This window comes from Calothrix anomala FACHB-343 (assembly GCF_014696435.1).
Taxonomy (GTDB): domain Bacteria; phylum Cyanobacteriota; class Cyanobacteriia; order Cyanobacteriales; family Nostocaceae; genus Aulosira; species Aulosira anomala_A.
Genome location: NZ_JACJQG010000014.1, coordinates 1 through 57,671, shown reverse-complemented (window position 1 = coordinate 57,671; position 57,671 = coordinate 1). Strand labels below are relative to the sequence as shown.

45 protein-coding genes and 3 pseudogenes (1 of these 48 running past the window's edge) are annotated in these 57,671 nt (G+C 40.2%); 15 read left to right on the top strand and 33 right to left on the bottom strand.

Going from position 1 to position 57,671, the window contains the following annotated elements; translation table 11 throughout:
• On the top strand, window positions 1-445 hold the 3' portion of the coding sequence (locus tag H6G08_RS10150; RefSeq protein WP_190541240.1) for a creatininase family protein. It extends 302 nt beyond the left edge of the window; only the last 445 of its 747 coding nucleotides appear in the window; its start codon lies off the left edge, out of view; its stop codon occupies window positions 443-445.
• Window positions 446-485: 40 nt separating this feature from the next.
• On the opposite strand, the gene H6G08_RS10145 is transcribed toward H6G08_RS10150, so the two are convergent.
• Window positions 486-1,877: a malic enzyme-like NAD(P)-binding protein gene (locus H6G08_RS10145; protein WP_190541237.1), complete on the bottom strand. Its 1,392-nt coding sequence runs from the start codon at window positions 1,875-1,877 to the stop codon at window positions 486-488.
• A 109-nt stretch (window positions 1,878-1,986) separates the two neighbouring features.
• On the opposite strand from H6G08_RS10145, the gene H6G08_RS10140 reads away from it, so the two are divergent.
• A complete protein-coding gene (locus tag H6G08_RS10140; RefSeq protein ID WP_190541234.1) occupies window positions 1,987-2,136 on the top strand; it encodes a hypothetical protein in 150 nt (49 codons plus the stop codon).
• Window positions 2,137-2,153: 17 nt separating this feature from the next.
• On the opposite strand, the gene psbA is transcribed toward H6G08_RS10140, so the two are convergent.
• The gene (psbA, locus tag H6G08_RS10135) at window positions 2,154-3,236 is read right to left on the bottom strand and encodes a photosystem II reaction center subunit D1 (RefSeq protein WP_190541231.1); all 1,083 of its coding nucleotides are present in this window, start codon (window positions 3,234-3,236) and stop codon (window positions 2,154-2,156) included.
• A 665-nt stretch (window positions 3,237-3,901) separates the two neighbouring features.
• Between psbA and H6G08_RS10130 the strand changes: the two genes are divergently transcribed.
• The 3 genes from H6G08_RS10130 to H6G08_RS10120 all read left to right on the top strand — a co-directional run bounded on the left by H6G08_RS10130 (window position 3,902) and on the right by H6G08_RS10120 (window position 12,595).
• Window positions 3,902-8,266, top strand: coding sequence for an amino acid adenylation domain-containing protein (locus H6G08_RS10130; protein WP_190541228.1), 4,365 nt, complete (start codon window positions 3,902-3,904; stop codon window positions 8,264-8,266).
• A 138-nt stretch (window positions 8,267-8,404) separates the two neighbouring features.
• Window positions 8,405-11,074, top strand: coding sequence for a hybrid sensor histidine kinase/response regulator (locus H6G08_RS10125; RefSeq protein ID WP_190541225.1), 2,670 nt, complete (start codon window positions 8,405-8,407; stop codon window positions 11,072-11,074).
• Between the two features lie 54 nt (window positions 11,075-11,128).
• Complete coding sequence (locus tag H6G08_RS10120; protein ID WP_190541222.1) at window positions 11,129-12,595, top strand: hybrid sensor histidine kinase/response regulator; 1,467 nt, start codon at window positions 11,129-11,131, stop codon at window positions 12,593-12,595.
• 145 nt (window positions 12,596-12,740) lie between these two features.
• Here the strand turns inward: H6G08_RS10120 and ftsE are convergent, their stop codons facing one another.
• Together ftsE and H6G08_RS10110 are read right to left on the bottom strand one after the other, a co-directional pair.
• Window positions 12,741-13,487 carry a cell division ATP-binding protein FtsE gene (gene ftsE / locus H6G08_RS10115; RefSeq protein WP_190541220.1) on the bottom strand — a complete coding sequence of 249 codons (747 nt, stop codon included), beginning with the start codon at window positions 13,485-13,487 and terminating at the stop codon, window positions 12,741-12,743.
• A 102-nt stretch (window positions 13,488-13,589) separates the two neighbouring features.
• Window positions 13,590-13,745, bottom strand: coding sequence for a hypothetical protein (locus H6G08_RS10110; protein WP_190541217.1), 156 nt, complete (start codon window positions 13,743-13,745; stop codon window positions 13,590-13,592).
• Between the two features lie 996 nt (window positions 13,746-14,741).
• Here H6G08_RS10110 and H6G08_RS10105 point away from each other — a divergent pair.
• Window positions 14,742-16,380 (top strand): annotated as a pseudogene (locus H6G08_RS10105) (IS1634 family transposase).
• A 1,142-nt stretch (window positions 16,381-17,522) separates the two neighbouring features.
• Here H6G08_RS10105 and H6G08_RS38105 read toward each other — a convergent pair.
• Window positions 17,523-17,657 carry a hypothetical protein gene (locus H6G08_RS38105; protein WP_277877810.1) on the bottom strand — a complete coding sequence of 45 codons (135 nt, stop codon included), beginning with the start codon at window positions 17,655-17,657 and terminating at the stop codon, window positions 17,523-17,525.
• A gap of 591 nt (window positions 17,658-18,248) precedes the next feature.
• On the opposite strand from H6G08_RS38105, the gene H6G08_RS10100 reads away from it, so the two are divergent.
• Window positions 18,249-21,458 carry a glycoside hydrolase family 15 protein gene (locus H6G08_RS10100; RefSeq protein ID WP_199322468.1) on the top strand — a complete coding sequence of 1,070 codons (3,210 nt, stop codon included), beginning with the start codon at window positions 18,249-18,251 and terminating at the stop codon, window positions 21,456-21,458.
• A 63-nt stretch (window positions 21,459-21,521) separates the two neighbouring features.
• Here the strand turns inward: H6G08_RS10100 and H6G08_RS10095 are convergent, their stop codons facing one another.
• The gene (locus tag H6G08_RS10095; protein ID WP_190541214.1) at window positions 21,522-21,836 is read right to left on the bottom strand and encodes a YkvA family protein; all 315 of its coding nucleotides are present in this window, start codon (window positions 21,834-21,836) and stop codon (window positions 21,522-21,524) included.
• Window positions 21,837-22,132: 296 nt separating this feature from the next.
• Between H6G08_RS10095 and H6G08_RS10090 the strand changes: the two genes are divergently transcribed.
• From H6G08_RS10090 to H6G08_RS10080, 3 genes are all read left to right on the top strand, one after another.
• Window positions 22,133-22,891 carry a MotA/TolQ/ExbB proton channel family protein gene (locus H6G08_RS10090; protein ID WP_190541211.1) on the top strand — a complete coding sequence of 253 codons (759 nt, stop codon included), beginning with the start codon at window positions 22,133-22,135 and terminating at the stop codon, window positions 22,889-22,891.
• Window positions 22,892-22,929: 38 nt separating this feature from the next.
• Complete coding sequence (locus H6G08_RS10085) at window positions 22,930-23,616, top strand: ExbD/TolR family protein (RefSeq protein WP_190541207.1); 687 nt, start codon at window positions 22,930-22,932, stop codon at window positions 23,614-23,616.
• A 241-nt stretch (window positions 23,617-23,857) separates the two neighbouring features.
• Window positions 23,858-24,223: a phage holin family protein gene (locus H6G08_RS10080; RefSeq protein WP_190541205.1), complete on the top strand. Its 366-nt coding sequence runs from the start codon at window positions 23,858-23,860 to the stop codon at window positions 24,221-24,223.
• 34 nt (window positions 24,224-24,257) lie between these two features.
• Here H6G08_RS10080 and H6G08_RS38800 read toward each other — a convergent pair.
• The 4 genes and pseudogenes from H6G08_RS38800 to psaC form a co-directional block, all read right to left on the bottom strand.
• Window positions 24,258-24,447: pseudogene (locus H6G08_RS38800) on the bottom strand (IS1 family transposase); the annotation flags it as partial.
• Window positions 24,448-24,624: 177 nt separating this feature from the next.
• A pseudogene (locus H6G08_RS38795) lies at window positions 24,625-25,091 on the bottom strand (IS1 family transposase); the annotation flags it as partial.
• 446 nt (window positions 25,092-25,537) lie between these two features.
• Window positions 25,538-27,415 carry a glutamine--fructose-6-phosphate transaminase (isomerizing) gene (glmS, locus tag H6G08_RS10060; protein WP_190541198.1) on the bottom strand — a complete coding sequence of 626 codons (1,878 nt, stop codon included), beginning with the start codon at window positions 27,413-27,415 and terminating at the stop codon, window positions 25,538-25,540.
• Window positions 27,416-27,620: 205 nt separating this feature from the next.
• Window positions 27,621-27,866 (bottom strand): photosystem I iron-sulfur center protein PsaC, encoded by a 246-nt coding sequence (gene psaC / locus H6G08_RS10055; protein WP_012411495.1) that lies wholly within the window; start codon window positions 27,864-27,866, stop codon window positions 27,621-27,623.
• A 757-nt stretch (window positions 27,867-28,623) separates the two neighbouring features.
• On the opposite strand from psaC, the gene H6G08_RS10050 reads away from it, so the two are divergent.
• Window positions 28,624-28,989, top strand: coding sequence for a DUF6464 family protein (locus H6G08_RS10050; RefSeq protein ID WP_096643843.1), 366 nt, complete (start codon window positions 28,624-28,626; stop codon window positions 28,987-28,989).
• 10 nt (window positions 28,990-28,999) lie between these two features.
• On the opposite strand, the gene fmt is transcribed toward H6G08_RS10050, so the two are convergent.
• Window positions 29,000-30,001, bottom strand: coding sequence for a methionyl-tRNA formyltransferase (gene fmt, locus H6G08_RS10045; RefSeq protein ID WP_190541195.1), 1,002 nt, complete (start codon window positions 29,999-30,001; stop codon window positions 29,000-29,002).
• Window positions 30,002-30,936: 935 nt separating this feature from the next.
• On the opposite strand from fmt, the gene H6G08_RS10040 reads away from it, so the two are divergent.
• Window positions 30,937-32,268 carry a hypothetical protein gene (locus H6G08_RS10040; protein WP_190541192.1) on the top strand — a complete coding sequence of 444 codons (1,332 nt, stop codon included), beginning with the start codon at window positions 30,937-30,939 and terminating at the stop codon, window positions 32,266-32,268.
• Window positions 32,269-32,324: 56 nt separating this feature from the next.
• On the opposite strand, the gene H6G08_RS10035 is transcribed toward H6G08_RS10040, so the two are convergent.
• The 13 genes from H6G08_RS10035 to H6G08_RS09975 form a co-directional block, all read right to left on the bottom strand.
• On the bottom strand, window positions 32,325-32,717 hold the full coding sequence (locus H6G08_RS10035) for a DUF5615 family PIN-like protein (protein WP_190541188.1): 393 nt from the start codon (window positions 32,715-32,717) through the stop codon (window positions 32,325-32,327).
• Window positions 32,714-33,091, bottom strand: coding sequence for a DUF433 domain-containing protein (locus tag H6G08_RS10030; RefSeq protein ID WP_190541186.1), 378 nt, complete (start codon window positions 33,089-33,091; stop codon window positions 32,714-32,716). Before H6G08_RS10030 ends, H6G08_RS10035 begins: the two co-directional genes overlap by 4 nt.
• A 270-nt stretch (window positions 33,092-33,361) precedes the next feature.
• On the bottom strand, window positions 33,362-33,670 hold the full coding sequence (minE, locus tag H6G08_RS10025; RefSeq protein ID WP_096643847.1) for a cell division topological specificity factor MinE: 309 nt from the start codon (window positions 33,668-33,670) through the stop codon (window positions 33,362-33,364).
• Between the two features lie 33 nt (window positions 33,671-33,703).
• The gene (minD, locus tag H6G08_RS10020) at window positions 33,704-34,510 is read right to left on the bottom strand and encodes a septum site-determining protein MinD (RefSeq protein ID WP_190541183.1); all 807 of its coding nucleotides are present in this window, start codon (window positions 34,508-34,510) and stop codon (window positions 33,704-33,706) included.
• Between the two features lie 44 nt (window positions 34,511-34,554).
• The gene (minC, locus tag H6G08_RS10015) at window positions 34,555-35,664 is read right to left on the bottom strand and encodes a septum site-determining protein MinC (protein ID WP_190541180.1); all 1,110 of its coding nucleotides are present in this window, start codon (window positions 35,662-35,664) and stop codon (window positions 34,555-34,557) included.
• A gap of 127 nt (window positions 35,665-35,791) precedes the next feature.
• A complete protein-coding gene (locus tag H6G08_RS10010; protein ID WP_190541177.1) occupies window positions 35,792-37,129 on the bottom strand; it encodes a four-carbon acid sugar kinase family protein in 1,338 nt (445 codons plus the stop codon).
• A gap of 5 nt (window positions 37,130-37,134) precedes the next feature.
• Window positions 37,135-37,803 (bottom strand): hypothetical protein, encoded by a 669-nt coding sequence (locus H6G08_RS10005; RefSeq protein WP_190541174.1) that lies wholly within the window; start codon window positions 37,801-37,803, stop codon window positions 37,135-37,137.
• A gap of 247 nt (window positions 37,804-38,050) precedes the next feature.
• Window positions 38,051-38,566, bottom strand: coding sequence for a helix-turn-helix domain-containing protein (locus H6G08_RS10000; protein ID WP_190541172.1), 516 nt, complete (start codon window positions 38,564-38,566; stop codon window positions 38,051-38,053).
• Entirely contained in the window at window positions 38,563-39,006 is a 444-nt protein-coding gene (locus tag H6G08_RS09995) for a DUF6932 family protein (RefSeq protein WP_190541169.1), read from the bottom strand. Before H6G08_RS09995 ends, H6G08_RS10000 begins: the two co-directional genes overlap by 4 nt.
• Window positions 39,007-39,270: 264 nt before the next feature.
• Entirely contained in the window at window positions 39,271-41,718 is a 2,448-nt protein-coding gene (locus H6G08_RS37440) for an ATP-binding protein (RefSeq protein ID WP_242046117.1), read from the bottom strand.
• A 209-nt stretch (window positions 41,719-41,927) separates the two neighbouring features.
• On the bottom strand, window positions 41,928-42,119 hold the full coding sequence (locus H6G08_RS09985; RefSeq protein ID WP_190541166.1) for a hypothetical protein: 192 nt from the start codon (window positions 42,117-42,119) through the stop codon (window positions 41,928-41,930).
• A gap of 314 nt (window positions 42,120-42,433) precedes the next feature.
• Window positions 42,434-43,054 (bottom strand): hypothetical protein, encoded by a 621-nt coding sequence (locus tag H6G08_RS09980; RefSeq protein ID WP_190541163.1) that lies wholly within the window; start codon window positions 43,052-43,054, stop codon window positions 42,434-42,436.
• 2 nt (window positions 43,055-43,056) lie between these two features.
• The gene (locus tag H6G08_RS09975; RefSeq protein WP_190541160.1) at window positions 43,057-44,160 is read right to left on the bottom strand and encodes an ATP-binding protein; all 1,104 of its coding nucleotides are present in this window, start codon (window positions 44,158-44,160) and stop codon (window positions 43,057-43,059) included.
• Window positions 44,161-44,349: 189 nt separating this feature from the next.
• Between H6G08_RS09975 and H6G08_RS09970 the strand changes: the two genes are divergently transcribed.
• A complete protein-coding gene (locus H6G08_RS09970; protein WP_242046116.1) occupies window positions 44,350-44,661 on the top strand; it encodes a TRADD-N-associated membrane domain-containing protein in 312 nt (103 codons plus the stop codon).
• A gap of 77 nt (window positions 44,662-44,738) precedes the next feature.
• Here H6G08_RS09970 and H6G08_RS09965 read toward each other — a convergent pair whose 3' ends face one another.
• The 3 genes from H6G08_RS09965 to H6G08_RS09955 all read right to left on the bottom strand — a co-directional run bounded on the left by H6G08_RS09965 (window position 44,739) and on the right by H6G08_RS09955 (window position 49,100).
• A complete protein-coding gene (locus H6G08_RS09965; protein ID WP_190541158.1) occupies window positions 44,739-44,960 on the bottom strand; it encodes a hypothetical protein in 222 nt (73 codons plus the stop codon).
• 266 nt (window positions 44,961-45,226) lie between these two features.
• Window positions 45,227-47,269: a bifunctional serine/threonine-protein kinase/formylglycine-generating enzyme family protein gene (locus H6G08_RS09960; protein ID WP_190541155.1), complete on the bottom strand. Its 2,043-nt coding sequence runs from the start codon at window positions 47,267-47,269 to the stop codon at window positions 45,227-45,229.
• 541 nt (window positions 47,270-47,810) lie between these two features.
• Entirely contained in the window at window positions 47,811-49,100 is a 1,290-nt protein-coding gene (locus tag H6G08_RS09955) for a Glu/Leu/Phe/Val family dehydrogenase (RefSeq protein ID WP_190541151.1), read from the bottom strand.
• A gap of 705 nt (window positions 49,101-49,805) precedes the next feature.
• Between H6G08_RS09955 and H6G08_RS09950 the strand changes: the two genes are divergently transcribed.
• Window positions 49,806-50,627, top strand: coding sequence for a class I SAM-dependent methyltransferase (locus tag H6G08_RS09950; RefSeq protein WP_190541148.1), 822 nt, complete (start codon window positions 49,806-49,808; stop codon window positions 50,625-50,627).
• Between the two features lie 135 nt (window positions 50,628-50,762).
• Here the strand turns inward: H6G08_RS09950 and H6G08_RS09945 are convergent, their stop codons facing one another.
• Window positions 50,763-52,160, bottom strand: coding sequence for a folate/biopterin family MFS transporter (locus H6G08_RS09945; protein WP_190541145.1), 1,398 nt, complete (start codon window positions 52,158-52,160; stop codon window positions 50,763-50,765).
• A gap of 133 nt (window positions 52,161-52,293) precedes the next feature.
• Complete coding sequence (locus tag H6G08_RS09940) at window positions 52,294-52,848, bottom strand: PadR family transcriptional regulator (protein ID WP_190541142.1); 555 nt, start codon at window positions 52,846-52,848, stop codon at window positions 52,294-52,296.
• A gap of 111 nt (window positions 52,849-52,959) precedes the next feature.
• Between H6G08_RS09940 and H6G08_RS09935 the strand changes: the two genes are divergently transcribed.
• Window positions 52,960-53,352 carry a monooxygenase family protein gene (locus H6G08_RS09935; RefSeq protein WP_190541139.1) on the top strand — a complete coding sequence of 131 codons (393 nt, stop codon included), beginning with the start codon at window positions 52,960-52,962 and terminating at the stop codon, window positions 53,350-53,352.
• A 55-nt stretch (window positions 53,353-53,407) separates the two neighbouring features.
• Here H6G08_RS09935 and H6G08_RS09930 read toward each other — a convergent pair whose 3' ends face one another.
• From H6G08_RS09930 to H6G08_RS09915, 4 genes are all read right to left on the bottom strand, one after another.
• Window positions 53,408-53,863, bottom strand: a complete 456-nt coding sequence (locus H6G08_RS09930; RefSeq protein ID WP_190541136.1) for an ATP-binding protein — start codon at window positions 53,861-53,863, stop codon at window positions 53,408-53,410.
• A gap of 51 nt (window positions 53,864-53,914) precedes the next feature.
• Window positions 53,915-55,414 carry a PP2C family protein-serine/threonine phosphatase gene (locus tag H6G08_RS09925; RefSeq protein WP_190541133.1) on the bottom strand — a complete coding sequence of 500 codons (1,500 nt, stop codon included), beginning with the start codon at window positions 55,412-55,414 and terminating at the stop codon, window positions 53,915-53,917.
• Window positions 55,415-55,604: 190 nt separating this feature from the next.
• Window positions 55,605-55,946, bottom strand: a complete 342-nt coding sequence (locus H6G08_RS09920) for an STAS domain-containing protein (protein WP_190541130.1) — start codon at window positions 55,944-55,946, stop codon at window positions 55,605-55,607.
• Window positions 55,947-56,023: 77 nt separating this feature from the next.
• Window positions 56,024-57,553 (bottom strand): glycogen debranching protein, encoded by a 1,530-nt coding sequence (locus tag H6G08_RS09915; RefSeq protein ID WP_277877809.1) that lies wholly within the window; start codon window positions 57,551-57,553, stop codon window positions 56,024-56,026.
• Between the last annotated feature and the right edge of the window lie 118 nt (window positions 57,554-57,671).

Sequence of the window (57,671 nt, the reverse complement as noted above, 5' to 3'; positions counted from 1 at the left end):
TAGCAAATTCTACTTTATCAACGGACATGGCGGTAACATCGCCACCCTCAAAGCCGCTTTCTCTGAAACCTACGCTTATTTAGAAGACTTGCAAATTCACAATGCACATCAGGTACAATGTCAAGTTGCTAACTGGTTTATGTGCAGTTCAGTATATAAACTCGCTAAAGAATTATATGGCGATCAAGAAGGCTCCCATGCCACCCCTAGCGAAGTAGCTGTTACCCAATTCGTATATCCCGAAGCCATCAAGCAAGCACCCCTCTCACCAGAAGTCGCCAAAGGACACAGAATTTACAGTGCGGCTGATTTTCGCTTGCATTACCCAGATGGACGTATGGGTTCCAATCCCGCCCTAGCTACTCCAGAACATGGTAAGCAGTTTTACGACGCAGCAGTCAAAGAACTCAGTAACAGCTACTTAGAATTTGTCAACGCAGAATAAACATTTGGGGATGGGCTAATCATCCCATCCCCTGATTAATCTAACTCTGCGCAATCCCTTCTAGACGCGCTGCTTGTTGTACCGCCGCAGATACAGCAGTAACAACGCGATCGTCAAATACCGAGGGAATAATATGTTCCCGATCCAAATCTGCAGGCTTAACTAAAGACGCGATCGCACTCGCCGCTTCTAAATACATTGTGGCGGTAATTGTCGGTGCTTGACAATCTAAAGCACCACGAAATACTCCGGGAAAAGCCAGCACGTTATTAATTTGATTTGGGTAATCGCTGCGTCCAGTCGCCATCACAGCTACATTTTTAGTCACTAACTCCGGCTGAATTTCCGGAATTGGATTTGCCATTGCAAACACGATCGCATCTTTTGCCATTGCTTGCAGCATCTCTGGAGTCAAAACTCCGGGTACACTCACACCAATAAACACATCTGCGCCTTGCAACGCACCAGCTAGGGTACCTTGAGCCTTAACCGCAAATTCCCGCTTTTCCTCTGTTAAATCAGTCCGACTCAGAGAGAGAATACCTTTAGAATCGCACATCCAGATTTTTTCCGCCCCAGCTTTACGCAGTAATCGCGCGATCGCTACTCCCGCCGCCCCAGCACCGTTAATTACAATCCGCACTTCTGCAAGTGACTTGTTAACCAGTTTCAACGCATTAAATAACGCTGCGAGGGTGACAATTGCTGTACCATGCTGGTCATCATGAAATACGGGGATATTTAACTCGCGCCGCAGTCTCGCTTCAATTTCAAAACAGCGCGGGGCGGCGATATCTTCCAAATTTACGCCACCAAACACCGGTGCAATATTTTTCACTGTACGGACAATCTCATCTGTATCCTGGGTTGCCAAGCAGATAGGGAAAGCATCGATACCAGCGAATTCTTTAAACAGCATCGCTTTACCTTCCATTACTGGTAAAGCCGCATCTGGCCCCAAATTTCCCAAACCCAAGACAGCGCTACCATCGGTAACAATTGCCACCGTATTCTTTTTGATGGTTAAGTTATAGACTTCTTCGGGATTTTGCGCGATCGCTGTACAAATCCGCCCCACCCCTGGAGTGTAAGCCATAGCTAAATCGGAAACACTTCTGAGGGGAATGCGGCTAGCAATGCTGATTTTACCGCCACGATGTAAATTAAAAGTGCGATCGTACACATTCACAATTTGAATGTGAGGTAATGCTTTTACCGCTTGCACAATAGTTTCCGCGTGTTCAGTGCTAGCTGCATCCACAGTAATATCGCGGGTAGACTCTTTGCGGCTTTGCTCGATTAAATCAATTTGTCCTAATAGTCCCCCATTAGCAGCGATCGCCTGGGTAACAGAAGCCAGCATCCCCACACGATTGGGAATCTGTAAGCGGAGCGTCAAACTAAAACTAGAATTAGGAGTTAGGTTGGTCATTGTGATTTGAGAATTTAAATTTCACATCTTATATTGAATTGCTGATTAAAAATCCTTTGAAATAGCAAATGTCATATTTTATCAATCTAAGCCAGTTACAATTTCCGAAATGTACTCAGCAACACCAGATGCGATCGCTGTCCCAGATTATTCATCACTCAGCATCATCCGAGTAATTCCTGTGCCTACAGCTTTCCTTGCTCTGACTGCATCTGTGATTCCACGAAAAAAGCGCCCTCTAATCAGAGAGCGCCGTTAAATTATATTAACCGAAGATTAACCTTGAATCTCAGCATCTACAAAAGCCACAGGTATTACCTCACCGCTAGCCAAATCTAGGGGGAAGTTATGCGCATTGCGTTCGTGCATCACTTCAATCCCTAAATTGGCACGGTTCACCACATCAGCCCAAGTAGCAACTGTACGACCTTGAGAATCAAGCACTGATTGGTTAAAGTTAAAACCATTCAAATTAAATGCCATCGTACTGATACCCAAAGCCGTCAACCAGATACAAACTACAGGCCAAGCCGCCAAGAAAAAGTGCAAAGAACGAGAATTATTAAAGCTGGCATATTGCCAAATTAAACGTCCAAAGTAACCATGAGCCGCGACAATGCTGTAGGTTTCTTGTTCTTGCCCAAATCTATAGCCATAGTTAATCGATTCAACTTCAGTTGTTTCCCTAACGAGAGAGGAAGATACCAAGGAACCATGCATCGCGCAGAATAAGGAACCGCCGAATACACCTGCTACCCCTAACATGTGGAACGGGTGGAACAGAATGTTATGTTCTGCTTGGAAGACAAGCATGAAGTTAAAAGTACCACTGATACCTAAAGGCATCCCATCAGAAAAACTACCTTGACCAATTGGGTAAATTAAGAATACAGAAGTCGCAGCCGCTACAGGTGCTGAGTAAGCCACGCAAATCCACGGACGCATCCCCAGACGATAGCTTAACTCCCATTGCCGACCCAACCAACAAAAGATGCCAATCAAAAAATGCAAAACAATCAGTTGATAAGGGCCGCCATTGTATAGCCACTCATCCATCGAAGCCGCTTCCCAAAGTGGGTAGAAATGCAACCCAATCGCATTGGACGTAGGTACAACAGCACCAGAAATAATATTATTACCGTAGAGTAAAGAACCAGAGACAGGTTCGCGAATACCGTCAATATCCACAGGCGGTGCCGCAATAAAGGCAATAATGAAACAAATCGTCGCAGTTAACAAAGTAGGAATCATTATTACACCAAACCAGCCGATATAAAGCCGATTTTCAGTGCTAGTAATCCATTGACAGAAACGATCCCACTGATTACCGCTTTCGCCTCTTCTGAGAATAGTAGTCATGGCTTTATCGTTGATAAATTGCTGAAAAAAACCTTCTCAATCACTAAAAATTGAGAATTATGCAGTTTTCAAACATTTTTGCCAAATACCTTCTCCCTAATCCCCAGGAATGTTTGATAATACCTCACACCATAAACTGTTACTCACTCACTTCCCCAGGGAGACGGTGTGAAAAAAAAGGGAAAATTATTCCTGGTTATAAGATCAGGTTTTACATAATTTTTTTGTATTTATCAACAATATTTTCATGAAGTTTAATTGCAACCATTTTTTGGATTCTTCAATATCAAAATTTTAAATATTCTAGTAAAAACTTTAATTTATTTTTGAAAAACACTTTCTGCTTAATCGTAAAATCACTGAAAAATTATCACAAAATCTCAGATAGATAGTATCTAAGCTAGTTTGCGCCGCATCTAGTGAGATTACTCAAGCTATTAATTCCAGTTAGTAATACTATGATTCATACATTGATTTTTTCTAGATTTTGATTGATGTATTTAAATTATTACTGATAAGCAAAGTCAAATATACTACAAAGTAGCCTAATTAAAAAATTCTCTGTACTGAAAACAATTAAGGGATGCACTGCCACAGACTTGAAAAGGTTACTGCTGATTACTCTGAGTATTTCCAGTTCAACATTTGGTTATATGGAAAAATCCATGCTTCGTAATGTAAAAAATGTTTCCATTCATCAACTAGTGGAACTTCAAGTATCACAAACCCCTGATGCTGTAGCAGTCGTTTTTCAAAATGAGCAACTGACATATCAACAGCTGAATCAAAAAGCTAATCAATTAGCACAATACCTGAGAACACTGGGGGTAAAACCAGAGACTTTAGTAGGGGTTTGTATAGAGCGATCGCTCGAAATGTTCATAGGGTTGCTAGGCATACTCAAAGCTGGCGGAGCTTATATCCCTCTCGATCCTAGCTATCCTCAAGAACGCCTAGAATTCATGGCAGAAGATTCTCAGATGCCAATACTCATCACTCAAAAGCATCTGATAGAGCAATTACCACAGATGAAAAATGTCAAGGTCATATGTATAGATACAGATTGGCCAGCGATTTCTCAACACAGTACAGAAAATGTCGAGAGTGGTGTCAATCCTGACAATTTAGCCTATACCATCTATACATCCGGTTCTACTGGTAAACCTAAAGGCGTTCAGATTATCCATCGTGCGGTCATAAACTTCCTGAATTCTATGCGTGAGGAACCAGGATTAAGCCAAAACGATGTATTATTGGCAATTACCACAATATCCTTTGATATAGCAGTTTTAGAGTTATTTTTACCTCTAATTGTCGGTGCGCGGATTATTTTGGTTAGTCGTGAAGCCGTAGCTGATGGCAAACAGCTATCGCAAATTTTGCATCAATCTGGCGCTACAGTCATCCAAGCTACTCCAGCAACGTGGCGTCTCCTCCTCGACTCTGGATGGCAAGGTAACAAGCAACTGAAAATGCTATGTGGTGGAGAAGCCTTGACTTTAGGACTGGCTAATCAACTACTAGAAAAGGGTGGCTCTTTGTGGAATATGTATGGGCCTACTGAAACCACTATTTGGTCAATGGTACATAAAGTAGAACCTGGTAGCACTTTTGTACCCTTAGGTCACCCTATTGCTAACACACAGATTTATCTACTCCAAGAACCAGCACGCCGCAAAAACGATCCGCTTAAACTTGCTCCTATTGGTATACCAGGTGAAGTCTATATTGGTGGCGATGGAGTTGCACGCGGTTACCTCAACCGTCCAGAACTAACCCATGAGAGGTTCATCCCTCATCCCTTTAGTGATGAGCCAGAAGCTCGCCTCTACAAAACTGGAGATTTAGCTCGCTATTTACCAGATGGAAATATTGAATTTATTGGTCGGATTGATTATCAAGTTAAAATCCGTGGCTTTCGAGTTGAATTAGGCGATATTGAGGCAGTTCTGGGCCAGCATCCATACGTAAAACAAGCAGTAGTAATTGCTAGAGAAGATCAACCAGGGAACAAACGCTTAGTTGCCTATGTTGTCCCTCAAACTCACCAAGATGAGTTGAATTCATCAATATCAATCGAGCATTTCTCTACTGATCAACTTCAAGAATGGAAGAAAGTGTGGAATGCTAACTACAGCAATTCACCGGAAGATTGGGCTGGTTGGAACGATAGTTTTACTGGTCTACCTATACCCACAGAAGAGGTGCGCCAATGGGTAGACAGCACCGTTGACCGGATTCTTTCTTTACATCCTCAACGAGTTTTAGAAATTGGATGTGGAAAAGGACTACTTTTATTTCCTATTGCTCCGCATTGTACTCATTATGTAGGTACAGATATTTCACCCGCAGCTATCACCTATATTGAGCAACAAATCCAGAAAGATCCACATAAATGGTCGCATGTAAAAGTATCAGAAGCGTCTGCTCATGAACTTGAACAATTAGAACCAGCCAGCTTTGATACAGTAATCCTCAATTCGGTTATTCAATATTTTCCTAGTGTGGATTATCTTTTGCAGGTAATTGAGCAAGTTGTCAAGTTAGTTAAACCAGGCGGAAAAATCTTTATTGGTGACGTTCGTAGTTTACCATTACTAGAAACTTTCCATACTGCACTTCAAATTAGCCAGACTATTGCCTCTATTTCTACTTATCAACTTCAACAGTTAATCAAAGATAAAATTTACCAAGATAGAGAACTAGTAATTCATCCAGACTTTTTTTCTGCTTTAAACCATCATATACCTCGCATCACTTATGTTGAAACTTTACTCAAACGAGGCTACTTTGAAAATGAACTCATTAAGTTTCGGTTTGATGTTATCCTTCATGTAGATACAGAGATATATCCACAGACAGATACTTTATATTGGGATTGGCAACAACAGAATCTCTCGATCCCAGCAATTTGTCAATTCCTTCAAAAGGAACAACCAAAAACTATTAAGATTAGCAACGTACCTGATGCTCGTATTTTCCTAGATAGGAAAGCAGTAGAATTATTAACCAGTACCCATAAACCGAAGACAGTAGGAGAATTACAGCAATCTTTGCAGCAAATTTCTCCAGATCAAGCTGTGCATCCAGAAGAATTTTGGAGCCTCAAGCAATATATACCTTATAGTGTTCGAGTTACTTATTCTGAGTGCAGAAATTTAGGTACTTATGATGTCATACTGCACAATCAATTGAAACAAAAATATCAAAGCGATAATTTTGTTCTAATCGAAAAAATAGCAGAATTAAAGCCTTGGAAAGAATATGCTAATTATCCTCTAAAAGCTAACGAGAAAATTAATTTAGTTCCTCAGCTACAAACATTTATCAAGAAAAACTTACCTGACTACATGGTTCCTTCGGTATTTGTAGTCATGGACACTCTACCATTAACACCAAATGGGAAAATTGATCGCCGATCGCTTCCCAAACCCAAAAAAGACCGACCAATTTTAACGGAAGTTTACATTGCACCCACTAATTTACTTGAAAAGCAACTGGCTGAAATTTGGTCTGAGGTATTAGATATTGAACCAATCGGAATCTATGATAATTTCTTTGATCTAGGAGGACATTCGCTATTAATAGTTCAGTTGCTGTCTCGGATAGAAAAGACAATGCAAGTAGAGTTACCTCTTTCCTATGTTATTAAGGAGCCGACTATAAACGGATTCATCAAAGCTATCAATATATTGGAATCCTCAGATTATTCCCGTTTCCTTGAAGAAGAAACTAAGGTGAATTTGCAGAGTGAAGTTATCTTAGATCCAACAATTTATCCTCAAACCAATTTTGAAGAATCAGCATCTGAACCAGAAAATATATTTTTAACTGGAGCAACAGGTTTCTTAGGCGCTTTTATTCTGTATGAGCTTCTACAACAAACACAAGCTAATATTTACTGTCTGGTTCGTGCTTCCCATATTGAAGAGGGTAGACAAAAAATACAGATTAATCTCGAACGTTACATGCTATGGAGCGATAAGTTAAATTCTAGAATAATTCCTATAGTAGGAGATTTATCAAAGCCTCTATTCGGTTTAACTAATGAAAATTTTCAAGATTTAGCCGGCAAACTCGATCTAATTTATCACTCTGGAGCATTCGTAAACTTAGTTTATCCTTACAAAGCATTGCAATCTACCAATGTCTTGGGAACTCAAGAAATTTTAAGATTAGCTGCTCATGGTAAAGTTACTCCTGTTAACTTTATATCCACTATTGATGTACTTAAGCCTCTCATATTTCATGATAAGAAGGTAATTTCTGAAGATGATTATTTAGCAAATGGCGCAGGACTAACCAGAGGATATACCCAAACAAAGTGGGTTGCTGAACAGCTAATAATTGCCGCTCAAGAGAGAGGAATTCCTATTTGTATTTATAGACCAGGAATGATTTCAGGTCATAGTGAAACAGGTGTTTATCACACGAATGATCTGATGAGTCGAATTATCAAAGGTATGATTCAAATGGGTAGCGCTCCCAATCTTATGTATAAATGGGTAAATATAACTCCTATAGACTACGCTAGTAAAGCAATAGTACATTTATCAAGACAAAAAGAATCTTTAGGAAAAGCTTTCCATATTGTGAATCCTAATCCGTTGTCATGGGAAAAACTTATAGGTGAAATTCGCAATTTAGGCTATTTAATTCAAGTACTACCACAGGAAAAATGGCAAGCAGATTTACTCAGCCTTGAAAAATATAAAGAAAATGTTTTAAATCCCATAAAATCGCTATTTACTGAAAAAAATCCTCAAACTAACTTGACGTATTTTGAGACATTTTTATTGACATCTCAAGCTTTTAGCTACGAAAATACCCTCACTGGCTTGCGAGAAACTTCTATAATCTGTCCAAACGTTGATTCTAAAGTGATTAATGCTTACTTTTCCTACTTTATCCAAAGTGGTTTTCTACAATCCCCTGTAGAAAATCCTGAAGCTACTACAGACATAGCCAAAGAACCTATGAAGATGCAGAAGATATATGACACTAATAGATATATACCGCTAGTTACTTGATTCCTGACATCATCTAAAAAATTCTTCGTTGTTAAATGGTATTCTACTCATCTATTAGGGAACTATGAATTATGAGTACTTGTATAGACATTTTTATATAAGTAAGCAACATCATGTAGTTGCAGTGAGGTAGTGCTAATGAAATCAAAGACAGGCTTTATACATAATTCTATTGGCTCAAGACTCTTTTTCTATGTATTAAGTGGTGCTTTAGTAGGATTAGGTAGCATGTCATACTTTTTCTATCAAGCACTAGAAAATCGTGCTAAAGATGAAATTAAAGGTAATTTAAGTACACAAGTTAAGTCGGTAGAAGGTTCATTGGCTAGAGTAGAACAGTCTATGAGGAACTTGTCTGCTGCTGTTAAAACTATGCAGCATCAAGGAATTACCGATCCACAAGCATATAAACAATTAGTTTTTGATATTTTCCAAGAACGTTCAATTTTAACAACTGGTCTTGGTATTGGTCAAACGCCCTTCCAACTTGTACCAGATAGAGAATGGTATTGGCCTTACTTTTATATTGACCAAAAAACCTCTGGACAGATAGGTGAAGTTTTACCAAAACCATACGATCGTATCCGCTATGCAGAACTTTTTAAGGAAGATAATTATCAAAAGCAAAGTTATTATCAGAGAGTTGTCCAAGCTAGAAAGGATATTTGGTATGAACCATATAAATGGTATGGACTAACTTTAACTACTTACACAGGCCCTATTATTTCTGATAATAATACTTTAATTGGTGTCACTGGTTTAGATATTAATGTCACAGCTATAGGAGAAAAGGTTAAAGTACCTGTGACAAAAGGAGGTGGTTATTTTGTTATTTTAAGTGAACAAGGAAATTTACTAGCATATCCACCGGAACCAGAAAAAGCTAAGTCACTTGCAACTTATAAGGATATACCAGAATTAAGAGAAGTATGGGAAAAAATAGCAACCAATAATGACGGTTTTGTACAAGCAAAGGGTAAATACTGGGTATTTCAACGAGTACATGGAACAAATTGGTTGATGTTGGCAGTAGTGCCTCAGTCAGTTGTGTTAGTTCCGGTATTATCTATTGCAGTTGGTGGTGCTTTAGGTGCTGGAATGGTACTAGCCTTAGTAGTCACCTTGTTTATCCGTCAACTCAATAATCGCTTACAACCCATTCTAGAAGAGTGTCAGAAACTGGCAGAAGCTGATGCCCAAAGGGCACTTCGTTTGGGACAAGATGGTGCAGTAATTACGAATAGCCATAAGTCCCAAAGTTTGGAGTTGCAGAATGCTGATGAAATAGAAATTCTGGCACAGTCATTTAACCAAATGACAGTTCAACTAAAAGAGTCTTTCGAGGATTTAGAACTGCGAGTTGAAGAACGTACTGTTGCATTGAAGGAAGCTAAAGAATTAGCTGATAGTGCCAATCGTGCTAAAAGCGAATTCCTAGCTAATATGAGTCATGAATTACGTACTCCTCTCAACGGAATTCTCGGTTATGCGCAAATTCTGCAAGCTTCAAAAAGCTTATCAGATAAACAGCAGAAAGGCATCAATATTATTAATCAATGCGCTTCACATCTGTTAACTCTGATTAATGATATTCTTGACCTCTCGAAAATAGAAGCTCGGAAAATGGAGTTATATCCTACAAGTTTTCATTTTCCTTCTTTCCTCCAAGCAGTTTCTGAAATTTGTCGTATTAAAGCCGAGCAAAAAGGGATATCTTTTGTTTACCAGCCTGACAGATTACTTCCAATAGGTATCCATGCTGATGAAAAAAGATTACGCCAAGTTTTAATTAATTTATTGGGTAATGCTATTAAGTTTACGGAAAAAGGTAGTGTTACATTTACAGTCAAAATTAAGCAGATAAAAAATGCCGATCAAGATGAATCATCTACCTACCAAATTCGCTTTATCGTGGAAGATACTGGTGTAGGAATGACTAGCGAGCAATTAGAGAAAATATTTTTACCATTTGAGCAGGTAGGTAACGTTAAAAAACAATCAGAGGGAACTGGATTAGGTTTAGCTATCAGCCAAAAAATTGTGTCAATGATGGGCGGAACTATAGAAGTACAAAGTCAACCCGAAAAAGGTAGTATCTTCTGGTTTGATGCAGAAATATCTGAATCTAGAGAATGGGCAGATAAATCTAAGGTTTCGCAACAGGGAACCATTATTAGTTTTCAAGGTGAAAAACGCAAAATTTTAGTAGTTGACGATCGTTGGGAAAATCGCTCTGTATTAGTTAATCTACTTGAGCCTATTGGTTTTGAAATTGTAGAAGCAAAAGATGGTCAAGAAGGATTAGAAAAAATAGCTGAATCTATACCTGATTTAATTATTACAGATGTGAGTATGCCAGGAATGAATGGACTGGAGATGATCCAACATTTGCGAAATTCTCCTGATTTGATTCATCTGAAGATAATTGTTTCATCCGCAAGTGTATTCGACTCTGATAAACAGAAGAGTTTAGATGCAGGCGGTGATGACTTTCTTCCTAAGCCGGTGCAAGCATCTGAGCTATTTGAAAAATTACAAATGTATCTAGAATTAGAATGGATTTATGATGATAATAATACAGATTCACCAATTACACAAGAAGTCGTACTACCTCCAATTGATGAATTACAACAGTTATATGAACTAGCTTTAAAAGGTCGCATTAAAGCAATACAGAACCAACTCAATAAAATCGAAAACACAGATATAAAATTTAGACCTTTTGTGCAAGAATTACAACAGTTAGCACAAAGCTTTCAAATAGAAAAAATTCAAAATATCATGGAGAAATATATCAAAAATAAATAATTCTAACTAACGTTTGCTAAGATATATATTATTAACAAAAAAATAGATAAAATAATGCAAAATTCAGACACAAATTTAATCTTAATTGTTGATGACACTCCTACAAACTTAGAAGTACTTTCGGAAGCTTTAACAGATGCAGGATTTGATGTGGCAGTTGCTACTAGTGGTGAAAGCGCAATTAAGCAAATTGAATATGAACCACCAGAGCTAATTTTATTAGATGTAATGATGCCAGGAATTGATGGATTTGAAACTTGTAAGAGATTGAAGGCAAATCCAAAAACAAAACATATTCCCATCATTTTTATGACTGCCCTGGCTGACACAGTAGATAAAGTCAAAGGACTTTCTTTAGGTGCTGTAGATTATATTACTAAGCCGTTTCAGCAAGCGGAAGCTTTAGCTCGTATCCAAATTCATTTGAAACTACAAAATATTAGTGTTGCTTTAGAGCAACAAAATGCACGTCTTCAACAAGAAATTCAAGAACGAGTGTCCGCAGAATTAGCATTACAGAAGTTAACGCAAGAGTTAGAGCAACGAGTATCCGAAAGAACTAAAGAACTTTCTCAAGCATTACACGATCTGCAAAAGGCTCAAGTGAAACTGATCCAATCAGAAAAATTAGCGACACTGGGTCAGTTAGTAGCAGGTGTAGCACACGAAATCAATAATCCAGTCAACTTTATACATGGCAATCTTCAGCACGCTAGTTGTTATATTGAAGACTTGCTAGCCCTCATTAGTCTTTACCAGACTCAGTTTCCTGATTCCTCGCTAGAGATTGCTAAGAAATCCAAAGAAATAGACTTGGAGTTTATCCGCTTAGATTTACCTAAAATTGTTTCTTCAATGGCAATTGGAACTCAACGGATTCAGGAAATCGTGCAATCCTTCCGCAACTTTTCCCGTCATGATGAAGCTGAAGTCAAAAAAGTAAATATCCACGATGGTTTAAACAGTACGCTGATGCTCATTGACCATCGCTTGAAGGCGAAACCAGGCTATCCAACGATCCAAGTGATTAAAGATTATGGGAATTTGCCGCCAGTTGAGTGTTTTGCTGGCAAAATGAACCAAGTATTTATGAATGTACTCAGTAATGCAATTGACGCTTTGGAAGAGTTAATGGCAAATACGCAGAATTTTGACCATAAATTATCACCGATAATTCGGATTCATACAGAAGTTGTAGGAGGCGATCGCATTGCTATTCGGATTACAGATAATGGGCCGGGAATTTCCGAAGTAGTACAAAAGCGGGTATTCGATCCATTCTTTACAACTAAGCCTGCTGGTAAAGGAACAGGCTTAGGAATGTCAATTAGCCATCAAATTGTGGTTGAAAAACATGGTGGCTCTTTGTACTGTATCTCCTGCCCAGGAAATGGTGCAGAGTTTGTCATTGAGATTCCCATTCGGCAGGAAAATTTTTCTGAACCCAGTTGGTGGGAATCCCCAGACATCTTAGAAACCTCTGTACAGAGTCCAGAATCTTCTCTTATTGCCCAAATATAGGCATGAGTTAACAAATTCAGTCAACAACTCAGTACCAGTCAGTTATTCACTCCAGGTTTTGACACAACCAAGGATGAAAATATCTCTTAAGAGTCAACAGTCAACGCTATTTTCCAGCTAGAGCCATTTAACTCATAACTGTGGCTTATTTTTGATATAGCCTGCCATTGCGGACTTGTACTACTGGATGATTGCACCTACGTACTAGTTGTTCATCATGAGTAGTTACAATTACTGTTGCTCCAAAGGAATTTAACTTTTGGAGAATCTGTATCACTTGCCAAGAATTATCTGGATCGAGGTTTCCGGTTGGTTCATCCGCTAAAAGCAGTGGTGGTGTTCCAACAATTGCTCGTGCAATGCTTACACGTTGTTGTTCTCCACCAGAAAGTTGATCGGGAAAGGAGTTCGCTTTAGAAACCAAACCCACCAGCTTTAATGTAGGTTCTAAACGACGTTGAATTTCTTTTCTGGTATACCCTTGAGCTTGCAGGACAAAAGTCACATTTTCAGCTACTGTCCGTTGGGGAATCAGTTTATAGTCTTGAAATACAATGCCAATACGTCGCCTTAATAAAGACAAGCGATCGCCCCGCAATGCGGCAATGTTGCAGTTATCTACAATAACTTCCCCTTGGGTTGCCAACTCTTCACCATAAAACAGTTTCAACAGAGTTGATTTACCAGAACCACTAGGGCCAGTAATAAATAAAAATTCTTTTTGTTTTACCTCTAGGTTCACATCTAATAATGCGTGACAGCCATTAGCATAGGTTTTTGTGACAGCACGCAATTGTAATATCACATTAGTACTACTATTTTGCTGGTCAGTTTCTTTGCCTTCTGGATGTATAAATTTGTGATTGGTTTCGTGAGTGGTTAATAGCGGCATTGCTGAATAGTTAGGAATATATAGATCTTGTAACTGGGAAATTGCATACAAAATAATGATTCCCAGATTGCAACAGGGAATTTCAAATTTCCCATACAAAATTTAAGGCGTTGCAGAATAGAAATATGAATTAGAGCGATCGCTTCGGAATGCTCGTGCTGCTTGTGATGTTGGGGTAATTATTTTAAGAGCCGGATACTTAGCTAGCTGCTGGATTAAGTAGTCATGAGGTAGGTTGAAGTAAACAAGTCGCTTCATTTAATTGTGGTTGCCAATTTCCGAGGTTTAGTTTTGGCTTCCCTACGATGAAAGTCCATTTCCTTTGAGTTATAACCTCACTACTCGTAACTGTCTATACATCTCATACTATATGGTGAACATAGATCCCAATGTAAAGTACTAGCAACTGCGACAAGATTTAGGGAGATATGAACAGTCTATCGTTGTAGGCGTAGCCCGTCGTAGACATCGCTGATTTTCAGTCAGTAAAGATAGTTGGTAGACTTGTTGACTCTACAGTTGCAATAGGCTACGTGTTTATTTACAATCAAATCCCAATGAGTGCGATCGCGATCGCACTGTCTGTGATGGCATTCCTAACAAGAGCGATTAGCTGATCAATTACTGATCATGCGATCGCACTTGTGGTAAACTGGCGGGGCGATCGCATTCCTCGCCAGCGATCGCACTGTCTGTGATGGCATTCCTAGCAAAAGCAATTAGCTGAATCTATTACTGCAAGTGCGATCGCACTTGCGGGGCGCTCGCTTACAAAGGTCAAACAATGCACTTGTGAGAATAGGCGATCGCTTCATAATATCAATTCGCGCACTTGGTAACAGCTTCTGCTGCTGCGATCGCACAAGTTGCAAGTAATTTTAGAGAAATCCAGCCTTTAGGATTATATATATCCCACATTCCGCACCCTAACTGTCACAAGTTCATTTGTACTTAACTAATTTTCAGTAAATAGTACTTATGAACTATAATCGGGAGTAGTATTTTAAAACTTAATAAGAATAATTAGCAGTAAACCAAAAAGTTTTTCTCCAAAGAGCGATCACGAAAATACTTATATTTTTTGATACCAATCATACAGAATTATCTAACCAGCAGACATAGTTATAGATGATGATTACTTATGATTAGTTGGTCGAGAAATGGTCAGAACTAACCTGACGGAAGAGCAAATAGATTTTTAGGTACATAAAATATGAAAATTTGAACAGATGTTGTTTACTCTGTTCTATCACTATGTCTAATCTGAAAGAAATCGAAATTCAAAATCTAGATCATTTGGGTATAATAGCAGGAATTATAGACTCTATAGGCTTGGTAGAAATTATTAATGAATTAATCCGTCAAGAGCCAGGAGAAAAAATCAGCCCAGGACATGTGGTCAAAGCAATGATATTAAATGGATTGGGTTTTGTAAGCAGTCCTTTATATATGTTTCCAGATTTTTTTCAAGATAAACCTTGTGAACATCTAATCGGAAAAGGAGTAAAAGCCGAATATTTAAATGATGATAAATTAGGTAGAGTCATGGATAAATTATTTATTAAAGGCTTAACGGAGATATTTGTAGCTATTAGTAGTCAGGTGATAAAAGAATTCAATATTAGTTTAAAATCGTCACACTTGGATTCGACTTCACTCCACTTACATGGTGAATACAACACTAGTTTACCAGATGTAACTTTTGATAATAATTCATCAAATGCTCAAATTAAATCACCACAAGCTATTGAGATTACCTATGGCTATTCTCGTGACCATAGACCAGATTTAAAACAATTTATCATAGACTTAATATCATCGGAAGATGGAGATATACCAATATTTTTAAAATCGGCATCTGGAAATCAATCAGATTCTTCAAGTTTTGCGAAAATATTTTTAGAATACAAAGAGCAAATACAAAAATCAGAAATACATTCGGATAATAGTTTAATGGTCGCAGATGCGGCTTTGTATAATGCAAAAAACATAAATTCATTATCTGGAATCAAATGGTTATGTAGAGTACCGATGACTATAGGACTGGCAAAAGAGCTAGTATCAACATTATTATCGCCTGATTTTATTAGTAGTTCTTTACCAGGATATTATTATTCTGTAATCAAAAGCAATTATGCTGGAGTCGAACAGAGATGGTTAGTTGTAGAAAGCACTCTCCAGAAAAGAATCTGATTTACGGCAATTAGAAAAAAGGATATCTAAGTCAAAAGTTAATGCATTATCTAAGCTCAAAAAACTGCTATCAGCAAACTTTCAATTTAAGGAAGAGGCTATTAAATCTGTAAAGAGCTTAAATAAACAATTAAAATATCATCAAATTGAAAACGTTAATTACTTGGAGAAGCAATCAGAGGATCAGAAAAACATTGCTTATCAAGTAAATGCCACATTATGCGAGAATATCAAAGCTATTAAAACAGCTTATATAAGTGCTGGACGTTTCATACTTGCGACAAACATTTTAGATGAAAAATCTTTTAGTAATGATAATATTATTTCTGAATATAAGGCGCAGCAAAGCTGCGAGAGAGGATTTGGATTTCTCAAAGACCCTTTATTTTTTGCAGATAGTATTTTTCTGAAATCTCCAGAAAGAATTGAAGCTATGGCTATGATACTAGGATTATGTCTATTAGTCTATACTTTAGCTCAAAGACAAATAAGAAAAGCTTTATCAGCGTCTGAATCTACTATTAAAAATCAGTTGGGTAAATCTGTAAATAACCCGACTATGCGATGGATATTTCAACGGTTTCAATCCATACATTTAGTTAAATTTGATAATCAAATATCAATATTAAATTTGACTTCAGAAAGAGAATATATTCTGAGTTTTCTCCCAGAAAATTGTTACTACTATTATAAATGTTAATCATAGTCTATCAAAAATTTATTTGTGATAGAGACTATTAATGAAAATTAATAGTTACAAATTATCATGGTTTTTTATCTACATTTTATAACCTAAATACAGATATTATCGTAAAAATCATAAATTTTTATTTATCGAGGAATCATAAATAATTATTGCTGTTTATTGAGAACATAAATATTATTTAGGGTGGGTAAATAATCTGACAACATAAACAATAAAGTATTATTTTACTCTCTTTTAAGTAGCAATAGTCAGTAATAACCCCTTTGTGACAGTTAGGGTGCGGAATGTGGGTTATATTACTTGTGCCTAAATAAGTAATATTTGGAAATAAATTGCAAGAAGTACTGAGAAGCGTATGAGTGTAATTGCTGGTTATGCGATGTTTATCTATAACAGCAATAGAATTATTTAATTTTTGAGAAATAGCTGGCATATTTATTAATTTTTCGCAAAAACTAGTAATATCAAAGATTTATGTAAAGCAGTGATATTACTTAAGTCTGCATGAAAAACAACAGAAAAGAAACTTGTTCATCAAATCTTTAAGTTATCTAAATTTCTCTTTCACAAGATAGATGCGCTTTTACTGTGTTATCACTATTGGCAAGTAGATTCTCACTTAAAAAGTTAAAATTATTACAAAGATTCCAAAATTTTCCGGATAAGCGAATAGGGAAGAATACAGAGTAGCTACTCTAGTAGAGTCAGAGCAGTATTACGTACTTAAACACAATTCATTAGCGAATGCTGCAAAGCAGAATGTAGATTTGTTTGTGGAATACCTTGTTCACTCGAAGAGGCTTTCCGAAGGTTGTTAGTTTGAGAAAGTCGTTCTTGTAGAGTCGCGATCGCAATGGCTGAGATTGTTACTATTTTTCTATAACTATACATTAATAGAGGCACAAAACTATGTTTGTGCCCTACAGAAGAATCTATGTTTGCAAAGATTGTGGCGATTCCTAGTTAGGTGTGGTACAGAAGTAATGTTTTTATAACGCACAGGAACGCAGAGGTTTGCTCAATTTTTTTGTGATGTAGTTATTACTTCAGTAGCTTAGGAGAATTTATGGTAAAAAATTGCTCACAAGAGGGGTTTTTTGAGAATGCGATCGCTAAAACCCAAACTTAGATAAAATTTATACCAGAGAACGCTTGAGAGAACCGTCTGCATATAGTTCTAGTGGTATTAACTGAAGTTTGCCATTAACTTTAACTTGAGAGTAAACAACTTTAACTAGGGGTGCATTATTTTGGTTATAACGTACAGACATAATTACCTATCCTATTTATTAATTTTTTATCTTCAAAAGTTTCCTTACCCATAATTTACTGAATTTATCTTTGGGTAGGATTGCATCTCTTGTATGATTATTTATCCTACTTTAGAACTATTAAAAATGTCTTAAATTTAGATGTATCTATCCCTTGATAAAGATGAAGATTTGAAGAAATTTCTCTTTAAGTGAATCAGTAGAAAAACGCAAATAAATCTCACAGGTTAAAAATAGATAAATTAGCATAAAATATGGGTTTGTATCATATTTTCCTGCGATATTCTCCCGCATCAGGATAAATATTGAGGTTAGCCTATTGAATCGGCGAAAGATTAAGCGAATCTGCTTTTAAGTTGCACAATCCATTGTGAGGGCTGTTGACTGTTGACTGTTGACTGTTGACTGTTGACAGCCCTTATTAGTAGTTATGCAATGTAGATGCGCATGAGATTACCCAACTATTCAGACCGAGAACAGGAGATAATAATAAACCTATACCATCCTCAGCTGTAATAGCACCGCCTTTGGCTAGGCTGCTTGATTTCACAGTTATAGGGTAGATTGGCGCTAGTTGTAGCAAATAAGATCATGGACACTACCAAGTTGTATGCTCGCTTAGAAAATTATTACCAGCAAATCAAGACAATTATTCTCAGTCGTCAAAATCCCATTACTGGTTTACTACCTGCGAGTACGGCTATAACCGCTCACGGAGATTATACAGATGCTTGGGTGAGAGATAATGTTTATAGTATTTTGGCAGTTTGGGGTTTAGCACTTGCATACCGCAAGGTTGATGAAACTAAAGGATACACTTACGAACTAGAACATAGCGCAATTAAGCTGATGCGTGGGTTGCTGTTTGCAATGATGCGACAAGCTTATAAGGTAGAAAGATTTAAACATACGCAATCACCCTTAGATGGATTACATGCCAAATACAACACTGCTACTGGTGATATTGTGGTGGGTGATGATGAGTGGGGACATTTGCAATTAGACGCTACATCAATATTTTTGCTGATGTTAGCGCAAATGACTGCTTCTGGTTTGCAAATAATTTATACCGTTGATGAAGTTAATTTTGTCCAAAATTTGGTTTACTATATTGGACGCGCCTACCGCACACCCGATTATGGAATTTGGGAACGGGGTAACAAAATTAATCGCGGAAATGCAGAGTTAAACGCTAGTTCTGTGGGTATGGCGAAAGCTGCGTTAGAAGCCATCAATGGATTAGATTTATTTGGGGTTCGGGGAAGTCAAGCTTCGGTGATTCATGTATTACCAGATGAAATTGCGCGCGCCCGAATTACTTTAGAATCTCTATTACCCAGAGAATCTGGTTCTAAAGAAATTGATGCAGCGTTATTGAGTATTATTAGTTTTCCCGCTTTTGCAGTGGAAGATGAGCAACTACGCGATCGCACTTTTAACGATATAATTAACAAACTCCAAGGCAAATACGGCTGTAAACGCTTTCTGCGAGATGGACATCAAACTGTTATCGAAGATACCCAACGCTTACATTACGAACCCTGGGAACTGAAACAATTTGAGCATATAGAATGTGAATGGCCGCTATTTTTCACTTATTTATTTCTTGATGGTTTATTTCGTAACGATAAAGTACAAACTCAATATTACCAAGAACGTTTAGAATCTCTCCTCGTAGAACGGGATGGTTTACAGTTATTACCAGAATTATATTATGTTCCCGAAGCCAACATTGAAGCAGAAAAATCTTCGCCCCAAAGTCAACCCCGCTTACCTAATGAAAACGTTCCCCTAGTATGGGCACAAAGTTTATATTTTCTCGCTCAAATGTTAAATGAAGGCTTAATTGCGATTGGGGATATTGACCCATTAGGCAGACATTTATGTGTGGGAAAAAATCGCGAATCTATTGTCCAAATTGCTTTATTAGCAGAAGATGAAGACTTACAGGAAAAATTAGCAGTTCACGGCATTGAAACCCAAACACCTCAGCAATTAGAACCTATTCAAGTCAGAAATGCTGGAGATTTATCGGCTATTTATACCCAAATTGGACTTAACTCTAAATTAGGTTTAACTGGGCGTCCGGTAAGGCGTTTGCGCAGTTTGACAACTTCGCGGATCTTCCGCATTCAAGACCAAACTGTTGTGTTTTTACCATCTTTCTTAGATGCGCAACAATTTTACTTAACCCTTGATTATCATTTCTTGCTCGATCAAATTAGAAGCGAACTCGCTTACATTCAAAAATATTGGAGCTATTTAGGTCGTCCGACCTTAACTTTAATGTTAACCCACACCATGCTAGAAATTGGTGCGGAGGCATTATTAGAATTAATGCAGGAATTTAAAGCAGGGGTTTGTCAGGGCGTCAGGGTAAAATTAGGTAGATTAAATCAACTGATGCTAACAGCAGGAATTCAAAGAATTGACTTTCTGCAAGATGACGATTTTACCTTACCGTCTGTTAAAGATGCGGGGTTACATTGCTATTATTTGGCATATCATCCAGGGAAAAATTGGCAATTAGGACATACTCAAGAATTCCAGATGGAATGTGAAACTAACTTGGGTTCCTTACTATCTACTTTACGTGCTTCGGAAAATATCTATGAGCAAATTGAGTTATTGCAGACTTTAAAACGCTTGCAGGGATTAGATTTTGATACTGGATTTGGCGGCCCTAACTCTGTGGTAACAGTAGATAATTTACTTGATGAAATCTATACCAAAGCTGGCGATTTAGGACTTTGGGCGATAGTACGCCGGGTTGCGGGTTTGCGTCAAATGGTAGATATTGGTTTGTCGGATGCTGTTACCAGTATTTTGGTAAGGGGTAAGCAAATTTCTGTGGGTAAAGCTTACAGCGAAGATTCCTTAATTGCTGTACCCATGTCTCACAATGAAATAGCCGAGAAAATTAATCATTTTTGTCGAGAAGATATCCGCGATCGCGTTCTCACCCAAGAGATTATCATTTATCTAAGTGTACTCATGAGAGCCGAACCCGAACTATTTCGCGGATTGTTGACAATAAAAGTCGGCTATCTCATATTGTTAATCACCAGTAAACTCGCCAGAGAATTAAAAGTTACCCAAGATGAAGCCTACGAACATTTAATGCAACTATCACCCTTTGAAGTCAAAACTAGGTTGCAAAATGTCTTAGCTGAATATGCGGGGATGAGTAAACTGTTACGTCAGCAAGAATCACTCCACGTTAAACAAAAAGAAAGTGATATAGATTGGGTATTACCATTCACCAATGATGCAGAAATCGAAGTTCCCTCTGGTGGATGGCGAAGATTTCGCCAAGCTGAAGGCGCAACTGGAAGAGTACCTAAAGACTTTTTCCAGCAAGTGTGGCTATTAATGAAACATTGCAAAGGGATAGTCATAGGCGACAAATTAGAACGGCGCAATCGCTTAGATAGCGAGTTAATGTTGTCGGAAATGACACCAGGAGAAAGAAATTTTGCCCTACTAGTCGAGCATCTACTTAATAAAATTGAGGCTCCCGAATATCGCCAAGTGAATATAGAAGCCTTAGTAGAATTATCCGCGATCGCAGCCAATAACCCTAGCCTACAAGTTGAAGAATATATCGTCTTAGATGTATTAATTGGTCATGCTGTCAGATTAGCATGGTTAGATGCCCATCCCCAACGAGGCGATCGCTATGATGAAGATAAAGCAAGTGCATGGCGATCGTTTTATAATACTTCTCCTAGAGATTGCGCCAGTTATATTTTGAAAGCCTTCAGATTCTTAACCGAGTTTGTCAAAGAGTTGGAAACGTAAATAAAAATACCCCCCTACTTTGGTTAAGGTAGGGGGTTTTTAAATGTTATTTTTTTTAAAAAACTACTTGACAGGGGTAGCATCAACATCGACAGTATTTGCGGTGGTCGTATTATCCTCAGATGTATAATTAGTGCTAGTTTCTACATTACCTTTACGTGCTTTCCAGCCTTCAATTACTAATCCAGATACCTCAGTAACTAGCAGAGTCAGCAGCAACACATCATCAATTTCACCGACAATCGGGATAAAATCAGGGGCTATATCAATAGGACTGAGAATATAAACAAGAGTTCCTAAAATTACCCACCAACGATATTTAGGATTTTGTAGCAAACTGCGATACCAGGTGTAAACTGATTGAATTGAAAATTTCATGTTTTGAACCTCCAGTTACCTTTAATTTTGACAAATTATGCTTAAAACTCCCGGTGGGAATAACCGCCCAACAATGTCTGGAAGATGCTACAAAAATATTTAAATTTGCAATTTTTTATTTCCAAATAGCCAAACCTAGCTGTGATAACCATCCTGGTTGATGAGCTTATGTAAATCGAATTTGTCAGCAAATTAATGGTAAATTCGCCATCAGACTATGGTAATTGTGCATTAATCTTTAAAATTAAAGTGCTTTGCGATATTTATTTTGGTAGTGGAGGGAGGAGATTTAAACAGTGGATATTTTAGATTTATTTTACAAAGGCGGCCCAGCCATGTGGCCTTTGCTAGCGCTGTCTATTTTAGCTTTGAGCGTAATTTTTGAGCGCTTGTGGTTCTGGCTGCGTATTTTGACTCAAGAACAAGAAATTGTCAATCGCGTTTTAGATGCAGCTGGCGAGAATTGGGAAGTTGCAGCAGATATTGCCAGACAAGCAACAAATCAACCTATCGGTAGATTTCTTTATGCTCCCTTAAAACTAGTCAAAAGCGATCCAGAAACCTTTCGCTTGGCTTTAGAAGCCACAGCCGAAGATGAGTTAGCAGGAATGCGGCGAGGGGAAAAACTTTTAGAAGCTGTAATTGCACTAGCGCCGATGCTGGGATTGTTGGGTACTGTGTTAGGTTTACAACAATCTGTAGGTAATCTTAAGCTGGGAGAATTTGGTACTAACGCCGTAGCTGATGTTCCCGCAGGTATTGGTACAGCATTAATTACTACAGCCGCAGGTTTAATTATTGCAATTGTGGGTTTGGTATTTTACCGCCTGTTTCAAAGTTTTGTTGTTAACCAGGTAAAAGTCTTTCGCAAAGCGGGGAATGAATTAGAGTTGCTTTACCGTCAATCACCGCCAGACTTTAGCAATAGTACATCGATAATTTTGCGGGAACCTCCCAAGGAAAATTTTAATCCGCCCCGGAAACGCGGTAGAAACAAATTTTCTAGTTCTCCAGAAGTATCAGAGGGGAATGATTCTGTAGACCCTGAGCAATAATTAAGACTTCTATCCTTGAAGCAGGCAGAGGTAATATCATGAAAGTTAATTTGCATACTCCGGTTGAAGAAGTCCAAATTCAACTCATTCCCTTAATTGATGTCATTTTTTGCATCTTGACGTTTTTTTTGCTAGCAGCTTTGCAATTTACTCGTCAACAAGCAATTAATATCGATTTGCCCAAAGCTAACAGTGGGACATCACCTACAGGCGCTCTCCAGGCTAATAGTAATATCTTACCAGTAACCATTGATGCTGTCGGTCAGACCTATGTAGAAAAAAACATGGTCACCAGAGAACAATTAGCAGAGGTGTTAAAGCGTTACGTCCAAGCAAATCCCAACGGCGTTTTAGTCCTGAATGCATCGCGGACAGCAACATACAACGATGTCATCGAAACTTTGGATTTACTACGTCAGGTAGGAGGCGATCGCGTATCTTTGGGAATTATACCAGGCCCGTCTCCAACATCTACAAATCCCAACGCGCCTGTAATTCCATCTTTCCCCATTAATCCTGGTACGACAGAACCTAATAGCGCACCATTACCCGGTGTCACACCCCAAGGTGGTAATCCTAATTTTCCCCTAACCCCAACTCAACCCCAACCAGGAACAGGTATTAATCCGGTAAATCCGCAAATTGCGCCTGTCGTTCCTAATTCCACACAACCTAACCAAAATGTAGCCCCTGGAACAACAAACTCGGCACCAAAAAGGAGATAACAGAATCAAGAAAGATGAGGGAGAAATTCTCCCTTATCTTAATTTGTGTTGTTTATATACTTAATTCCCATCTGAGAATTTTGTCCTAATTGCTCTAAACATAAAGATATCTAAAATATTTTTTGTAAAGAGAAAATAAATCTGCTAATTTACAAATAATTGGTGGGGTTCCAAAACTTTTTCTCTTAATAGACTGAGTAATTTATCGCCAATCGCCATTTACGTTTCAGGGGTTGTGGCAATGAATGAAGTTGGGATACTTTTGATAGTGTGGTTAGTGACATTTATTAGCTTGTTGGTAATTTGTAAATTACCCTTAGGAGTAGAAATTGATACTCTAGGTAAGACCTTATTATTAGCAATAATCATTAGTATCTTCACCACAATAGTTAGGCCAATTCTACACTTTGTATTTACAGTTACAAGTTTACTCACGCTCAACTGGTTAGCCGACTTGTTTACCTTTATGATGGCCGTTGTTTGTTTGAGTATTGCTGGGTGGTCAGTAGATGGTTTTCGCTTGCGTTACAACATTTGGAGTGCTGTTTTTGTAGCGCTGGCACTGACTATCATTCAAAGTATAGCTTACGAATTATTAGGTGTATAAGTGAATTTTTGGCATTGCTGAATAAAAATATGAATCAAGCGATCGCCTCAAGCTTGCGGGCGCACAGCGCCCGCAGCGCCACTGACCCATACTTAAGATAATATATTACCAATCGAATTGAATGCTTCAGCATTTCTTCTGACAACTGAGTACAAAAAAGTTTTCCGGTGTAGTCGAGCCAGATAATGTCTTAAACGGCTATTTTTTCCTTCAACTCTTGTCATCATTACTATTAACAATTCAAAATTCAAAATTCAAAATTCTCTCTTGGAAAGTTCTGATCGGAGGAAACCTCCGCTCAGACTTTCCGCAAAATTAAAGACATTTTCAGTCGGGGATTTAAACCCCGACTGAAAATGATACTACGTATAGACGTAGGGGTCTTAAACCCTTTTATGTACGATAAAACAAGGGTAAACGGCGAAGCCTCGTGTAACGTAGAAATAAGAAGCCCAACATTTAATTATCAACCATAACTTTTTAAAAGTTTCTGAACTTCTATCCCCTAGAACCCAAGCTATAATTCCTGTATCACTGTGATTTCCTGCTGTCCACAACCAAATTTTGTTTTTTTTACCAATAAAAGTTTCAAGTTCATCAACTTCTGTAACTTCTGGTATCTCACTTTTATTAGGTGTATCTGGCAAAGCACTAGTAACTTCTCTAACCCAATTTATAGCAGTGGTATGATGTACTTTATTGACTTTTTCTATTGCACGAAAACCAGCAACCTCAGACGTACATTTCTAGACATTACCTTTTAATATCTTCCGTATATCCTTTTTGGTCATATGAATCGATAAACTGACGTTGACAATTGGCACAAATGTAATGAGCGTTTACCACGTTGTTTATCATTTTTACGAATATGTGTTGATGCACACCTTGGACATTTCCGAAGCGATCGCTCTAATTCATATTTCTATTCTGCAACGCCAAGATTTTTATCCAAAGACCTTCATAATTCTCATTGCTTGTCAACAAGATCAATAATCGCACGAATAAGCGGTATATCTCGCACCAACATATATATGAATAAATCTTTAGTTGGTTCAGCATTAATTACCCGTGAATTATCGCTCATCTGATTTGCTTCTTTATGAAATATGCTTTTTATAGCCTTGTTTAGGCATAAATTTAGCTTAAGTCTATTCCTTTCTGCCCCTAACCATAAAAATAACCTCTGGAAGTTATCGGATTTGTACATGGTACAATAGCAATACCTTAGAGGTTATTGTTCAATCGTTTTATTAATTGTTCTAATTGTTCAAGCGAATTATTCCTCCAAAATACAATATAAAGTATAAAATAATACTACTCGACCGTAACACTCTTAGCAAGATTACGAGGCTGGTCAACGTCTAAACCGCGACGGGCGGCGATATGATAAGCCAATAATTGCAGAGGTATAACTGTGAGGATGGGAGAAAGTAATTCATCTACAGTTGCTACTGGTAATAAATCGTTGAAGATTTCCCCTGCTTCGCCATCTTTCACGGGAGTAACACCAATTAAGCGGGAATCTCTAGCTTTGGCTTCTTGGGAGTTAGAAATAACTTTTTCGTAAACACTACCTGGAACTGCGATCGCAACTACTGGTACTTTAGCATCCAAAAGGGCGATGGGGCCGTGTTTCATTTCGCCGGCTGGATAACCTTCGGCGTGAATATAGCTAATTTCTTTTAATTTTAATGCACCTTCTAAAGCGATGGGGAAGTTAATTCCTCTGCCTAAAAATATCACATCTTGGGTTTCTGCAAATTCGTGGGCTAATTGTTCTGTTAAATTTTCTTGAATGTCTAAAGTAGCTTCAATTTCTTTGGGAATTTGTCGCAAACCTTCAATAATATCTGCAATTTTTTCCGGCGAAATTGTTTGCCGATGAACAGCTAAATCCAAAGCTAAAGCGTAAAATGCCATTAATTGAGCAATAAAAGTTTTTGTTGCTGCTACCCCAATTTCAATTCCCGCTAAGGTATTAATTATATGGGGTACTAAATGACCAAGGCTGCTTTCTGGGCGATTGGTAATACCTAATAATTTGGCTTGATATTTACTTTCTTTACCTTGGCGACGTTCTTTTTCCATTGCTAAGGCTGCTAAAGTATCAGCTGTTTCCCCTGATTGCGTCACACCAATAATTAATGTATTAGCTATCAAAGGTGATGGTGCATAGCGATACTCAGAAGCATAGTTGACTTGGGTAGAAATCCCGGCTAGTTGTTCTAACAGGTATTTTCCCACTAAAGCGGCGTGCCAACTCGTACCGCAAGCAACAATTTGTATTTGTTCGATGTCTGCGTAGAATGACTCAGGTAATCCTAGATTAATTGGTGACTGGGTATGACTAGAAGAATTATTCTCACTACTAAAGTAGGCTTCTAAAATAGCCCGTACCACTCCCGGTTGCTCGTAAATTTCCTTGAGCATGAAGTGCTTGAATCCCTGCTTCTCTACCATTGTGGGACTCAAGTTTAATAATCGGGGCTGCTTTTTCAGTCTATCGCCAGCAAAGTTGTAAATTTCTACACCTAAAGGTGTTAAGCGCGCAATTTCCCCATTTTCTAATGGTAGTACAGCTCTGGTATAGGCAACGATCGCCGGTGTGTCGGAAGCGCAAAATAACTCACCTTGTCCAAACCCAATTACCAAGGGTGCTTGCTGGCGCACGACAATCAACTCATCCGGATAATCAGCAGAAATAACTGCGATCGCAAAAGCGCCTTCTAGGTGGTTGACAGCTTGACGCACTGCATCTAATAAAGAAGATGGAGATGTTTTGAGAATTTCAGCAATCAGATGGGGAATTACTTCTGTGTCTGTTTCCGAACGAAATAGATGTCCTTTGGCTTTTAATTCCTCTCGTAACTCGCGGTAGTTCTCAATAATGCCATTTTGTACCACCGCCACTCGCATTGCCGTATCCATGTGAGGATGGGCGTTATATTCTTCTGGTTTACCATGAGTTGCCCAACGAGTGTGACCGATACCAATTTGCGCTGGAGTTTCTACTTGTTCTAGTTTAGAACGTAAATTTTGCAGTTTACCCTTAGCCCGCACACATTGTACATCACCTTCCCAAATGGTAGCGATTCCCGCCGAATCATATCCGCGATATTCTAGTTTTTCTAAACCAGATAATAAAATTTCTGTCGCTGCCTGCGTACCAATATACCCAACGATTCCGCACATTTGTTTCACCCCCACCTGTGGATCATGACGCCGACTTTTTTAGTTGGTATCATAGAAGTGACATTTTAGCAAAGAAAAAGGAGCTTACCGCTCCTTGTAATTGTGATTATTTTTAAAGAACGATGCTGTAGGGTGGAAATTGCCACCCTACGATGCTAAAAATGCTTGCTAATGAAGACAGTTAATTGCGAGCAAAATCAAGATCCTAATAAGCTAGACCCATGCTGCGAGTTGTTTCAGCACCCAAGTAAACCCGAATGCTTAAAAAGTCTGTGGGACAAGCAGTTTCGCAGCGTTTGCAGCCTACGCAGTCTTCTGTACGGGGTGAAGAGGCGATTTGAGCAGCTTTGCAGCCATCCCAAGGTACCATCTCCAGTACGTCAGTGGGGCAAGCGCGGACACATTGAGTGCAGCCAATGCAGGTATCGTAGATTTTTACGGTATGAGACATTGAAAAAAGGCTCCTTTCGAGTGTTCTTCTCTGCGAAGGAATTATAATCAAGGCATAGTTTACCGCAGTGGCTGAGGCTCCGTAATCAAAAGGCTACATAACTTTAAACAATGTAATAGGCATCCAGTTAGATTAGCCTTGTGTCTATCGGTCTCTAGCGCCTGATTCCCCGATAAATCAACCAACTCATCAGCAGAAATTTACCCCCCACGCTTCCTGGAACAGCATAGACTTTGTGAAGATTTGTGAATTTAAATCAATCTTGATCCAACAGTGAAAGCGCAGGTAGAGAAGTTGGCGGTGGGACTTAGCAGGTTAAGTCAGGATGCAAAACTTAACTGAAGAACTGACTAAGCGATCGCCTGGGTTGATTTCGATGCCAATCATAGCATTTTGTCAATCTAATTTTGTAGTGCCCTTGGCGTTTATTGATGAGGGGCATGGGGCATGGGGCATGGGGCATGGGGCATGGAAAGAGAAATTTTCATATTTGGTTGTGAGATTTTCTCATGAGGGGCTAGCTTGACAATAGTGTTGACTGTTGACTGTTCAGAGAGATGTTCTTGTGATTTCTCCCTTGTCTTCCTTGTCCCCCTTGTCCCCCTTGTCTCCCTTGTCCTCTTTGTCTTCCTTGTCTTTCTTTCATGGAAAGCCAATACTCAATTAGCGCAAACTATTAATTATAGTCTAGATTCGGTAAGCTAGAAGAGATTACTGCGATACCATTCTTATAGTGTAAATCTCATCACATAAGCCTATGGAGCCAGACTCTTTACCAACCGAGGTGATATTGACGCATCCGCGTCAAACCCTCGGTAAAGCGCAACTGGATTGGACACCCCAACCTGGAAATTATCTCGATTTTGACGGCAAAACCTACGCCGTTTTAGAGCGCCGCCACAAATATCAATTAAAATCAGGGCGCTATCGCTTGCATAATATCGCCCTTTACGTACAATCTGCGCAAAGACCTGCTGAGAAAAGTTTCGTAGAGGGACGATGGGTAGTTGGCGATGCTACCTGTAGCTACAATGCACTTTCGGAAATTGTTCGTTGTGCAGTCAATCCCACCGGCCCTTGTACATCTTGCCGTTTTTATGAAAGGAAAAAGGCTGAAGCATGAGACTCAAACTTTAGCCTTTTTCAATTATTTCGCCAACCGTTAAACGGCTACCATTAACAAAATCCCATCCCGACTGAGGACGTTTACCCGCTAGCTGAACTTCTCGCAACAACAACATACCTTCGCCAGTTTGCACAATCGCGCCAATTCCCTTGGTAATGCTCACCACTTCTCCCGGACTACCAGATAATGTTGACAAATCAGGTAATTTACGCATTATTTTCTCTAATTCTGGTGGTAGCTCATAGCTATAAGCAGAACCAAGGGGAACGGTAGCAGTAATTTTTAGCAATTGATTGCGAAACTTGGCGGTACAGTTAGGGTAAAAGCCTCTGATTTGATTGTGTAATTCCATAGCGCTTCTAGACCAATCTAAGCCATAATCCTGCTTTTCAATTAAAGGTGCATAAGTCGCTTGAGAATCATCCTGAGGAATGGCGGTGATTTCTTGGCGTTCTAACTTAAATAAAGTATCCACTAGTAAATCTGCACCAATATCAGCTAGCCTTGTGGCTAAAGTGTGGGCATTGTCCAGTAACTCAATCGGTATAGTGGCTTTTAGTAACATTGCTCCTGTGTCCATTCCTGCATCCATTAACATGGTGGTGATCCCGGTTTCTGGTTCACCGTTATGTAAGCACCATTGAATCGGCGCAGCACCTCGGTATTTAGGCAAAATTGAGCCATGCACGTTAATACAACCCAATTTCGGCATTTCTAAAATTTGTGGCGATAAAATTTGTCCGTAGGCGACTACCACGAACGCATCAGCACCAGATTCTTTGAGTTTGGTTAAGGTAGCAGTATGCTTTTTCACTCGTTGTGGTTGCCATACTGGTACGTTAGCAGAAATAGCGAGAGTTTTTATGGGTGAAGGTGTTAATTTATTCCCTCTTTCTCGGCGTTTATCTGGTTGCGTCACAACTGCCAATACCTCTATATTTGGGTTATTCAGCAATTTTTCCAGGGTAGGAACAGCAAACTGGGGAGTACCAAAAAATACGATTTTCATGTTAGTTAATCGGCAATAGTCAATAGTCAATAGTCAACAGTCAAGGGTCATTAGTCAAGGGTCATTAGTTGTGAGATAATAGCCAGTAGGCTATCTGGTATAAAGGTTTGACTGGCGACCATCATGCAATTATCTGGCAATAAATAAATTTTTTGCTGCTAAAGTTGTTAAGTAATGGTGAAAGCAAAAATTCCTTGATAGACTTATAATTAGGTCTAAGTTAGCCAACATATCAGCTAGTAATAATTATTCTTATTTCTAGCGCCCTCAATGTTTGGGCAATGTCTGACGACTATTGACTGTGCATCTACCTGTTAAATTTAGTTTTATTGTGTTTCCTGTAATTAAGCTTTAGGTGTATTTACATCCAAATGTCAATAGGTTCTCACAATTAATGTAGAACAGATGACAATTGGTGAACTTGCGTAGATACTAGTATTTGGTTTTTCAGTAGGAAATATGTCGGGCGTCAGCTTTGCCAGTTTTTACGGTAACGTCTAAAATTTACCGAGATTCAGTTTCTGCGCTGTTGTCGCGGGTGATTAGGTAGAAAGTCTTAGACACCTACGTACTCGAATCTCGGCTGTTGTTTATGTACGACTTAAATGATTAAGTTTAATACTCATTCGTGATTACCCCTAGGTAAAGTTGAGTATTAAGTTTTGAGTATGCCTGTAGTGTATCTATAAGTATGCTTTGGATCGCCAAATTAATCTGTAATATTACTTGCTCGCAGGTTACTAAGCGAATATACTGAATGGTTATCAGATAAGGTGTTAACTATGATACTTGAGTTTTATAAAGCTGTAATAAATTTCAGGTAATTATCTCGTTAAAGCTTTTAGTTTCTTGTTATACCTATATCCATAGCCAAATTCATTGCTGCCCAGGTACGCTCCTCACACAGCAACTGCTACCCTCTAGAGAGTCAACCCATGCTAAAACCTCTTTTGCTGTCAGGATGGTTTCGCGCACAACCATTAGTTAAATATGCTGTCATTGCAGTACTGATCGCCCCTCTAGTAGCAGCATCAGGCCACTCTACCTCGGCTAATCAATCAGAAGTAGCAAATAACACTTCTGAGCGGGAAAAATCTGGTTCAGCTACCGTAGAAATGGCGGCTGTTAGTGAACCAGATTTAGCCGATTTATTAACAGCAGATCCAACCCAAACCTCAACTCCAGAATCTGACTCTCAACTGCAAGGAATAGCTACTGTTGGAGAATCGCCATCAGCAGTAGAAAATCAGCAGTCTGCGGCTGGAGTGGAAGGTATTCTGCAACAAGGCTATGCTATTTCCAGCAACAATGTAGGTGGTAAAGATCCATTAGCAGCCGTGGAACTTGCGCCATCAACAAAGCTAAATTCCGAACAATTAAATTTATTGCCAAAGTTAAAACACTCAAAAATTAAATCTTTACAAGCAGGAAATAATTCTCTGCCTAGAGAGATAATTTTAACTCAATCACTGGCTGCAACTCAAGTTACACCTATTTTAACTCCGACCCAACCCAACGCGAACCCAGAAACACCGGTTTCTGAACAACCAGGTACAGAACAAGCAGCAAACGATCCCATAGGTAGTCCCCATCCGATTCCTTGGAAATGGATTACAGCGACTCAGGAAGCGATCGCATCTAATGGAGGTTCGGGAGTGCGTTATTACCGTAGCGTACCTGTAGCTTCTCCCGATGGTAAGTATGTGGTTTATAGTCGGGTACGACTGGAAGTCAAACCCGAAATGTATAACAGCCGAGTTACTAGCGTGTTGTTTGTGGAAGAGGTAAAAACTAAGAAGTTGCGCGTCATTGCGTCAACTTCGTTATTGGGCGATCCTTTATTAAATGTTAAACAAACACCAGAAGCCGGACAAACTGATGGCACAATTGGGGTATTAGTTCCGGTTAGCTGGTCAGAAAAAGGCGATCGCTTTTTAGCGCGTCGGTTTGAAGGGATATTTAACACGGCTGATGCTACAGATCGTGCTGTGATTTGGGATAGCCAAAACAATCAAGCTAACACGGTTTCTCCTGTAGGCGAATCAGAAGAAGATCATGAAAAAATCGCTGTATTATTAGGCTGGAGTAAAGGTCAACCCGATCGCGTACTCTTCCGCGCTGGTCAATTAGGCGAGGAAGACTGGCCATTAGTACAGGTAGCAGCTGATGGAAAAATTGTCACTACCAATACAAATGCCGATCAGCCGATTACTTTTGGTCAACAACATACAGATGTATGGGCAGGGCCACAAGTTGCTTCTCGATAATTGAGTTTATCTAATCTTCATAATCCTGTTGTTAAATTTGTAACAACAGGATTTTTTTAAGGAATAAAAAGCCGACCGACTCCCATGTAATTATCAAGTTCTAAGACAATTTCCACCAAACGATCAACACAGCGTTCGCGATATTCTGATTCATCAAAACGAGTTAAATCTCCAATGGTAATGATAGGAAATGAGGTTGATGTATTCTCTTGACGCATCACCTGTTCTAAGGAATCCTCACCCTTCATGTTTCTGTTCGCAGTCAGGATCAGCATTTGATTTGTTTGAGCATAATTCCAAACAGTACGATCGCTACTGTCCATCGACAGCCCTGTTTCTCGAAAAGTAATGAACTCGATAGCAAAGAACTCAAGCCAACCGCGTTTAGTCAAAATACCAAGCAAAACACTAGCATAGCCGTCTAAATTATAGTCAACGAGAAATTTCATAGTTTGACGGAAGCACGCGCAGCTTTCTGCTGTTCCAGTTTTTCCCAAAGCGCTTCTTTACTTGGGTGGTGCGGTTTGGTTGCAAGATGAACAAAGCGATCGCGGTTGTATTCTTCCCAATACTGACGAATTTCTTCTCTAGTTTGCAGCACTTCTTGATATTCGGCTTCTACCTGAGTATGGTTTTCTGCAATGTATGACAACGCAGCAGTAAGTTGTACATCAGTAAGATTTAATTTGTCACGGATGAGTTTAGGTGGGTATTGAGCTTTCAAAAAATCCATAACATCATACAGATTGGTGCGCGTGCCTGCAATTGTCAATCCACGCTCTGTACGAATAATAGCTGCTTGTTCATGTGATGCGAGATTCATACTCAATGCTCCAAATATTCAGCAATCATCACAAAACTACGCTGATTAATTATATGCATTTTCAGCAATTATTATACCAATTCAAATAATGGTTGCGACACATCAATATATTCTAGAGGGCATGGCAGTGCCATGCCCCTACCATCTTTCGCATTCTTTTTTCAAATTGGTATTAGTATAACGATTTTAGAAATTTTGATTTTCGCATAAACGTACTAGCCATTAGCTGTGAGCTAATAGCCATAAAATCAAACAATACTTAATAAAAAATTACAGCATTGTGGTTTCGCTGCTTTCTAATTCCTCTGTGGTTTCTGCTTCTTTAACTCGACGAATGGGTAAGTTAGCAATTAAGGCTGTGGTTCGTTGATTACTTTCTAGAGAAAACTCTAGGTTCTCTGTATCAACTTCCACATAGCGACAGACAATTTCTAAAATTTCTTGTCGCATTTTTTCTAATTTTTGGGGATCGATGTCAGCGCGATCGTGGGCGATTACCAATTGCAGGCGACGTTTAACATGCGTCCGACTGGTATCTGGGGCGCGAAAAAAAAGTCTTTCTAAAAGTTCGAGAATCATTGCTAATAGGTCTGCGGAGACGGAAGGATATAGTTATGCAAGTTTTGTCCACAACAATTTTCTTAACCGGGTAAAGATGTTGTCGTGAACTGAGTCTAGTTCAAGAAAAGGTATAGATTCCCCTTCTAATCTCCGTGCAATGTTCTCAAAGGCTGTAGCTGCTAAGGATGGGGTATCAGATAATACCAGAGGTTCGCCACGATTGGTAGAAACAATTACACGCTCGTCGTCAGGGATGACGCCAATCAAGGGGATGGCAAGAAGTTCCTGAACATCTTGAACAGACATCATATCATTGGCTCGCACCATTGCGGGTCTGATGCGGTTGATTATTAGATGAATTCGCTTAATTCCTTGTGCTTCTAATAACCCGACTACGCGGTCAGCATCGCGGACAGCAGAAATTTCCGGGGTGGTGACAATTAAGGCTTCTTTGGCGGGTGCGATCGCATTTTTGAACCCCATTTCAATCCCTGCTGGGCTATCGATGATTACGTACTGATACTTTTGCGCCAGTGCGTTTACCAATAACTTCATTTGGTCGGGGGTGACTGATTCTTTGGTGCGATTTTGGGCGGCTGGTAACAGTACGAGGTTAGTTTGCCGCTTATCTTTGACTAAAGCTTGTTCTAAACGGCATTCTCTGGCTAAAACTTCTACCGCCGTGTAGACAATGCGGTTTTCTAGTCCTAGCAGCAAGTCTAAATTTCTCAGACCAAAATCTGCATCAACTAAGGCTACTTGACGCCCAATTTTGGCTATAGCCATGCCCAGGTTTGCGGAAACTGTGGTTTTACCCACTCCTCCTTTACCGGAGGTAACGACAATAATGCGAGTCATGATCGAAACACGCTCAATTAGGGTTTAGAAATTATAGTAATTACTTACGGCTCTAGATTCATCCGATTTAATTGGTTACGGGAAAAATCTATCGCCCTAGCGATGCGAATACCTTGGGGTGTGATATGCGCTACTTCCGGGGAAAACTGGGTAGGCGATTTTTCTGGTGCCCTAGCTACGGCGTCTGCAATCCGCAATTGGGTAGGTTCCATTTGCAAGGACATGATCAGACATTCCCGATTACCACTTGCACCAGCATGGGCGACTCCGCGTAACCGACCCCAAACTAAAATATCTCCATCTGCTACTACGCTACCACCTGGATTTAAATCTCCGTAGATGATGACGCTACCGGGATGACGAATTTCTACTCCCGAACGTACTGTCATTTCCAGATACAAAGCATCTGCTAAGGGAGTAGGTGCGGCTTTGGTTTCGGAACTCAGAGAACTTTCTGGTTGTAGTTGTTCTACAGAATAACCAGAAGACACAGCTGCGATCGCAGTTTGGCGGCGACTGGTAGCTACAGATTTTAGTTGGAGTTGGACTTCATTTAAGACCTCAGCTAGTTCTTGCAGTTGTCTGCTATCTAACAAGCGGTCTTTCGCCAGCAGATGTACTGGTGTATTGGCTACCCGAAAGCGATCGGCTTGTAGGCGTTGGCGCATTTGTTGCCAAATTTCATACCAGCTAAAGTCTGCGGCGGGTACTTGGGCTTCTGTGGGTAAAATTAATAAAAGTTTTCCCTCCTGTGTTTTCCATTGAACTTGAATATTATTTTTGACTTTATTTTCTGGGGGTACTAAATCTAGGGTATTTAAATCAGACAAGGCGGAAATCGAATCTAACTGAGAATTCGCCTCAGCTTGCTTTTCCCCTTCAGGATTTGCGGAATTTTCGACTGCATCTGTTGTTACAGAACTTTTCTCACCTTCTGGGTTGTCTTTTTTTATTTCCCCATCAGTAGTCAGAGAATTTTGCTCTCCTTCCAGGCTATCTGCATTTAATGGTGCATTAGCCTTTAAAAATTGCAGCACAGAATTTAACTCTGTGTCAGGGAGAATAGAATTTGACTCGCTAGGCGAAAGGTGAGATTGGGCTTCTGCATTAGGAATTGCAGAATTGGACTCTAAATTGGCAGAATCAGAAGTCATACAACACCCGCCACAAGAGAAAGAATAATCTGAGCAACGATCGCTAATAAATTAGTTGCAGTTGGCAATAACATCCTCACCCCAGAAACTACTGAGTGCAGAGTATATCAGATTGTGGTGAAAATATTCACGCTGCACTCTGCACTTTTTTGGTTAATCGCCGATAACTTGTTGCTAAAGCCTCAGCATCGCCAACATTACCAGGAAATAAGACGACGGGCAAATTTGGAAACTGGGGATGATCGATAGGTGTTAACACCATCGAACAACCTGCTAAGATTTGTCCCATTAATCGCGCTGAAGTTAAAGCCAATCCCGTACTTAAAACATCATTTGAGGTAATGCCGCCTTTACTAATCAAGAATCCTATATCAGATGGCAAACCTCGAACAATATCCATTAATAAACTGGAAACTTTACTACCAAACTCTAACCTTGTATTTACATCCGCAAAAGTTAGTTCTTGACGGCTGGTATATACTACTGGTGTTTTACCACCTGCATGTACTTCTTGGATAGTCGCTAAAATTTCCGTAAGTAATGTATCTGATTTATCTTCTTTGTCATCCAATAATCGCGCTACATTCACTTCAATGCCGACAGTACCATCTGCTTGCAACAGTGCTTGTAATTGTTGGGTAGTTTTTTTAACATGAGAACCAACAATAACTGCACCTGGTTTACCATCACGAACATACTCTGCCATATTTTCGGCGGCGATGGGTTGGGGAGGTAAAGCAGCTAAAGCAGTTAAGATACTGGCAGCACTGCGGAATAAAAAGCGTTTACCTTGACTGGCGGCTGCTAAAATATCAGCTGCTAATTTGTTGAGATCGGCTTGGATTTCGCCATCAACAACAACGCACTGATTACCAGTTAATTGTAACAATCGCTGCAAACTACCTGCACGGATATCATCTAATAGAAATCGGGTGACAGAGTCAGCAGGAATTTGTCCTTGAGTTTTTTCTTCTACGTATTTGGGTAAATAACTGTGATGGTAGCTGAAAACAGAATCGCGGGCGAATTCAGTTTCATGTACTGGTTTAGGTTTACCCTCAACAATTAAATAATGGATGCTATCGATGGTGATGCGTCCCCCCTCAAAAAATGCGGGAACGAGAAAATGCGCATCAAAGGGGCCGATTTCTTGAGCGATCGCATCTGTTTCGATGGGATAATGTCCGCGTAAGGTAGAATCAGAACGGCTAACTACCAAGAAGTCGGTAATATTTTCGGCTTTTAAAGCGACTTTTAAATTTTGGCAGACTTCCTTAGTTACAGCTGCGGCTGATTCTGGGGGAAGCGATCGCGTATTTGTGAGAATAAAGAAAATTGGCGATTCATCTTGCAAACCGATGCGTAAAGTCTCCACATCCCAACGCATCAGCAGCAAACAGCTGTGGACTGTTTGGGAACCTGTTGGATCGTCATCCAGAACAATAATTTTCGGTTTGTTGGTCATTGAAGTCAACGTTTTGGAGACTGTAATTTATTAATTTCTGCTTGTACATCCAAGGCAATTTGCAATGATTGATTGAGAAATTGCGCGTATTCTCCCGCTTGATTGCTTTGTTGCAAAGCTTGGAGATTAGCTAAATTATTGACAAATAACTCTTGATTGTTAGCAAGCAATTTTTTATTATCACGTAAAATTCGTTCGGTTTTCAAAGCGCGAACTAAATCTTCGCGAATCAGTTGTAATGCGGAGATAACGCGATCGCGATCGTCAATGCTGCTTTGACTATTACCTGATGTGGCTAATTGATCGTTAATATCGATAGCGTTGATGACAGCGTGATATTTATCGACTTCATCTAAGAGGATAGTTAAACCTTGGGGACAAGTGAACTTGCGCCAGAGCGATCGCCCCACAATCACCGCAATTGGTACTAAGATTAATAACAGAATGCCTAATTTAATTGAAGAGCCAATAGCTGGCAGAATAATAAACGCATAAATTCCCCCGACAATAATCGGCGTTAACGCCAGCGCTACCAGTCCCTCATTAATCAAAAAACCTAATCGCTTCTCGCGGTCTGCCATAATAGAAGGTCGGAAAACGTCTTCTGGATCGAACCCAGTTAAGCGTCTCAATTCTCCTTTGCTAATTTCCAAACCTAATAAATCCGGCTGCACTGCTGGATACTCCTTAAGGAAGCGCGAGTTGCGTATATATTGTAGTCGGTTTGGCGTTCATCCGATGGTTGTTTATTGCTAGGGGCGGGGTTGCCTTGCCCTTGACAAAAACCCATTAATAGGATTTATGTATTTTTTTATTTGAAAGTACTCAATTCAAGGTGCGTTGCGCTGCGCGATAACGCACCCTACAGTTAAATTTCTTAACATAGCTTGAAATATTAGCCCAGACCTACTGATTAAGTATTTATTCACTGAGATTGCTAATATGCTCAAATTGCCGGATTTTTGTCAGTTCATTACTAAGAAAATTATTAATTTCAGACACCACAGTACAATGTTGTAATTTAATACCCAGAGCTTCGGCTATCTCGATTACAGCATCAAAGCTAGCATTTTGATAATCTTTATCCTCATATTCTTTTATCTGTTCTTTCGTTAATTTAGTAATTGCAGACAGTTCTTCGAGACTTATTTTTTTAGCAATTCTGACCTTAATGAGAATTTCACCAATTTGTGAAAGCCTAATATTGGAATTTTGTAAAATTAAAATTTCTTGGGAATTGTGGTCTACTAGAGATTCATATTCAGTGATTTCGTCTAGTAGGTTTTTAATTTGAGCAAAATAAGAATCAATTATTAGCTGCCAACCATCGGGATCTTTTTGCTTTTTCTCTTCATTTTGGTACAAACTAATAATCGCTTGTTGAAATTTTACTACCCAAGATTTACTTACTTGATATTCATGCTCATTTTTAATCACGGCTCCCACTCCCATAGATTAATAGCTATAATGCCTTTTTGATTTTGCTGCCTATCCCGTTGAAAAAACTCTATTGACATTATAGACTCATCCACAGGTTGGTCTGATGGATAAATTTCGCCTCCATACCTAGCTTTTTGTGCCGCACTGTTATAAAAATTTAATAATAAGCGTGCATTTTTCTTCAAATACTCAACATCTACATCATCGCGATCCCAGCACATATCAAAATCTTGGGGATTTAATTTAGATGTCACAAAACTTCCATTTAAATATGCAGTTCGACATCTAGCAGCCTTGAGTAAGGTTAATACTTCTTCAATTCCATTGATTAAGTTGCGGCGGCGTAGATTATATCCAAATCTCTCTTTCAACTCATTCCAATTACAAAAATGCACACCTGGTGGTAGATTACCATTTTCATCAAATTCAGGAATCATTAAGCGCGAAAAAACCAAAATTTTCCTGATATCATACCATTAAGGCTTTTAGACACCAATGCTGAATGTAGCGATTGACTGGAGGTATCTGCATCCAAATGAAGCTTAAGCATTAGCAATTTCCAAGGATTGCTCAGAAGCGATCGCTGCGTCAATCTGTTCCTTATTTACGGCATAAAAACTCAGAGCTTCTCTTACCTGTATTTCAGTCAGATCGTACTCATTCTTTTTCTAAATCTAGTAAACATCCTGTGATTAACTAGCTTACCTATCCAAAGTAAACCAACGGCGAATCAACTCTACCTGAAAGCGATCGCCTTCAGCAACTTCTTCAATTAACTCTCGCTGTAATAGTAACTTGCGGGTGGTTGCAGCGTGGGGAAACTGTTGTGATAAGGTTTCGTGAGGTGCGATCGCTCCTTCCCCTTGAGCAGCAATAAAGCGTAAAATCGTCCTACCATTATCATCTACTTGGTTATTTTCGATATCAGCGAAGAACAAACTACCACTTTTGAAAGCTTCGGGAATTGCTGCTTCTACATCGGCTAAAGTCGCCAATCTCCGTACTGAGGGGTCTTGCTCATTCTTTAGGGCTATAATTTCTGCACAAAGTAGTTGTATCAAAAACGGATGACAACGGGTAAGTTGTAAAACTCGCTCAACTGCGTCAGGTTCATAGCGTAGAGTAAAATCTTTCACAGGGCGTTCAATTAGTTGTCGCGCTTCTGCTTCTTTTAAGTATGAGATATGCACTATTTGCACATTTATGAGATAACTAGCCCAGCGTTGATATTCCTCGATAGTATGGGAACCTGCTAGCAACACCTTGAAGCGGGGACGATGTTGGATGAGGTGACGTAGCATTCCCAGAATATCTTGCTCCTGAAAATGAGGACGGTGTTGGATAAGGTGACGCAGCATTTGCAGAACATCTTGCTCCTGAAAGCGGGGACGATGTTGAACCAAGTGACGCAAAATTCCCAAAACATCTTGCTTATTAAAGCGTCCTTTAGATATGGCTTTGTCTAGTACCTCGAACTCATCTAGCATTAACAAAGCGGTATTTTGGTCGAGTATCTGTTCTACTGTATCTAACCATTCGTCAAAGCTAGTAAAGGGGTCAGAGGCTAGCGCTTCGCGGTTTAGGGGTGGTAGCGTAACACTTTGCTTTTTAGCTGATTTCACCATTTCTCTTGCAAGGTTGTAGAGAAAACCTGCATAGTTGCTAGCTGATGCGGGTGCGCCTTGCAAGTCTACAAACATGGGTATAATGCTATTAGGTAGCATTTTTCCTAAGTTGTTGAGTAAAGAAGTTTTGCCCATGCGTCGTTGACCGTAAAGTAGCAAAGGTGGGCGACGGGGATCTAAAAGTAAATGCTCAATGCGTAAGCCAATACTGATGCGTCCCGTGAAAATTTCTAGTTGCTCGTTAAGTGGTACGCCAGTAATGTAGGGATTGTCAATTTCTCGTCGGAGTTCGATGGCTTTATCCAGTTCTTCTGTATGCTTGGTAATTATATTCAGCCAACTTTGAGCAATAGGGTAAAAGCGGGGGACGTATTTGTTGTTACTGCGTCTAATTTCCTGCAAGTTTACATCTAAACGCTCTGCAACAGCGCTAAGTAGTTTAAGCTGGTTATAAAAACTTATTTGCTTGAGGGCAGCATCCATATCCTCACTAATGTCAATGAAAATGCGTAGCAGATTTTCAACTGGGCTTTCCAGTTTGCCAGATGTCAGACGGTGATGAATCTGGCTGATAGCTTCCACATCTGCACAGCGTTCTAGTGCTTGTATATTTAATTCAATTTGAGCAGCTTGAGCCGCCCAGCGTTGGGGACTAGTACTGAGGTATTTTAAAGCGATTTTTCCTTCAACTGGGTTATGTTCGATGATTAAAAGCAAATACTCATCTAAGCCAGGCAGATGTAAACGCTGCCATTCATCCCAGAAAGCAGAGTGATAGCGAAATACACAGGGACTTTTACCATTACGTATTTTGTCTAATCGATAAAGTAAATAATTCCATACTGTGAGAAATGGAAAAGATAAGATCGGTAGCCATGAATTAATAGTAAAACCCACGCCTACCGCCACGCCTACTGCCACGCCTAGCGCCGCGCCTTCCGCCATGCCAAACGCCACGCCTAGCGCCACGCCTAGCGCCACGCCTAGCGCCACGCCAAACGCCACACCTTCCGCCACGCCAAACGCCACGCCAAACGCCACGCTTCCCAGCACGACGCCTGCTCCCACGCCTCCCAGCACGACGCCTAGCGCCACGCCAAACGCCACGCCTACCACCACGCCAAACACCACGCCAAACGCCACGCCAAACGCCACGCCAAACGCCACGCCAAACGCCACGCCAAACGCCACTTGCTCAACTATAGTTGTAATTGGTTCACCTAATACCCATAAAACCAAACCTAGCAATAAGTTAGCCTGAATAGGTAAAATGAGGTATACCTGCATGAGAAAACGCCAAAGTGCAAGATTCCGCCATTTTCCTTGTCTTATAAAAGTAATTAAAGCGGTATCGGTTTTTAAAGTTGAGTCAATGCGTTTGAGGTGATTACGCCATACTTTAGGACGGAAGAAAAGCCAGAACAGCAGTTGCAGACTACCCAGTATTAAGTTAGGGTGCTGTTGCGGTGCATCGGTGTAGGCGTTGCGAAGGTAGGCGTTGTGGAGTATATTTGGCGATGCCATAGTTTCCCGGTTCGGGTTGACGCTGTAATTAACTATGTCATTGTGAATGTAGCATTAGCACAATAAAGTGCAAAGACTGGGATTGCTTTACTTTGTTCTGCTCGCAATGACAGGGTGAGTTATTACCAGGAAGAACGAAGAAGCGATCGCCATAACCTTGAGAGTGTTGGGATTGCTCATAGGTATCAACTTAATTATGGGACAGACGACTAAGGCGAACTCTTCGGGTTCATTGATTCGGGGTTGTCGTTCATTGATTCAGGGTAGGCGTTCATTGAATTGGGGTAGGCGTTCATTGATTCGGGGTTGTCGTTTATTGATTCGGGGTAGACGTTCATTGATTCGGGGTAGACGTTCATTGAATTGGGGTTGTCGTTTATTGATTCGGGGTAGGCGTTCATTGAATTGGGGTAAGATTTTTCCAGTTGACATGAGTTACCCTCGTAGCGGCATAGTGTCAACTTAAGTTCTCTGGCTTACCCAACAGATCGCCCACAGGCTGTAAGCCACTGGCTCACGTTACAAAGTCCACCTACGTGGACTAAGAAAATTTAGCCCACCTACGTGGGCTTTGTTCAACTAGCCGCACCCTTGGAGGGTGACGGCGGTTTATTGGGTAAGTGAGGGGTTGGGTATGAGGACAAAAACTTGTCAACCAAAAGGGTTTCACGCTAAGTTTACACCAATGGGCAATTCCGTGCCCTTAAAATCAGTGTCATGTTACAGGACGATCTAATTGTAATTCGCACTGTTGAAAGACATAATTAACAGCCGCAAATAGCCGTTCCATATCTTGAATTGTATAGAAAGTTTTATTTTGTGTAAAAATATCTAAATTTAGCTTGCCAAACTGCCAAACTGCACCATTAGAAACAATACCAAATACAGTATTCTTGGGTTCATTATTAATTCGCTGCACTGCTAGCATCTCTGCTAAACATTGACCCCATCCTTCTGTAAAATCGCTTTCTTTTTTAGCTTCAACTAACACAAAATAAGGTTTATCAAAGACAACTGTACCCAAAGGCGATCGCTTTGCCAAAATATAATCAGGAATACCAGATAATTTATCATCATAAATCAAAGTTTGATGACTCCAAAGCAGAAATTTACTACGATAAGCTTTCCATACTTCCTTTAACACTGGGTAAATAATGTTTTCGCAAATAGCAATTTCTGAGTTATCAAAAACCCCTTCATTAAAAATCAAATCTAATTCTTGACGGAATGTTTCACTAATCGCAAAATTCATTTCAATAATGAAGTTATCGCGAACATATTTAATCTGAAATTCTTTAGCAACTGTGCTAATACTTTTGTAATTACTAAAAGGCATTTTCAGCCCTCCTTGCGATTATCCAATAAATTAGCAAATGGCTGTATCTGTGTTAAAGCTTCTTCTTGCCAATTTTCATCATCTTCTGCTTCTTCTAATGTAAATAATCTTTCGCGACAGAGTATTTGTAACAAAATTGGCAAACACTGACTTTGATTTAAAATCCACTCTACATCTTCATCAGCAAAAGTAATAGGAGAACTGGCTATTAATTCTCGCGCTTCTTGTTCGGTTAAAGCAGTTAAATATGCGGTATAACCAAAAATATTAAAAAAAGGCGAACTATGTCCTGTATTTTTCGCCAGTTCAATTGGTGATTCTGGTGTAGCTAAAATAAAAGCTAAATTTCCGTCTGTGGAGTTAGTCGCTAAAGAACGCAAACTTTCCCAAAATCCATCATCTAATTCTGGACAGCGTTGCAATCCTACACCAATTTCATCTAATAAAATAACTGTGGGTTGATGCAAGTTGTCGCTGACTATATCCATGAAGTAATCTAAGTCACAAGGGTTTGGTACTTGCAGTTTCAAGGATTCGAGGATGTATTTTAGCAACCCCTCGCGATTCTGCATTCTTGCATCTTGCAAATCTACAAAAATCCACTGATAATTTTCTGGCTGTGGTAGCCAATCAGACTTTTGATTTGGACGCAGTTGTAATGCTGGAGTAGTGGTGATATTTTTCAGGTAGTGCAGCAGGGATGTTTTACCGCTACGCTTTTTACCAATAATGGCGGCGTTTTGCAGGGGATGGCGTTTGAGTAAGTTAAACAGGCGCTTTAATTCTTTCTCTCGTCCAAAAAAGTGACGGGGTTGCGTAATGGGTGAACCAGTAATGAAAGGTGAAGCTTCCCCGTTATGTTGGGGTTGGCGCGGTTGAGTTTCTTGTTCTTTAAATGCAATTTCTTGCCAGTCTAAGCTTAATTTGCTGGTAAGTTCTACAAAATTGAGATAATCAACAGGTTTACCACTAAGAAAGCTTTTAACAGTGGATAGAGAAAATCCTACTTCATTAGCTAATGACTGCTGGCTGGGATAGCCATTAGGCTGAAGTGCTGACTTAACTTTTTTAATATACTCTGGAGCTACCCGCAGCGATCGCGCCATTACACCTCATAGATTCATACCAATCACAGTTAATTGTAGAGTAGCAAGCGCGACAGCATTATGTACTAAACCCTAGAAAAACTACAAATCGCCTAAAAATCTACTACAACTCAGCTGTTCAGTCAGCTATGTTCTCACCTATTGCCCGATTTTAATTAAGTTGTAGAGTTTATTGCAAGGGCAAGCACAATGGATAACCAAAACCAAGATAAGACACAACAGGTAACAAATCTAATTTACCAAGAACGCCACAGCATTTATCAGGAAAGACTGCGCCAAGCTAAAACAGCGTTTAACCTAGCTTTTGGATTAACAACAATTAGTGCGATCGCTGGTTTTGCAGGAATTATGCTACTGTTTTCTGGTAACATTTCCGCCGGAACCATCACCGCCGCAGGTGGTGGAATTTATGGTAGCGTTACAGCTTCATGGCTCAAGCTAGCAAAAGATAGCAACGATAGACTAGATCAAGCTGCACGTGCATTAGAAGCAGAGTCTTAACAGCCAGTTTTGATATTTTGTAATCAGTCTTGCATCACCTTGAACCCACCAAACCCATATATGGGTATCTAATACAATCATTGCAAGACTTCCCAATCTTCCAAAGGCATAGCAGGTTCAAAAGGCTCGTCATAACGGTATGGTTGTTTGCCACGCAAAGGATAAGGATTTGCTTGTTGAGGATGAGCTTGGCTTTCTAAGATGATAATTTCCACTGCTTCCCCAGCATGAAATGGTAGATCTTTGACGATCAAAGTTCCGTCTTCAGTTAATATTGTTTCAATTCGATATGCTTTCATTGTTACTCTGCTAGCTGTGGATCTAATAAATGAGCAAACAATTTTATTTATCCTAGTTTACCTGAGTTCCCCTTGTAGGGGCACGCCATTTACCACCTGTGTTAACTTAAGCTCAAAATCTTTGAAACTCTCGTTTCCAGGCTCTGCCTGGAAATGCGTATTGGGAGGCTCCGCCTCCTGTTAAGATGAATTGAGGCGGAGCCTCCTAGATATTCGCTCCCACGCAGAGCATGGGAGCAAGGTGGGATAAGGGTTTCACCTTCTGATTAATTGCTCAAATAACCCAGCACAACCCGAAAACCAACATTAATATATTTATTCTCCCGCGCATTACAATTACGCACAGCTGAACGACAATTCCAAGGATTGAGATTCCAGGAACCACCACGCACCAAGCGATTGTGATTATCACTCAGCCAGACGCTACCATCTGTAGGCGCACCGTTGTAATTTTTGTGCCAGTTATCTTGACACCATTCCCAAGTATTACCATGCATATCAAATAAACCAAAAGGGTTAGCGGGAAAGGTTCCTACATCGGTTGTTTGTCCCCGAAATTCGCCTTTTGTCCCAGAAGCGTATACGTAATTCCCGTTATAGTTAGCTAAATCAGTTGTAATCGTTTCCCCAAAGCAAAACGGCGTAAATGTTCCCGCGCGACAAGCATATTCCCATTCTGCTTCCGTGGGTAAACGATAAGGTTTTCCCGTAAATTGAGTCAGTCGCGCACAAAATTCCACAGCTTCATCCCAAGATACTTGTTCTACAGGTCGATTAGCGCCTTTAAAATGGGATACTTCAGGATTCAAGGGAATATTTACCTTTTCAAAAGCCGCAACAGCTTTCCATTGACTCTGCGTTACCAGATACTTTCCCATGAAAAATGGTGGAATCGTCACTCTATGTTGTGGACTTTCAGAGTTATATCTTTCTGGTTCATCCTTTGGTGAACCCATAAGGAAGTCACCACCAGGAATTGCAACCATTTCTAAAACTATGCCACTATTACCTAATTTTTCAGCAAAAAATTTTGCTCGTCCGCGAATGCGATTAATTATCAAACTGTTGCTTTTATTTGCTAATTCAGATTTCACAGTTAGAGTAGCAAATTCAAATTCAAACAGTTGAGTTTTTACTTCAACTTTTCCATGTTGTGGTTTTTCGGGAAGTACTCTGGCTTCTATTACCGCGATGTCTTCATCTCTTAATCCTAAATGTTGCTGATAATCTTGCAAATCTTTTTGCGTCGTCTCATTAAAAGGATAATGCTGTTTAACTGCATCAATTAAGACTTGTTCGTATTCTTGTAACTTCTTTTGATATTCGCGATATGGTTGCAGAACTTGTTCGTGAATTTCTTGCGCCTTCTCTTCAGATAACCCTAACTCAATGCGTTTAGCTTCCAATATTTTCAACGCGAAAACGGAAAAATTACCCTGTCCTTGTTGTGCGCGATTTCTCGCTTCTTGACGGTATACTTGCTCCGCAGAAGGATTAAGCAAACGTGTTGGCGGTACTTTTAACGCTTGCAATGCTTCACCAGCATGGGAATAGCGTAAACTAAAGTGACGCCGCACCATATTAGTTAACACTTCTGCCAAACGATCGTTAATTTGGACTTGATTGCGCCAGATGATTTCCCCTGTTAATGGATCTTCTGGTAATTGGGAGGGTACAATACCAGTTAATGCTTGAATGATAGTCATCCCTAAAGCATAAACATCACTACCCAAGCAAGGTCTACCATTTTTTTGTTCTGAAGCCATATATCCCGAAGTCCCGATGACAACGCTGGAATAGACTTCACCTTGAGAATTTACCATCAGAGAACCAAGTTCTTTAACTGCGCCAAAATCAATCAAAAAAATTCGCCCATCTTCATGTCGGCGCATTAAATTCTGCGGTTTAATATCGCGATGTACTACTCCTTTACTATGAATAAAGGACAAAACTTCTAGCGCATCTTGCAACAACTGAGTTGCATAATCCTCACTCAATCGCCTACCAGGAATAATTTCTTGACTCAGGTCTTGTCCTTCGATAAAGTCCTGAACTATGTAGAGAATTTCGTCTTCGCTAAAATGTGCGAGTAATTGGGGAATTTGCGGATGTTGTCCTAATTTTTCTAGAACAGCCGCCTCTTTTTCAAAGAATTCCACCACAGGCGGATGAGATTGATTGGGACGTAATTGCTTAACGACACATAAAGGTTTGCTAGGTTGCAAATTATCCCTAGCCAGAAATGTTACAGCGAAACCACCGCCGCCAAGTTGCCGAATGATTTCGTAGCGTCCAGCCAGTGTGTTCAAGATGACTGTCAACCCCCAGAAACCTGATGAAGTTAAGTGTAATTGTCAATGATGGAATACAACAAGTCAACTTTAGCCTGAGTGCAGATAATTCGCATTGATACAAGCGAGGTCTGGGTTTACATTTTTTGACGCAGCCGTTGCACAAAAGTTGCTTCCCCATAGGGGTATGGAATAATAAAGGAACTCCAAAAAATAAATTATCCCAAATTGTAGGGGCGGGGTGACCCCGCCCCTACAATTTGCGGGCTTGGTAAGTTAATGATTGGGATGTTTTTTGATTTATAGGGAGCAATGCGATCGCATCTCACAGTATTCAGAACAAATTTAAAGTGCGCTATTATTTCAATAGACAATTGATTAGTAAATAATCAAATTTCGCCAGCTTCTTTAAGTGCAAAATCAATAACTGTTTGGCTTAAGCGAATCAAATGTAATTAAAAAAAGAGGCAGATAAATCATCCGCCTCTATCATGAAATTAGTAATGTAACTAGCTGTTTTATTGCTGACAAGAAATGACAAATGACAAATGACAAATGACTAAGGATAAAGACCGCGATCGCTCAATGCTTGCGCAACTCTACCTACACCTAAAGTATAAGCTGCTAACCGTAGTGTAATCTGTCTTTTCTGAGATTGTTCCATTACCTGACGGTAAGCATTTACCATCAAATTTTCCATTTCGCGATTCACCCGTTCTTCATCCCAGAACAAATAAGAAAGTCCTTGTACCCATTCCAAATAACTAACTACAACACCGCCAGCATTCGCCAAAATATCTGGTAGCACTACTACACCCCGCGCTTCTAGTGCTTGGTTCGCTTCTAGAGTTACTGGGCCGTTGGCTGCTTCTGCTACAATATGTGCTTGGATTTGATTTACATTCTCTTGCGTGATTTGATTTTCCAAAGCTGCGGGAATCAAAACATCGCAAGGTAACGTTAGTAAATCTGCGTTGCTAATCGGTACGGTTTGCGGAAAGCCTAAAACGCTGCGATGATTCTTCGCTGTGTATGCTTTTAAAGCCGGAATATCTAAACCAGTTTCCGAATATATTCCGCCGCTACTGGTAGATACAGCAATAATAATTGCTCCTGCTTCATGCAGCAATTCAGCTGCTGCCATACCCACATTACCAAAACCCTGAATCGCAACTCGTACCCCAGCTAAGGATTTACCTCTATCCGCCAATGCTTCCCGAACAATAATCATGGTTCCGCGTCCAGTCGCCATTTCTCGTCCTCTGGAACCACCAACGGAAATTGGTTTACCCGTAACAACCCCTGGTACAGCATGACCAACGTTCATGGAGTAAGTATCCATCATCCAAGCCATTTCCCGCGCGGAAGTACCTACATCTGGTGCGGGGATGTCTACAGAGGGGCCGATATCTTTAATTAATTCGCTGGTGTAACGGCGGGTAATTCGTTCTAATTCACTAACACTATATTGTTTTGGATCTATAGCAATACCACCCTTTGCACCACCATAGGGAATTCCTAGCAACGCACATTTCCAAGTCATCAGCATTGCTAAAGCAGACACTTCTCGCAATGTCACATCTGGATGGTAACGAGTTCCACCTTTATAAGGGCCTAAAATATCCGAATGTTGTACCCGATGTCCGGCAAATACTCTGATTTCTCCATTATCCAGTCTGACTGGAATAGAAACTGTAACTACTTTACGTGGATGGCTGAGAATTTCTAAAATTCCTGCATCTAATTTTAATTCTTTAGCTGCTGCTTCTAGGTAGCTACAAGCTTGATCGAAAGGACAAATATGGGCTGGAGTCGCAGGTTCCAGTGGTAATACAGGTGTTGCAACCATAAAATTTTCTCCTAATCGCGGTATCTTTGCGAACCAGAAATATATATATGCCCAGCTTATCCTTTCTTTTAAAGAAAATTAGCCTTTTTGTAGTTTTTGTTACAATTTTATTCAAGCTTTATGCATTAAAGAGGGTCATGTCCTCAGATTCCCAACCATTTCCTTATAGACAGAGGAGAAAACCCCATAGGACGCTGCTGGCGAATAGAGGGTCAGACTTCTCACTTAAAGGAAACTATAAGGTTTTCCGGGTGCGATCGCATTATTTAGATTGCGTCGTTAACCCTATAAAATCGTGTCAGTGATGGGTGATACCCCCAATTCACTAGATGTATCCCTATAGGGACGGGGAATTACGCAAATTTTGTTAAAATATGTAAAGGAAATGATTAAGCCTCAAGTCAAAATCTTTCACCAACCTCACCCTTCAAGGGTGAGGATTGTCTAAACCAATTTAGGCAACGCAAGAGGTGAATACCGCATGGAGACACAGGTTGGTACGCACTTCCAGATACTTCCCTAGTCTGGACTATCTGCAAGCCTAATTGGTTAGGTGCTGTTAGACAGGACATCTTATCTGTGTTGCGGGAAGGGACTTAAACGGGTTTTGCTGGTTTCCTGTTGCTCAACGCCATTTAAAAACCAGTCCCCGTAAGGGGCTTGTAAAGCCGTCCTTATAGGACGGGGTTTCTACCCATTTTTCTGATGACAACAACTCAAAATAATACCATCTGGGAAAGGTTTTTATCACCAGTAGTCCGATTGTTGATTGATGAGGACAAGTGGCGGCGTTACGCTCAAAGTATCGACTGGGAAAAACAAAGCGATAGGCTACGACAAAATGATGTCCTGATTCCCAATTACTACAGTAGCCAAAACTTTCACGGCATCAACGGCGGATATCTCAATTCTGATGCAGCTGTGAGCTACGACCCCATTACGGAATACGTACTACAACCGAATGAAACTTGGGTGCGTCAAGCTTTGATCGATCAAGTAAAAGTCCAACCAAAACGCATACTTGACTTAGGCTGTGGTACGGGTTCCACTACTTTGATGTTAAAGCAGGCTTTTCCTGAAGCTGAGGTCATTGGTTTAGACTTATCACCCTATATGCTAGTAAGAGCAGAGGATAAAGCCACAACTGTAGGTTTAGATATTAGCTGGCAACATGGTAACGCCGAGAAAACCAGTTTTCCTGATGCTTCTTTTGACTTAGTGACGGCTACTTTGTTATTCCATGAAACACCAGTTCCAGTTTCCCAGATGATTTTACAAGAGTGCTTCCGGTTGTTGGTAGCTGGTGGGCAAGTCTTAATTCTTGATGGCAGTCAGAAAAGCTTACGAAATTTAGACTGGCTAAATAATATATTTGAAGAACCTTATATTCGTGATTATGCTGCTGGTAGCATAGATGCGTGGATGGGTAAAGCTGGGTTTACAGATGTTCACACAGAAGATATATGGTTCATACATCAGCTAACTAGCGGTATCAAACCTATTGATCAAATCGTAGTGGGAGCGTGAGAACCGCTAGTTTTTAGATAAGGGATGAAACGTGGCTCAAGGGGATTTATCCCCCTGTTTCTCTTGATATCAATCTTTTCTACTTACGTGTAGAAACTAGCAATAAGAAACCCTCTAACCAAAAATCAGGAAGGATTATTCTGAGCCTGGATTAATTGCAACTATATTGGTCTCATTTGCAGAGGTTGGTTGCAATGAGGAAATCTGAGTCTGCTCTTGTGCGGCTGGTAGCCAGCTAAGAAATGGCAAAGGTAAAAGTGTGCTGAGGTTAGTAATTACTACTAGCAGCCATAGCAATTCAAAGTTAGTTTCAGTAATTCCTAACCAATGCATAACGATCGCCCCAAATTCATAGGACACCATTCCGGCAAGGTTAGATACTGACATTAACAAAGCAAATAGTGTGGCTTCTACTCCCGGAGGACAGATTCTCGCTGCTAATACCAACACTGGCATATAGGCAATTTGCCCCATGACAGTAAGAATTAAGCTATCACCTAAACTAAACCAGTGGTCATCTATACCTAAAGCCCGGTTAGCGTGAGTTACTAATAGCAGCATCGTCATTCCTAAAGCGGAGGAAAGTACTGTACTCCAACCAAAAATGACGCGAAAAGGTAAGGTTTTTAGAAAACGTTGAAAAACCCAAATACCTAATAAAGATGCAATATTTGTGACTAAGCGTACCCGTCCTAAAAATTCTGGTGCAAAGTGCAATTCATTGGTGGTGAAAAAGAAGAAAGCTGCATCAGCAGTAGGGGTAGCTTGCCAAAGGAATACAAAAGCCGTGGGTAGCCAGATGGCTTTTTGGGTAACGGCTTGGCGCAGTTGTATAAGTTGATGCTTGACGCTGACAAAGTTAATTTGCTCGGAATTTTCCGGATCTTTGTTAACAGGAGATTCAGCAATTAACCAAGCTACAGCTGAAACTAATAGCGGAAAGATGGCAGTAATCCCAAATACAGTATGTGTAGAGAAATGTTCTAGGAGCCAACCGCTTAAATAAGCTGTGAGTAAACCACCAACTGAGGAAGCACCCCAGCAAATAGATTGTAATGAACCAGCATCGGCTTGGGATTCTCCTCTGGCACGTTCAACTACCAATGAGTCAACGATCACATCACTAACTGCAACGGAAAGCGAGCCTAAAGCGATCGCTAAGGTAGCAGCCCAGGTAGTATGAACTATTGTTGCTAAACTCACCCAGGAAACTGTTCCCAAAATTCCCGATAAAATTAAATATGGTCGTCTACGATAGCCAAATATGGGCAACCCGTCGGAGATAAAGCCAAATAGCGGCTTGACAATCCAAGGTAAGGCGACTATACCTAATAGCGCTGATACTTGTGTCGGACTCAGTAGCAGTTCATCTTTGAGGAAAAAGCTGACAGCTAAACGTGCCAACCCTAAGATACCTTGGACAAAGTAAACAGTAAGAATGGCCATTAACTCGGCACTTGGTTCATGACCGAAGAAAATTTTTGCCCTTACTGAGTCTTTGACCTTGGACAAGCCAGAGGATTGAATCAGCATTTGATGAATATTTTTTAAGTTTTGTCTACTTTTCCATCATATCTATAATCTATGAAGCTGGGCATTGGGCATTGGGCATTGGGTTCTTTTCTTCCTTGTCCCCTTGTCCTCCTTGTCCCCCCTGCTCCCTGCCTTATCCCCCTTTTCCATTCATCAAGGGCATGATTTCATCACACCAAGCTAACCAGCTTGTTTCATAGTAGATTCCCCGCAATAAGGTCATGTATTGAAATTTTAAGCTTTCTGATAAACTTTGGGGATTTTGGAAGTACTGACTCTGAATTTGTTGATAAATCGCTAGTCGCTGCTGATGTTGTTGGCGGTGGGTTGCTAGTTTTGCTATCACTATCTCGCCTGATACTAAATGTCCTGCATAAAGTTTCACGACTAAATCATCTTTGATGGCTACCATTTCCTCAGGTTCAGCAATCCATTGACACAACTGCTGTTTACCTAATGCTGTCACAGCATAAATTTTTTTGTCAGGTCGATTTTCTTGTTGTACAGATTCGGCTTGCAGCCATTGCTTTTCTTCTAAGCGGTTTAGTTCTCGATAAATCTGTTGGAAACTCGCACTCCAGAAAAAACCAACCGAACCTTCTACACAAGGCTTGAAGCGCTTGGCTAGATCGTAACCGCTACTGGGGGCGCTGACTAAGGCTGACAGAATGGCATAGGTAAGAGACATAGACGATGAGTTGACATATTCACTTAATTGAATATACACTAAAAATTATATTCAATTAAGTGAATACTAATATTGTTGAATATGTGGCTTTCACTCAAGAGGACAGGTGCAATGATATATTCCCTTTACCAAATCGATTTACCTGAACATCCAGAAGCAGTAGTTTTTGTTAACGGTTTTTTAGCACGCGATCGCGCGGGATTTTTCTGGATGTGGAAAAACCTCCTATGGATTAAGAATGCAACTATTCAGGCTCACGGTTGCGTGCAAGTCAAAGCTGGTATTTGCGCACCCAATGAGGTAATTATGGTAAGTTATTGGCGTTCGGAACTAGACCTCAAACAGTTCTTTCGAGGTGAAGCACATCGCCAGATGATGCAGTTTGTCATGAAAAATCCCCGTAGCCTGTGTTTGTACAATGAGACTTATCACCCATTGCACAGTGGAAAATATAGCCACGAACCGCAAGGTATGGCAATGCTTTACGCAAGTTTAGCCGGATAAAATTTGTTGATAAGCGATCGCTGTCAAAGATAGAAGTTAATTGTTTTCGCGATCGTTATTTAGAACTAGAACTAGGTACTGTTTCCGTAGTTGTAGCAGAAATTCGATTTACAACAAATATATTGCGATTCTTTTTGCCTACTCTTTCATAAGTAAACCTGTCTACACCTTGAATAGTCAGGTAAACTCCCAATCCCCCAATTTTGCGTTGCTCTATAGGTAAATCCATATCCTCTGGAAGAGCCTGCTTAGTAGGATCGTAAAATTCGCCTGTGTCCTCCAAAGTAATGGTTAAACAATCATCTGTCAGTATCGCTTGGCAAACTACGTTGCCCTCGCGGCCTGCTTCTTCATAACCATGTACAATGATGTTGGTTGCTATTTCGTCTACTGCCAGTCGGAGTCTATAAGAAGTCTTTTTATCTAAGTTTGCACTAGCTGCGGCGGCTAAGACATATTTTGCAATATCGCTCAAAGAGTCAAGCGTTCCTTCAACCGTTAAAGGTTCCATAAATTATCTCATTGATTGCCAGTAATTTTTTTACTAAATAGCCTAGAGAAATTACTTAATTTCTCCTTCATTGTTATTTTCTAATCGCTGCACAGCCAGCATGGTAATATCATCAAACTGCGGAGCATTATCCATGTAGGCAAATAAGTTGGTTTTTATCCACTCTAAAAGTTGACTTGCTGAAGCTGGGGGTGGTTGAAACAAAGACAGCAGTCTTTGACTAGTGAACAACTTGCTATCAGGGGCACGGGCTTCTGTGACACCATCTGTATAACCAATTAAGATGTCGCCCGGAGCTAGTTGAATCTGCTGTACTTTAAACTTCATATGGGGCATCATTCCCACAGCCGGGCCTGTCGGCTTGAGAGTGGCTTTCACGCCTTGGGAATCAATCACAAATAGTGGCTCATGTCCACCATTAACGTAATAGACTATACCTGTTTTTGGATCTAAAACGCCAAAGAACAGCGTAGCAAACATGCTCATCTGGGCGTGCTGTTGAGCAATATAGTTATTGATCAGTCCTACAGCTTTCAAGGCTTCAGCTTGTTCTAGGTTACTGCTTATTTGCGTATCTGTGACAGCCTTTAATACCTCCTCATCACCAAGAATCGTGACATTACACAAATTAGTCTGTCCTGAGAAAATGCGAATCAGACTGCGGAACAAAGCCATAAATAAGGCTGCGCCCACACCCTTATCACACACATCTGCAATCACTAACCCCACATACCCACCAGGAAGCATGAAAGAGTCGTAGAAATCACCTGCAACTTGTCTTGCGGGATAAAAGCAAGCTGCAATTTCCCAATCAGTAAGTTTTGGTAGATCCTCTGGTAGAAAATCTCGCTGAATTTGCCTACCTTTTTCTAATTCATAGTCCAGAGCCTTAGAATATGCTTCTATCTCTTGTTTGGCTTGATCCAGAAAATTATATGATTCTTCTAATTTGGCGTATAATTCAGCATTTTCTAAGACTAGAGCGATTTCATTCGCAGTTTTTTGCATTAAATTGGCTATTTCCCAACTAAAGCGATGAGGTTCGCAATGTAGCAATGTTAAGATACCTAACAAAACCTCTTCTTTAAGAATAGGGACAGCTAATGCTGAACGCACAGTATATGGCTGATTTGGCAGCTGTAACCAGCGTTCATCTTCTATGGTGTCGGTAATCAAGCCTATTTGGCGATGACGGTTCACCCAACCTGCCAAGCCTTTGTCTAAAACGCTACCAATTAACTTGGAGCGAGTATCTTTTGCTGTAGTCTTTTGGGTGAGAATACTATCAGTAACTACTCCCTGACTATCTAGTAAAAATAAACTGCCTGTTTCTGCTCCTGTGAGTTTACAACAAACCTGTAATGCTTCTTCTAAGGTGATTTTGAGCATTTCCTCCTGTTCAGGAGAACGTGCCATTGCTACTACTTTTGCCAGCAGTTCTCTTTGCGCCTCAAAAGCAGCTTGTGCAGATCTCAGTGTGCTTACTTCTTGGCGCAAAGACTCCAATTCTTCGTAATATTGGTCTTCTCTTAAAGGTTTATGAGTATCCATAAATTTTATGTGGCAGTAGATAATCGGAGCCGTTTTGCACTGCTGTTTAATCGAACCCACAAATTGGCAGTGATATTTTTTACCTAATAATAAAGATGTTTTTCATTATACTTGAAAATTTTCATCGCCATATAGAACAAGCTAAAGGCTAAAAGTTTTTAGCCTTCATACTTTAAACTTATTCCTACTTTTATAGTGGTTTGTAGGTATCCTGTAAAATCACGCCTTGGTCAAAACCAGTTTTTTCCAAGGTATCTAGAACCTGTTCCTGTCCACCGACCACATAAATATCAGCTTTAGCATCCATCTTCTGTTTAGCGAAAATCAAGACACGTAATCCTGCACTGGCAATATAATCTAGCTCTTGGATGAACAATACTAGCCCATTAACTCCTTGTTGGAGGGCTTTTTCCACCTCTGCTTTGAAAATTGGTGCAGAAGCGGCAGTGAGTTCGCCACTTAAGGTAATTGTCGCCACAGTTTTGAGAGTTGCGCTAAACTCCTTTTTAGCATCAGTCTTATTCACATCCATTTATTTATTCTCCATTTTGCTGAGGTTTTAGTTTTTGATTGGTCTTTCGCCATTTGTCACTGACGAAACCCGAAGATTTATTTGCCTACGAGAATTACTACTGAGCGATCGCCTAGTAAAATTCCCTGCTGATTTCCTAATTCTGGTTCTGTACCAGGTTCCCAGCTAGCTTCGGCTGGAGGCGCACCAGTATTAGCAAATACATGCCACTTCATACCTGCTGGTGGTTGGGGAATTTCAAACCAGTGAGCTTCCCAGTGCATATTCATGGCAACGTAAATATAGTTATCGTTAACTGTGCCACCTTTAGCATGTTTACCACACAGCATAAAAGCTAGGGTACGACTAGAATCTGACCAGTCTGCATTCCAAGCTTGAGTCCCATGCCAGGAAATATCAGCGTAGCCGCTACCAACATAGTCGCGATTTTGGAAGTGCCAGTGATTTCTCAGTACGGGGTGGGCTTTACGAAAAGCGATACAATGTTTGGCAAAGTTGAAGAGGTCGGCGTTAGACTTTAACAGATCCCAATTCAACCAGTTCAGCTCGTTATCATGGCAGTAGGTATTGTTGTTACCGTTTTGACTGCGTCCGACTTCATCGCCCATGAGGATCATGGGTACGCCTTGGCTAACTAACAACAGAGCGATCGCATTTTTCATCTGCCGTTGACGCAAAGCATTGATTCCTGGATCGTCTGTCCAGCCTTCTGCGCCACAGTTCCAACTATCGTTATCGTTGGTGCCGTCGTTGTTGTTTTCGCCGTTGGCTTCGTTATGCTTACCGTTATAGGAAACTAAGTCAGCTAAGGTAAAACCATCGTGGGCTGTGATGAAATTAATTGAAGTTGCAGGTGCGCGTCCTGCCCAAGCATACAAATCTGGTGAACCTTGCAACCGTTGCGCCATATCGCCAACTCTTCCTGGTTCGCCTTTGAGGAACTTGCGAATACCATCGCGGTATTTACCATTCCACTCTGCCCAGCGACCGAAAGCCGGGAAAGAACCGACTTGATATAAACCGCCCGCATCCCAGGCTTCAGCAATCAATTTACATCTTGCCAAAATTGGGTCAAAGGCTAATGTCTCCAACAACGGCGGATTCGCTAGAGGTGCGCCCCAAGGATCGCGTCCGAGAATTGATGCCAAATCAAACCGGAAGCCATCAATGTGATACTCCGATGCCCAATAACGCAAACAATCAAGCACAATGTTGCGCACAATCGGGTTATTACAATTGAGGGTGTTACCGCAACCACTAAAGTTGTAATAGTAACCCTCTGGGGTAAGCATATAATACGTCTTATTGTCAATACCCCGGAAGGAAATCACAGGGCCGTTCTCATTACCTTCGGCGGTATGGTTAAAGACTACATCTAAAATTACCTCAATGCCGTTAGCATGAAGTTCTTTCACCAGTGTCTTCAACTCATCAACCTGCATCCCAAATTTACCTGTGGCTGCATAACCTGCTTTGGGTGCAAAGAAACCCACAGTACTGTATCCCCAGTAGTTGACCAACAATTCGCCTGTTTGGGGATTAGGACGAGAGTTTTCAAACTCATCAAACTCATATACAGGCATGAGTTCGATGGAGTTTACTCCCAACTCTTTTAAGTCTTGTCATTACCAACATCTTTTAAAGTGATTGGGTAATCAAATCAGCAGCCCAACACATATCCTGTAATCGCAACCAGCCTCGCCATAAGGTCTGCCAACCGGGCAG

Excerpts from the sequence above, each read along its gene's own strand:
- H6G08_RS10145 (WP_190541237.1), bottom strand. The coding sequence starts at position 1,877 with ATGACCAACCTAACTCCTAATTCTAGTTTTAGTTTGACGCTCCGCTTA.
- H6G08_RS10140 (WP_190541234.1), top strand. The coding sequence starts at position 1,987 with ATGTACTCAGCAACACCAGATGCGATCGCTGTCCCAGATTATTCATCA.
- psbA (WP_190541231.1), bottom strand. The coding sequence starts at position 3,236 with ATGACTACTATTCTCAGAAGAGGCGAAAGCGGTAATCAGTGGGATCGT.
- H6G08_RS10130 (WP_190541228.1), top strand. The coding sequence starts at position 3,902 with ATGCTTCGTAATGTAAAAAATGTTTCCATTCATCAACTAGTGGAACTT.
- H6G08_RS10125 (WP_190541225.1), top strand. The coding sequence starts at position 8,405 with ATGAAATCAAAGACAGGCTTTATACATAATTCTATTGGCTCAAGACTC.
- H6G08_RS10120 (WP_190541222.1), top strand. The coding sequence starts at position 11,129 with ATGCAAAATTCAGACACAAATTTAATCTTAATTGTTGATGACACTCCT.
- ftsE (WP_190541220.1), bottom strand. The coding sequence starts at position 13,487 with ATGCCGCTATTAACCACTCACGAAACCAATCACAAATTTATACATCCA.
- H6G08_RS10110 (WP_190541217.1), bottom strand. The coding sequence starts at position 13,745 with ATGAAGCGACTTGTTTACTTCAACCTACCTCATGACTACTTAATCCAG.
- H6G08_RS38105 (WP_277877810.1), bottom strand. The coding sequence starts at position 17,657 with ATGTCTGTACGTTATAACCAAAATAATGCACCCCTAGTTAAAGTTGTT.
- H6G08_RS10100 (WP_199322468.1), top strand. The coding sequence starts at position 18,249 with ATGGACACTACCAAGTTGTATGCTCGCTTAGAAAATTATTACCAGCAA.
- H6G08_RS10095 (WP_190541214.1), bottom strand. The coding sequence starts at position 21,836 with ATGAAATTTTCAATTCAATCAGTTTACACCTGGTATCGCAGTTTGCTA.
- H6G08_RS10085 (WP_190541207.1), top strand. The coding sequence starts at position 22,930 with ATGAAAGTTAATTTGCATACTCCGGTTGAAGAAGTCCAAATTCAACTC.
- H6G08_RS10080 (WP_190541205.1), top strand. The coding sequence starts at position 23,858 with ATGAATGAAGTTGGGATACTTTTGATAGTGTGGTTAGTGACATTTATT.
- glmS (WP_190541198.1), bottom strand. The coding sequence starts at position 27,415 with ATGTGCGGAATCGTTGGGTATATTGGTACGCAGGCAGCGACAGAAATT.
- psaC (WP_012411495.1), bottom strand. The coding sequence starts at position 27,866 with ATGTCTCATACCGTAAAAATCTACGATACCTGCATTGGCTGCACTCAA.
- H6G08_RS10050 (WP_096643843.1), top strand. The coding sequence starts at position 28,624 with ATGGAGCCAGACTCTTTACCAACCGAGGTGATATTGACGCATCCGCGT.
- fmt (WP_190541195.1), bottom strand. The coding sequence starts at position 30,001 with ATGAAAATCGTATTTTTTGGTACTCCCCAGTTTGCTGTTCCTACCCTG.
- H6G08_RS10040 (WP_190541192.1), top strand. The coding sequence starts at position 30,937 with ATGCTAAAACCTCTTTTGCTGTCAGGATGGTTTCGCGCACAACCATTA.
- H6G08_RS10035 (WP_190541188.1), bottom strand. The coding sequence starts at position 32,717 with ATGAAATTTCTCGTTGACTATAATTTAGACGGCTATGCTAGTGTTTTG.
- H6G08_RS10030 (WP_190541186.1), bottom strand. The coding sequence starts at position 33,091 with ATGAATCTCGCATCACATGAACAAGCAGCTATTATTCGTACAGAGCGT.
- minE (WP_096643847.1), bottom strand. The coding sequence starts at position 33,670 with ATGATTCTCGAACTTTTAGAAAGACTTTTTTTTCGCGCCCCAGATACC.
- minD (WP_190541183.1), bottom strand. The coding sequence starts at position 34,510 with ATGACTCGCATTATTGTCGTTACCTCCGGTAAAGGAGGAGTGGGTAAA.
- minC (WP_190541180.1), bottom strand. The coding sequence starts at position 35,664 with ATGACTTCTGATTCTGCCAATTTAGAGTCCAATTCTGCAATTCCTAAT.
- H6G08_RS10010 (WP_190541177.1), bottom strand. The coding sequence starts at position 37,129 with ATGACCAACAAACCGAAAATTATTGTTCTGGATGACGATCCAACAGGT.
- H6G08_RS09995 (WP_190541169.1), bottom strand. The coding sequence starts at position 39,006 with ATGATTCCTGAATTTGATGAAAATGGTAATCTACCACCAGGTGTGCAT.
- H6G08_RS37440 (WP_242046117.1), bottom strand. The coding sequence starts at position 41,718 with ATGGCATCGCCAAATATACTCCACAACGCCTACCTTCGCAACGCCTAC.
- H6G08_RS09985 (WP_190541166.1), bottom strand. The coding sequence starts at position 42,119 with ATGAACGCCTACCCCGAATCAATAAACGACAACCCCAATTCAATGAAC.
- H6G08_RS09980 (WP_190541163.1), bottom strand. The coding sequence starts at position 43,054 with ATGCCTTTTAGTAATTACAAAAGTATTAGCACAGTTGCTAAAGAATTT.
- H6G08_RS09975 (WP_190541160.1), bottom strand. The coding sequence starts at position 44,160 with ATGGCGCGATCGCTGCGGGTAGCTCCAGAGTATATTAAAAAAGTTAAG.
- H6G08_RS09970 (WP_242046116.1), top strand. The coding sequence starts at position 44,350 with ATGGATAACCAAAACCAAGATAAGACACAACAGGTAACAAATCTAATT.
- H6G08_RS09965 (WP_190541158.1), bottom strand. The coding sequence starts at position 44,960 with ATGAAAGCATATCGAATTGAAACAATATTAACTGAAGACGGAACTTTG.
- H6G08_RS09955 (WP_190541151.1), bottom strand. The coding sequence starts at position 49,100 with ATGGTTGCAACACCTGTATTACCACTGGAACCTGCGACTCCAGCCCAT.
- H6G08_RS09950 (WP_190541148.1), top strand. The coding sequence starts at position 49,806 with ATGACAACAACTCAAAATAATACCATCTGGGAAAGGTTTTTATCACCA.
- H6G08_RS09945 (WP_190541145.1), bottom strand. The coding sequence starts at position 52,160 with ATGCTGATTCAATCCTCTGGCTTGTCCAAGGTCAAAGACTCAGTAAGG.
- H6G08_RS09940 (WP_190541142.1), bottom strand. The coding sequence starts at position 52,848 with ATGTCTCTTACCTATGCCATTCTGTCAGCCTTAGTCAGCGCCCCCAGT.
- H6G08_RS09935 (WP_190541139.1), top strand. The coding sequence starts at position 52,960 with ATGATATATTCCCTTTACCAAATCGATTTACCTGAACATCCAGAAGCA.
- H6G08_RS09930 (WP_190541136.1), bottom strand. The coding sequence starts at position 53,863 with ATGGAACCTTTAACGGTTGAAGGAACGCTTGACTCTTTGAGCGATATT.
- H6G08_RS09925 (WP_190541133.1), bottom strand. The coding sequence starts at position 55,414 with ATGGATACTCATAAACCTTTAAGAGAAGACCAATATTACGAAGAATTG.
- H6G08_RS09920 (WP_190541130.1), bottom strand. The coding sequence starts at position 55,946 with ATGGATGTGAATAAGACTGATGCTAAAAAGGAGTTTAGCGCAACTCTC.